Here is a 52,870-nt window from a genome sequence, read left to right as displayed (position 1 = left end):
GCCCACCTTCAGATTGCGCACGGACAGCAAAGGTTTGTTGTTGCTCATCGGGTGATCCTCACTTTACCTTGGGGTCCAGCGCGTCGCGCAGGGAATCGGTCAGCATGCTGAACGCCGTCACCAGCACCGACATGAACACCACCACCATCGCCAGTTGCCACCAATAGCCCTGCAGCAACTCCTCCGGCACCTCGGCCAGCATCGATCCCCAGCTGACCTGGCGCACGTCGACGCCGAAGCCGAGGAAGGACAGGATCACCTCGTATTTGATCAGGCCGACCATCAGCAAGGAGAACTGCACCAGCAGCAGATGGGAGATATTGGGCAGGATGTGGACGAACATCCGCCGCGCGCTGCTGGCGCCGATGGCGTCGGCGGCCTGCACGAATTCGCGCGAGCGCAGCTTGATGAACTCGGCCCGCACCAGGCGGAACACCCCGGTCCAGGTGGTCAGCGACAGCACCAGCACCACGGTGCCCAGGCCGCGGCCGGCCACCGCGGCGAAAGCCAGCAGCAGCAGCATGTCCGGCATCGCGGTGAACACGCTGTAGAACCACATCAGGAAATCATCCACCTTGCGGCCGAAGAAACCGGCGCTGGCGCCCAGCGCCGCGCCGATGACGATGGCCAGCAAGGAGCCGAAGAAGCCGACGAACAGCGAGGTGGAAGTGCCCTTGATCACCTTGTCCAGGATGTCGCGGCCGCGCTGATCGGCGCCGAAGGTGAGCGATTCCGCCTTCTTCACTTCCGGCACCACGTATTTGTCGCGGTTCTGACGGGCGCGCTGGGTTTCCGCCCAGATCGGGTCTTCCGCCGGTTTCAAGCCTTCCAGCGCCGGTTCGGCGGCCTTGGACTTGTGCACGGCGACCGACTTGTCCTGCTGGTAGATCGCGGTGGGCGGCGCGTAGGAAACGGCGATCTCGTCGTTCCAGCCGCGGCCGATCAGGCCCAGCCAGCTGGCCAGCGCCAGCAGCATGAAAGCCGCCACGATCCACAGCGACGCGAAACCGATGCGGTCGCGCTTCAGTCTTTGCCAACCCAGCGCCCACAGGCTGCGGGATGGCGCGGCCGGCGCGGCGCCGGCGGTATTCTGCAATGTCGTCATTTATCTCTCCCCCGCTCACTTCAACTGAACGCGCGGGTCGATCCACTTGTAGAGGATGTCGGCCAGCAGGTTGAACGCCATGGCGGCTGCGGCGATGGTGATGGTGATCGCCTTGATCACCGGGAAGTCGCTCTTGTCCACCGCGTTGAGCAGCTCGTTGCCCATGCCTGGAATGCCGAAGAAGCGCTCCAGCAGCATCGAGCCCAGCATCAGGAAGGGCAGCGACATGGTGATGTTGGTCACCACCGGGATCAGCGCGTTGCGCAGCACGTGCTTGAACAGCACCTTGGGTTCGGACAAACCCTTGGCGCGCGCGGTGCGCACATAATCGTGGTTCAGCTCCTCGACGATGAAGCTGCGGTAGAAGCGCACGCTGGGAGCCAGCGACACCAGCAGGCCCAGCAACAACGGCAAAGGCAGATAGACGAACAGATTGGCGACGATGCTGTCGTCGTCCCAGCCCATCACCGGGAACCAATCCAGCGCGAAGCCAAGCTGGTATTGGCCGACGATGATGTAGACCAGGGAGCTGATCGACATCGCCACCGTGCAGATCAGCGTGACTAGACGATCGGTCAGGCCGCCGCGGAAATAAGCCACCGCCACGGCGATGGGCAGCGCAGTGAACAGCTCCAGCACCAGCAAGCTGCCGGCCAGCAGCAACGAAGGGCCCACCCGGCTGGCCAGCGTATGCGCCACCGAATGCTGAGTGGCCCACGAGTTGCCGAAGTCATAGGTCAGCACTTGCTTGGCGAACAGCAGGAATTGCTCGGGCAGGCTCTTGTCCAGGCCCATCTGGGCGCGGAAGTTGGCCATCATTTCCGGCGTAAGGCGCTTGCCTTCCAGAATATAGGTGGGATCTCCGCCCACCCAGTTGAACAGCACGAACACCAGCAGCATGACGCCCAGCATGGTGGGGATCATCTGCCAGAGACGGCGAATGACATATGCAATCATGATTTTCCCTCGCTCAGGCGATCAGTGCGGCGCGACGTCCACATAACGCCAGAAACCGCCGAAAGTGGAAATGGGGTGGCGCTTGAAACCGCTGACGTAACCCTGGGTCAATTCGTTGTAAAAGCGGGTGACGCCCAGCACATAGGGCTGCTGCGCCGCGACCAGGCGGTTCATCTTGCTGTACAAGGCCTGACGTTCCGCTCCGTCCGGCAGTATCTGCGATGCGTCGTAGGCCTTGTCGTAAGCCGCCACCTGATAGCCCGCCAGATTGCCCTGGCCGATCAAGCGCGAGGAAAAGCTGGAGACGAAATCGTCGCCGTCCGGCGTCGAGGCCGACCCGCCCAGGCTCCACATCTGCAGCTTGTAGGCGTAAGCCGCCTTCAGGTTCTCATTCCACTTGGCGGTTTTGAAGCGCACTCTCACCTTGATGCTGTCAAAAGCCTTCTGCCAGATCTCATTGAACTGCTTGTCGGTCGCGGAGGACTGAGTGCCCTGCTCTATGACCAGCGGCTTGCCATTCGGCAGGGTGCGATAGCCATCCGGCCCGATCTTGTAACCGAACTCGTCAAGCAAGGCGTTGGCGGTAGCCGGGTCGTAAGGCACCTGTCCCTGGAAATGCGGATCAAAACCGACCATGCCGACAGGCACCAGCCCCTGAAGCGGAATGGCCTGATTGCCGTATAACAGAGGAATCACTTCCTTCTGCAACGGATAGGCCATGGCGATGGCGCGGCGCAATGCGACTTTATCCTTGCCGTAACCGCCGATGACCGGATCTTTCAGATTGAAATAGGCGTAAGTGACATCCAAGCCGAGCGTATGGCTAAGCCGGATGCTGCGCTTGGCGAGCACCGGCCGCAGGGTGGTGTCGTAAGGGTCGGCCGGATTGATGTTCAACGCGGACTTCATCGCCGACTTAGGCACGTTGATCCAGTCCAGTTGCTTGTTCATGAAAGACAGCCAGCGCGGCTGGTCTTCCTCGATGATGCGGATTTCCACCCGGCCCACTTGCGGCAAGGTCTTGCCCTTGAGCGACCGGTAGATTTCCGCGTCGCCCGGCTCGCTGCCCGGCGAGCCGTCGAACACCGTCTTGCGATAGCCCGGATTGGCCACCAGCACAATGCGGTTGCCCGGCTTCCACTCTTTCAGCATGAACGGACCGGTGCCGACCGGATGGGAAAGGGTGTCTTTGCTATAGGTCTCGATCACTTCGCGCGCCACCGCGCCGGAATCCTTGGCGGCGATGGTGTACAGGAATCCGAAATTCGGCTTTTTCAATACGATGCGCAGCGTGTAGCGGTCCAGCACCTGCAGGCCGGAAATCGGCGTGTCGTAATCGAACTTGCCGGTTTTAGCGGCTTTTTTGGATGCCTCTTCCAGGCCGGCGATGAAATCCATATAGGACGCGCCGCTGGGAGCGTTGTTCAGCGGATCGGCGAAACGCTTGAAAGTGTAGGCGTAGTCCGCCGCGGTCAACTCCCGCTTCTTGCCCTTGAACGCCGGATCATCCGCAAAATAAATGCCGGGTTTCACCTTGAATGTAAAGACTTTGCCATCTGGCGACACCTCAGGCATCGCGCTGGCGGTATTGGGCACCACTTTCAACGGCCGGGCCAGGTAGTCATAGGTCAGCAGGCCGTCAAAGATGTTCTCGCCAACCGCCATGGAATAAACATCGTGCACTTTGACCAAGTCGAATCCGGTCTCTGGCGCGGAAAACGCCACCCTGAGCACTTTGCCGGGATCGGCCGCCTGGGCATGAGGCATGAGTGCCACGCCCATCAGCAGCATGGGCAGCCATTTCAGGTGCTTCATATTGTTTTATCTCCTTCGTAGCGCAGGAGCCGTGATCAGCCCCCATCTTCTTGTCGCCGCCCAGAGGGCTGTGCCGAAGCAGCCATGAGCAGCGCGAATGAATGTAAAGCCAACATGCCAGGTAAATCAACAAAAAATTATCAAGATGGCATCAACAAAATTCAAATGCCAAAAGCATGTCCATCAAGTGGCGCTGCGGCAGGCATGGTCGTACCAGCGCTGCGGCAGCCAGCGGCGCAATAGCCAGTAGAGTTTGGTGGGAAAAGTCACCGGATAACGGGCCTTGGGCCGGCGGCAGGAAATCGCCCGCCACACCGCCTCGGCCACCGCGGTGGCCGGCAGCGTGAATGGCGCGGCGTGCCCCTCCTTTTTCAGCCTTTCCAACTGTTTCTGGTAGTTGTCGCGGTGCACGCTGGCGTCGATATCGACATTCTTCAAGAAACGCGCCAAGGCGTTGGGGCGGAAACGGCTCTCTATCGGCCCCGGCTCCACCAGCGAGACATGGATGTCGGTGCCGTGCAGCTCATGGCGCAGCGTGTCGCACAGACCCTCCATCGCGAATTTGCTGGCGTTGTAGGCGCCGCGCCAGCGCATCGCGGCGAAGCCCAGGATGGAGCTGTTGAACACGATGCGGCCGTAGCCCTGGGCGCGCATGACTTTCAGCACCGCGTTGGTCAGCTCCCACGGGCCGAACAGATTGGTCTCGAACTGCTCGCGCATCGCCTGGCGCGAAATGTCCTCCACCGCGCCCGGCTGGCCGAAGCCGGCATTGTTGAACAGCGCGTCCAGCCGACCGCCGCTTCGTTCCAGCACCTCGGCCAGCGCCGCCTGGATGGACGCGGGGTCGTCCACATCCAGCTGCAGGCACTCCAGTCCCTCCTCTCGCAGACGCATCGCGTCCTCTGGACGGCGGCAGCTGGCGAACACCCGCCAGCCGCGCTGGCTCAGCACTTTCGCGCTGTGGTAGCCGATGCCGCTGGAGCAACCGGTGATCAAGATGGAAGGCTGGATGTCTGACATGAAAAACCTCGCGCGATGGGCAAACGTCCAACCCTACACCAATCGCCGCGGCGCCGGAATCGGCCACATGACAAACATCTGACAGCGGCACTGTCGTTTTGCCGTGGAATTGGACTAGAATGTCGGCCTGACACGCACGAGGAATACCGCCATGGCAAAAGCCGCCAAAGCGCCGGCCAGCTTCGAGAGCGCGCTGGCCCAGCTGGAGGACATCATCCAGGCGATGGACAGCGGCGATCTGCCGCTGGAAACAGCCCTTGCCTCCTACAAGCAAGGCACCGAATTGATCAAGTTCTGCCAGGCCAAGCTCGCCGACGCGGAACAGCAGCTGAAAATCCTGGAAAACAACGAACTGAAGGCGCTGGATCTGCCCAATGGCCAATGAAACCTTCATCGGCTGGATGACCGCCATCCAGCAGCAAATGGAAACCGCGCTGGAACGCCTGCTGCCCGCCGCCGATGCCGCGCCGCAGCGCCTGCACCAGGCGATGCGCTACGCCACGCTGGAAGGCGGCAAGCGGGTGCGCCCGCTGCTGGCCTTCGCCGCCGGCGAGCTGGTGGACGCCAAGCCGGAAAACCTGGCCCGCGTCGGCGCGGCGCTGGAAATGATCCACGCCTATTCGCTGGTGCACGACGACATGCCCTGCATGGACGACGATGTGCTGCGCCGCGGCAAGCCCACCTGTCACGTGGCCTACGACGAAGCCACGGCGCTGCTAGTGGGCGACGCGCTGCAAACCCGCGCCTTCGAGCTGATTTCGCAGCCGCTGCCGGGCATCGCCCCGGCCAGCCAATTGGAAATGGCGCGCACGCTGGCGCACGCCTCCGGCCATGCCGGCATGGCGGGCGGCCAGGCGATAGACCTGGCCAGCGTCGGCCAGCCGCTGACGCCGCCGGAGCTGGAATTCATGCACATGCTGAAAACCGGCGCGCTGATCCGCGCTTCGGTGCTGATGGGCGCGATGGCAGGCAGTGAACTGTCCGCCGCGGATAAAGAAGCGCTGGACGTGTTCGCCAAGCGCGTCGGCCTGGCCTTCCAGGTGGTGGACGATATTCTGGATTGCGAGGCCGACACCGCCACGCTGGGCAAGACCGCCGGCAAGGACGCCGCCCATGACAAGCCCACCTACGTCAGCCTGCTGGGCCTTGCCGAGGCCAAGCGCATGGCTAAGGATTTGCACGACCAGGCCTTCGCCGCGCTGCAGGGCTTCGGCCCGCGCGCCGACCGCCTGAGACAACTGGCCGACTACATCGTCGCCCGCTCGTTTTGAACCGCTCGTAAAGCCAGCAATCGAACCAGGGCGGCCCACCGCCCGGCGAGCCATACCACTGCAGACCAAACAATGTATCCGCTGCTAGAAAACATCAACAGCCCCGCCGACCTGCGGCAGCTGTCCCGCAACCAGCTGCCGCAGCTGGCGCGCGAACTGCGCGAATTCCTGGTGGAAACGGTCAGCAAGACCGGCGGCCACTTCGCGTCCAATCTGGGCAGCATCGAGCTGACCGTCGCCCTGCATTACGTGTTCGACACGCCGCACGATCGCCTGGTCTGGGACGTCGGCCACCAGACCTACCCGCACAAGATCCTGACCGGCCGCCGCGAGCAGATGGGCAGCATGCGCCAGTACGGCGGCCTGGCCGGCTTCCCCAAGCGCGAAGAATCCGAATACGACACCTTCGGCGTCGGCCATTCGTCCACCTCGATCGGCGCCGCGCTGGGCATGGCGGTGGCGGCCAAGACGCTGGGCGTGGAGCGCAAGAGCGTGGCCATCATCGGCGACGGCGCGATGACCGCCGGCCAGGCCTTCGAGGCGCTGAACAACGCCGGCGCGATGGACACCGACCTGCTGGTGATCCTCAACGACAACGACATGTCGATCTCGCCCAATGTCGGCGCGCTGAACAACTACCTGGCCAAGCTGATGTCCGGCCGCTTCTACGCGGCGATGCGCGAAGGCTCCAGCAAGGTGCTGGGCATCGCCCCGCCTTTGAAGGAAATCGCCAGCAAGGTGGAAGAGCACGTCAAGGGCTTCTTCACCCCGGGCACGCTGTTCGAGGAATTCGGCTTCAACTACATCGGACCGATCGATGGCCATGATGTGGACGTGCTGGTGGACACGCTGAAGAACATCAAGAGCCTGAAAGGCCCGCAGTTCCTGCACATCGTCACCAAGAAAGGCCAGGGCTACAAGCTGGCCGAGAATGACCCGGTCAAATACCACGGCGTCACCAAGTTCGACCCTGCCAACGGCCTCGCCGGCGCCAAGAGCGGCGGCGGCAAACCGCAATACACCCAGGTGTTCGGCGACTGGCTGTGCGACATGGCCAAGCTGGACAAGCGCCTGGTCGGCATCACCCCGGCGATGCGCGAGGGCTCCGGCATGGTGCGCTTCGAGAAAGAGCACCCGGACCGCTACTACGACGTGGCCATCGCCGAGCAGCACGCGGTGACTTTCGCCGGCGGCATGGCCTGCGACGGCCTGAAGCCGGTGGTGGCGATCTACTCCACCTTCCTGCAGCGCGGCTACGACCAGTTGATCCACGACGTGGCGCTGCAGAACCTGCCGGTGATGTTCGCGCTGGACCGCGCCGGCCTGGTCGGCGCCGACGGCCCCACCCATGCCGGCGCCTTCGACCTCAGCTTCCTGCGCTGCATCCCCAATATGACGGTGATCGCGCCGTCGGACGAAAACGAGTGCCGCCAGCTGTTGTACACCGCCTTCCAGCTGGACAGCCCGACTGCCGTCCGCTACCCGCGCGGCACCGGCCCCGGCGTGGAAATCCAGCAGCAGATGGCAGCGCTGCCGGTCGGCAAGGGCGTGGTTCGCCGCCAGGGCGGCAAGATCGCCATCCTGGCCTTCGGCAGCATGGTGCGCCCCGCCCTCGCCGCCGCCGAAGCGCTGGACGCCACCGTCGCCGACATGCGCTTCGTCAAGCCGCTGGACATGGAGCTGGTGCGCACGCTGGCAGAAAGCCACGAGCTGATCGTCACCGTGGAGGAAAACGTGGTGATGGGCGGCGCCGGCTCCGCTTGCCTGGAAGCGATGCAGGAAATGTGGCTGAGCACGCCGGTGCTGCAGCTGGGCCTGCCCGACGACTATGTCGAGCACGGCGACCCGGCGCTGCTGCTGTCCAAATGCGGCCTGGACGCCGCCGGCATCGAGGCCAGCATCCGCCAGCGTCTGGCCGGCTGATGGCGTCTCTGCCGCTTCCCAGCCTGGAAACCCGGCTGCAATTGCATGCCGAAACGGCGCTGTCTCTGGCCTGCGCCGCTCTGCTCACTCTGCTGTGGCACGGCGCGGGCCTGCATGCGCTGCTGCCGCGCCAGGGCGAGCAATGGCTGGCCTGGGCGGTGTTCTTCTGGCCGCTGTGGCGCACCGTGCGGCACATCCTGCGGCGGCCGCGCCAACGCCAATTGGGCGACCTGATCGGCCTTTACGTCGGCCTGGTGCTGCAATTCGCCGTGGTGTACTACCTGTTCGCGCTGCTGCTGACCGGCGGCAGCGCCTTCCACGGCATGACGGCGCTGTACGACGGCCAGGGCGGCTTCCTGCCCGGCTTCTACGGCCACGCCGCCTTGCTGTTCCTCGATTGCTTCCACCTGTCCATCGCCACCGCCGCCACCGTCGGCTATGGCGACATGTACCCCACCTACTGGCCGGTGCGGCTGCTCGCCGACTTGCAGATCATCTTCACCAGCGCGCTGGTGATCATAGGCTTCGGCCGCCATTTCTCCGGCCAGGGTCCGCGCGGCGCCGGCAAGCAAGCCGACTGACGCCGCGCCGGCCCGGCGAAACCGACACCATCGCCGCCCGCGCCGCGCGCCCATGAAAAAGCGGCCGGACTTTTCAGTCAGGCCGCTCTTCAGACAAAGCGGGAAATCAACGCGCCGGAATGGCTTTCAGCACCGCCTGCAGCAACTGCCAGGCCTTGCCTACCGACTCCACTTCCACTCGCTCGCCCGGCGCGTGCGCGCCGCGGATGTTCGGGCCGAAGGACACCATGTCCAGATTCGGGTATTTGGCGCCCAGGATGCCGCATTCCAGGCCGGCGTGGATCACCTGCACCTCGGCTTCGCCGCCGAATTCCTGGCGGAACACGTCCTTGAACAAGGCCAGCAGCTTGGAGCCCGGATTCGGCGCCCAGCCCGGGTAGCCGCCTTCCATTTCCACCTTGAACGCGGCAAGCTTGAACAGGCTTTCCACTTCGCGCGCCAGCATCCAGGTGCCGGAATCCAGCAGGGAGCGCACCATCAGGTTGGCGAAAACCTTGCCGTCGGCCACGGTGACCACGCCCAGGTTGTTGGAGGTTTCCACCACGCCGTCCACGCGCTGGCTCATGCGCTTGACGCCATGCGGCGCCGCATGCAGCGCGGACAGAATGGCGGCTTGGTCGGCGCGAGCCAGCACGCCGGCAGCGGCGGCGGCTTCGGACAACACCGCCACGCCTTCGTCGACGCCAGCCAGTTCGAAACGCATCAGCGCCTGGAAGGCATCCAGCTTGGCCGCCACCTTGGCGGCGTCGGCGGCCGGATAGGCCACCACCGCGAAGGCCTCGCGCGACAGCGCGTTGCGGGCCGTGCCGCCCTTGAGCGTGGCCAGGCGCAGTTCGGTTTCCGCCTCCAATTCACGCAGCAGGCGGATCAGGATCTTGTTGGCGTTGCCGCGGCCCAGGTGGATGTCGGCGCCGGAGTGGCCGCCCTTCAGGCCTTTGATGGTCAGGCTCGCGGTCTGGAAGCCGGCCGGCACGGCCTCAACCGCGTATTCGCGGCTGACATTGACATCCACGCCGCCGGCGCAGCCCATGTAGAACTCGCCCCACTCTTCGGTATCGATATTGATCAGGTACTGGCCTTGCAGCAGGCCGGTCTCGAGGCCCAGCGCGCCGCCCATGCCGGCCTCTTCGTCCAGCGTCAGCAGCACTTCCACCGGGCCGTGGGCGACGTCGTCGCCGGACAGCACCGCCATGCCCAGCGCCACGCCGATGCCGTTGTCGGCGCCCAGCGTGGTGTTTTCGGCGATCAGCCAGCCATCTTTCAATACCGGGCGGATCGGGTCTTTGAAGAAGTCGTGCTCGGTGCCGCTATTGGCCTGGCACACCATGTCCAGGTGGCCTTGCAGCACCACGCCGGCGCGGTCTTCATAGCCCGGCGTGGCCGGCTTGCGGATGATCAGGTTGCCCACCTTGTCGACGACGGTTTCCAGGCCGCGCAGCTCCGCCCAGCCTTTCATGTAGTCGCGCACCTGTTCCTCGTGCTTGGACGGGCGCGGAATGTCGCACAGGGTTTGGAAGTGTTCCCAGACGGCTTTGGGTTCGAGTTGGGCGATATCGGTCACAACGCATTCCTTGATTCAGTTCGCGGCGCGCGGTCAGCCGCGTCGCCTGGCACAACATTCGCCATCGCGGCGAAAGCTGGAAAAATGATGAAACGCCGCTGCGCGGGGAGAAATCCCGGCCCGCCGACGGCGCTTGCTAATCCGTCACGTTAGCGGATGTGCAATGAAGAGAAAGCATACCCCGGCTTGTCTGGAATGGAAAGAATTCCAAGCAAAATCATGGCGGCAGCAGGCCATGCGATGCAGCAGCACCCATGCAGAAGGCATTAAACATGCGAAAATTGCATGGATACATGCAAGGTGGCCGCCAGCCCCCTCGAAGCTGGCAGCCGACCAGATGCAGCCCTTACAGGCTGAAATGCAAGGAGGAAACCAAGGCGCCGGGCAGCAGTTTGCTCTGGGTGGCGCGGCCGCCGTAGCTGCTGGCGTCCGCCAGCAATTCGCGCTCGGCGGTCAGCGCCTCCAGCTGCCCGCCCAACAGATCGAACAGGCTATCGTCGAAACGCATCACGCCCAGCGGCGCGACGATCTTGCCGCCCTCCACCCAGAAACAGGCGAAACGCGTCATGCCGGTGATGCGGCAAGCGGCCCGGTCGGAAAAGTTCAGGTACCACAGATTGGACAGGTACACCCCGGTGCCCAACGCTTCCAGCGCCTGCTGCTGCGGCAAGGCCCCCGCCTCCATCCGCAACGATTCCGCTATCTCATGCGCGCCGGCATTGGGCGCCAAGCCGAACTCGCCGGCGCTGCGCGGCCCGATCAGGCTGTTGCGGTGCGCGCCGCCGACGATCAGGCCCACCTGATCCGGCTTGATGAAGCCATCGCTCTGGAACATCGGCGCCAGGCCGGCCGCGGCATCCTCCGTCAACGTCACCAACGGCGACAGGCCGACTTCGCCGGCGGCCAGCTTCAACAAGGGGCTGCGCTTGGAACGCACCTCTTTTTCCGACAGGCCGCCCCAGTTGAGCATGGACAGCAGGCTGCCCAGCGCCGAAGGCGTGAAATAAGCGCGATAACGGCCCGGCTCCAGCGTCTTGGGCGGCAACTTCAGCCACTCCAGCTGCGCCGCCGCCTCGTCGATGGCGCCGCGCAGCCGGCCCGCGTCCCATTCGCCGCCGGCCATGCTGCGCTTCACGGCCTTGTCGCCAAACGCATGCAGGCTCCAGTCGAAATTCCAGCTGCCGCCCTGCTGCCAATTGAATTGGCCCAGATGATTGGCGAAGCCGAAGCTCATCTCGCCGGCGGCCAGGATGCCGACCAAGTCATGCCCGCGCGCGGCGGCCAGGATATCCTCCGCCATGGCCGCGCCGTCCGGCAGCGCCGCAGCGGACAGCCGTTCGCTGTCCTGCGGCTTGTCGTTCAGCAACAGGAAGGGATCATCCTCCACATCGTCCAGCGCCGCGCGCAAGGCCGGCAAGCTGCTCTCCAGCAAGGCCAGATCGTGGTCGTCGCCGGATAGCGACAGCTGCTGCGTGACCTGGCGGCTTCCCCGCAGCAGGCGCACATCCAGATACGCCTGCCGCACCGAGCCGGCCTGCCGCACCTTGCCATGGTTGAACCTGACGAAATCGGTGGACTCGGCCTCCAGCCACAGGGTAAAGCCCTCGCCCTCCCGCAGCTGCCGCTTCAGTTCGTTCGCCAATAATTTGAAATGCGCCCGCATCACGCCGCTCCTCCGAATACATCCACCTCGCCGAACACGCAGGCCGGCGAAGCGTGGCCCACTCTCACCACCTGGTTGGGCTCGCCCTTGCCGCAATAAGGCGTTCCCAGCACCGACAGCGTAGACTCGTCGCCCACCGCCCGCAGCGAGCGCCAGAAATTGGCGGAAATGCCGCGGTAATTGGGATTGCGCACCACACCCTTCAATTCGCCGTCTTCTATCAACTGGCCCCATTCGCAGCCGAACTGGAACTTGTTGCGCGAATCGTCGATCGACCAGCTGACATTGGTCTGCATCAGCACGCCGCGCTCCACGCCGGCCACCAGCTGTTCGAAAGTCTTGTCGCCGGGTTCGACATTGAGGTTGGCCATCCGGTCTATCGCCGGCCGGTTCCAGTTGCAGCCGCGGCTGTTCGCCACCCCGTCCAGCGCGATCTCCTCCAAGCCGGCCCGGGCCGAAGAGATGTCGCCGCCCAGCGGCCGCTCCAGCACGCCGTTCCGGATCAGCCACGTCTTGTCGGCGGCCTTGCCGTCGTCGTCCCAGCCATAGCTGGCCAATTCCTGGCGGCGCAGCGGATCGAAGGTGACGTTGAGCAGGTTGGAGCCGTACTGGTAATGGCCGAACATGTCCAGGGTGACGAAGCTGGTGCCGGCGTAATTGCGCTCGTCGCCCAGGATGCGGTCCAACTCCAGCGGATGGCCTATGCTTTCGTGAATCTGCAGCATCATCTGCTCCGGCATCAGCAGCAGGTCCATCTTGCCGCTCGGGCAATTGGGCGCATGCAGCAGCTGCAAGGCTTCGTCGGCGACGCGGCGGCCGGCGCCGGCCAGGCCGGCCTCCGCGATCAACGCCTCCTCCGCGCCCTGGCGCGCCATGCCGCCATACTGGCCGCCCAGGCTGCGCGTCTGCACTCGGCCGTCGGCGAAGGCCGTCACCGTCAACGACGGCGTCAGCATGCGGAAACGCTGCTCCGCCTCGCCGCCGCGCGACGTCAGGTAGAGCTGGCGGATGTCCTGCCGCACCAGGCCGGCCGACCAATCCACGATGCGCGCGTCCTCGCCCTTGGCCGCGGCAGATTCCTCCATCAGCAAACCCAGCAATTCAGCGCGGCGCCACGGAGCCTCGCTCTCGCTGCCCGGGCCGGCGTAGCGGCCGGACGGGCTGGGCAACTCGACTTGGCGGTAATCGAACACCCCGCAGCCGGCCGTGGCGCGGGCCCACGCCTTCGCCCGCGCGAAAGCGGCGCGCAGGCCCGCCTCGCTCAGGTCGGCGGTGGCCGCATAGCCATAGCCGCCGCCATCGATCACGACGATCATCGCGCCGCGGTCGTGGCTGCGGCTCAACGGCTGCTGCCGCCCCTGCCGGACATGCAGCCGTTCGCGGTCTTCCTCCACGTAGCGCAGCGAACAAAAATCCGCCTGCGGTTGCAGCGCCAGGAAGCGCTGCCGGATGGTTTCAAGCATGGGCAAAACTCCATGTGATGTCGGCCTGGGCCGCAATGTCAATGGCATTGATACTAATCAGCCGCATGTCCCGCTGTCCATACCTATTTCCATTGCCCAAGCGGCAGGCGCGCGCGTCCGCGCGGCCCGCCGCGTCCACGGCTACAAGCCCAGATCGCTCAAACCTGGATGGTCGTCCGGACGACGGCCCAGCGGCCAGAAGAACTGGCGCTCGGCTTGCGCAATCGGCATGTCGTTGATGCTGGCGTGGCGGTCGGTCATCAGGCCGTCGGCGCCGAAGGCCCAGTTCTCGTTGCCGTAACTGCGGTACCACTGGCCGGCGTCGTCATGCCATTCGTAGGCGAAGCGCACCGCGATGCGGTTGCCGTCGAATGCCCATAACTCCTTGATCAAACGGTAATCCAGCTCGCGTTTCCATTTGCGCGCCAGCAAGGCCTCGGCTTCGGCCCGGCCCTGAGGAAAGTCGACGCGGTTGCGCCAGCGGGTATCCACGCTGTAGGCCAGCGCCACCCGGGCCGGATCGCGGCTGTTCCAGCCATCTTCGGCCAGGCGGGCTTTCTCGATCGCAGTTTCGCGAGTGAACGGCGGCAGCGGCGGGCGGTTTTCCATGATGTTTCCTTTTCAGGTTAAGTAGACAGATTTGTCTACACGCAAACCAGTCTAGACTTAAGTAGACAACTCTGTCTACAATCACTTTCATGAAACCGAATCCATCCAGCGGCATCGCCGCGCTGCCGGCGCGGGAACGCATCCTCGCCACCGCGCACCGCTTGTTCTACCGCGAAGGCCTGCGCGCCACCGGCATAGACCGGCTCATCGCCGAATCCTGCGTCACCAAGGTGACGTTTTATCGCCACTTCCCCAGCAAGCACGACTTGATACAGGCCTACCTGGAACAACGCCACCAGCAATGGATGGCGGGCTTTCGCGCCGCGTTGGCGCGCCATGCCGCCGACGGCGCCATGGCGCTGGCCCAGGCGCTGCGGGAATGGTTCGCCTCCGACGACTTTCGCGGCTGCGCCTTCATCAACGGCGTCGGCGAAATGCCGGCCGAAGCGGAGCTGGCCGAGGCGGCGCGCCGGCACAAAAGCGAAATGCGCGATGCGATCGCCGCGCTGCTGCCGGCCCGCCCGGCCCCAGCCGGCTTGGCAGACATGCTGGCGCTGGCGGCCGACGGCGCCATCGTGCGCGCGCAGATCGACGGCCGGCCGGAAGCGGCGCTGGCGGCGCTGGAAGGCTTGATCATGAAACTGGCGGGGTGACGCGGGCGGCGGCGCCGTGATAGTTTCAAACGGAACGAAACGCCGGAGAACACTGCATGGAACACGCGCTGTATCGCCTGCTGGACGCGCAGCAGGTCCACTATCAACGCTTCGAGCATCCGCCGGTCTATACCTGCGAAGAGGCCGCGCGACTGATTCCAGACCTGCCCGGCGCGGAGTGCAAAAACCTGTTTTTATGCGACGCCAAGGGCCGCCGGCATTTTCTGGTGGCAGTGCCGGCCGCGGCCGGAGTGGACATCAAGGCCCTGGGCGAAACGCTGGACGCCAAAGGGCTGCGTTTCGCCTCGCCGGAAAGGCTGAAGCGCCACCTGGGGCTGGAGCCGGGATCGGTGACGCTGCTGGCGGCGGTCAACGACCGCGACGACGCGGTGCAGGTGGTGGTGGACGCCGAACTGTGGGCGGCGGAGGCCATCCTATGCCATCCGCTGGTGAATACCGCCACGCTCAGCGTGCCGGTGGCCGACCTGGAGCGGCTGTTGCGGCACTGCGGCCACCCGCCGCGGGTGTTGGCGGTGCCGCGGCGCGATAGCCGCTAGTCGGCCAAACCCAGCCGCTCCCGCAGCAGGGCCGAGGCCCATTCGACGAAAACCTGCACCCGCCGCGACAAATGGCGCCGGTGCGGATACAACACCGACACCGGCATCGCCGGCGGCGGCCAGTCGGCCAGCACCTCAACCAGCCGCCCGGCGGCCACATGCGGCGCCGCATCGTAGCGCGGCAACTGGATCAGGCCCAGCCCGGCCAGCGCGCAGGCCAGATAGGTTTCCACCTGGTTGACACTGATTTTGGCGCTCAGCGCCCTCTCCTGCCACTCGCCGTCGCGCTGCCACTCCCAGGCGAACACCTTGCCGCTGGACGGCGACGCGTAGTTCACCGCCTGGTGCCGCGCCAGATCGTCCGGGCTGCGCGGTTCGCCGAAACTCGCCAGGTAGGCCGGGCTGGCGTAATTGCCTTGCGCCAGCATGCCCACCCGCCGCGCCACCAGCCGCGACTCGCCAAGCTGCCCCACCCGGATCACGCAATCCACCCCTTCCTGAATCAGGTCCACCGGGCGGTCGGTGACGCCCAGCTCCAGCTGGATGTCGGGGTACTGGCGGAAAAACTCCGGCAACGCCGGCGCCAGCACCTGGCGGCCTATCGGCCCCGGCACGTCTATGCGCAGCTTGCCGCGCGGATTGGCCCCCTGCTGGCTGAACAAGGCCTCGATTTCCTCGAAATCGGCCAGCAGCTGCTGGCAGCGTTCGTAGAAGCCGCTGCCGTCCAGCGTCAATTGCACCCGGCGCGTGGTCCGGTGCAAAAGCCGCACGCCCAGCTGCGCCTCCAGTTGCTGCACCGCGCTGGACACCGTGGCGCGCGGCAACTGCATCTGCTGCGCGGCCTTGGTGAAGCCGCCGGCGTCCACCACGGTGGCGAATACCTGCATCGCCTGAATCCGGTCCATGCCTGCTCCAATTAGATCGACTTTATGGATAGTGTAATCAAAATCATCATATTTATCAGGAGATATCCAAACAATACACTGCGAAGCGTCAACACCCGCCGCGACATGCGGCACAGCCAACGGAGCAGCAAACATGAGCCAATCCCACTTCGCAGGAAAAGTCGCGCTGGCAGTCGGCGCATCGCGCAATATGGGCCGCGCCTTCGCCGAGGCGCTGGCCGCCGACGGCGCCGCCGTCGCCATCCACTACAACAGCGCCGGCTCCCGCGCCGGCGCGGAAGAAGCCGCCGCCCAGATCCTTGCCGCCGGCGGCCAGGCTTTCGCCGTGCAGGCCGACATCACCAAGATCGCGGAAGTGCGCCGCCTGTTCGACGCGGTGGAAGCGCGCTTCGGCCATCTGGACATCCTGATCAACACCGCCGGCATGATGGTGAAAAAGCCGGTCACCGAGGTCAGCGAGGAAGAGTTCGACGCCATCTTCGCCCTGAATACCAAGGCAGCCTTCTTCTGCCTGCAGGAAGCCGGCCGCCGCCTGCGCGACAACGGCCGCATCCTCAGCATCGGCACCTCGCTCTTGGCCGCCACCACCGGCTACTACGGCGTCTACGCCGGCAGCAAGGCGCCGCTGGAGGACTTCACCCGCGCGCTGGCCAAGGAAGTGGGCCAGCGCGGCATCACCGTCAACGTGGTGGCGCCCGGCCCGATGGACACCGAATTCTTCTACGCGGTGGAAACCCCGGAAACCGTGGCCTACCTGAAGCGCGCAAGCATCAACGGCGAGCTGGGCCAGGTGGCGGACCTGGTGCCGCTGGTCAAGCATCTGGTTTCCCCGGAAAACCGCTGGACCACCGCCCAAACCCTGTTCATCAACGGCGGCTTCGTCTCGCGCTGAACCCGGCAGCCTGCGCCGCGAACCGCCCGTCCCGGGCGGTTTTTTCTTGCGCGGCCCCGCATCGGCCAGCCTCGCGCAGCCGAGCCGCCGCCCGCATCGCGCAAACATCATTTTGCGTGACTTGCCAGACTCGGCGATGTTCTGCATGATGGCTGATTCGTTGTCGATACCACAGAAGCCAGCATGTCCGATATTCTCAACACCATCATCGCCACCAAGCATGAGGAAATCGCCGCGGCGCAAAGCGGCCGCCCGCTCGCCAGCGTGCGCGCCGACGCCGAATCCCGCGGCGACCGCCGCGACTTCGTCGCCGCCATCCGCGCCAAGCATGCGCTGGGCAAGGCCGCCGTGATCGCCGAAATCAAGAAGGCCAGCCCGAGCAAGGGCGTGATCCGCCCCGACTTCGACCCGGCCGCCATCGCCGCCAGCTACGCCAAGCACGGCGCGGCCTGCCTGTCGGTGCTGACCGACCGCCAGTATTTCCAGGGCGACGCGAGCTTCCTGGAAGCCGCCCGCGCCGCCTGCCACCTGCCGGCGCTGCGCAAGGACTTCATCGTCGACGAATACCAGATCTACGAAGCCCGCGCGATGGGCGCCGACTGCATCCTGCTGATCGCCGCCGCGCTGGAGCTGCCGCAGATGCAGGCATTCGAGGCGCTGGCCGACGAGCTGGGCATGGCGGTGCTGGCCGAAGTGCACAACGAGGCGGAGCTGGATGCCGCGCTGCAGCTGAAGACCGAGCTGATAGGCGTCAACAACCGCAATCTGCGCAGCTTCGAAGTGAGCCTGGCCACCACGCTCAAACTGCTGCCGCGCATCGACAACGGCCGCATCGCCGTCACCGAGAGCGGCATCGCCGGCGTCGACGACGTGCGCCTGATGCGCAGCAGCGGCGTGCACAGCTTCCTGGTGGGCGAAGCCTTCATGCGCGAAGCCGAGCCCGGCGAGGCGCTGGCGCGGCTGTTCAGCCAGCAGCCCTGATGCGAACGGGCGCCTGACGGCGCCCGCTGCTTTCCTTCCTTATCCTGCTTTCCGCTATCTGGCCGGCGAGAAAGCCCCCAGCCGCAAGGCTTCCTGCTGGCTGAAGCGCTGCGCCTGCAGCTGGCTGACCGCCTGCTGGCGCTGCTGATCGCTCAGTTGGCCGTTTTGCAGAATGGCCGCCCGCTCGCGATTGAAATCGGCCACCCGCTGCTGCCAGGCGGCCTCCTCCTTGTCCAGCGACGCCAGCCGGTCGGCAGCGGCCTGTCCCACCATGCCGGCCCGCAGCGCGTACAGTTCCTGCTCGCCGCCGCCCCGCTTGCGCAATTCGGCTTCGGCCTCCGCCAGCTGCAGATGCTTGACCGGCTCTTCACGCGCCGCGCGCAAGGCCGGCGGCAGCTGCTGCTCCAGCAGCGCGATCTGCCGCTGCTTTTCCGCCGCGCTCAAGGCCGAATTGGCCAGAATGGCCAGCCGCTTGGCGGTGAAAGCGTCGTAACGGTCCTCATCGCCGAACAAACCCTCCACTTCCGCCTGCGAGAAGAAGTACTGCAGCCGCAGCGACTGCGCCCGCGCCAGCCGCTGCGCCAGGTCGCTGCTCGCCGCCACCGCCATCCCCGCCAGCGACTGGCGGTAAGCGACGTAGCGGTCGAACAGCGCCATCGCCTGCTTCAAGGCGCCGGCGGACAAGGTGCGCTGCAGATAGGCGCGCAGCTCGGCGCGGATCGCCGGCAGCTCGCGCTCGCCCAACGCGGCCAGATAGTAGTCGAACAGGCGGCGCAGCTCCTGATTGACCTGCAGCGCGCCGTCGGCCGCAGCCTTGACCGCGCCATCCGGCCGCGTGCCGCGCAGGGACGGCGCGAAACCGCCGTCCTTGCCGGCCTGCGCCGAGGCAGGAGCGGTTTTCTGCGCCTGCGGCCAGGCCTGCCAAACCAGCAGGCCGGCGCAGACGCCCGTCAAGCCAAGCAACAGACGGGCCTTGCGCATCTTACAAGCCCGCGTTCTTCAGGCGGTTGGCCTGCTGGCGGTACAGGCTGACCGGGCTGACTTCGAACAGGCTGACCAGGCCGAAGCTCTGGTTGATTTCGTTGACGTGGTTCATCTTGTAGTCGTCGCGGATCACCTGCCCCAGGTGCGCGGAGCACACCGCCACCAGGCCGTCGGAGGCAGTGGAGCCGAAAGCCAGGCCCAACACGCCCATCGGGATGGTCAGCGGATCCAGCACATTGGTGGTGGTGGCCGCGCCGGTCCACGAGTAGTACTGCACGCCGTTGACCTGGTAGTCGCCTTCGCCGCAAGCCGAGCGCGGCACGCCGGCCGGAAACTTGGCGTTGAAGGCCAGCGAGCCGGCGGTGGTCAGCGAGTTCAACGCGGCAATCGGCTGCTGCGGCAGGTCGCTGGTGCCGGAGAAGAAGGCGATCACCTTGGCCAAAGCGCCGGCGATGGCGGCGGCCACCGCTTCGGAAACCGTGCCCGCAGGCGCCGCGCCGCGCACGATGTCGGCCACGGTGGAGCCCTTGTTGACGCCGCCTATGGTGGTGACCGAAGCCACCAGGTCCGGCCGCACGCCGGCCACGTAGCGCGCGGTGGGCGCGCCCTGGCTGTGGCCGATCAGGTTGACCTTCTGCGCGCCGGTGATGGCCAGGATCTTCTGCACCTGCTGCAGCAATTGCTCGCCGCGGGCCTCGTTGCTGTCGGTGGCGGAAACCTCGGCCACGTATACCTGGGCGCCGTCAGCCTTCAACGCGGCCGGCACCTGGTAGAAATAATCCACCCCCAGCATCTGGCCAAAGCCGAACAGGCCATGCACCAGCACGATGGGATAGCGGGTTTGGGTGTAGCCGGAGGAAGCGAAGGCCGATGCGAACGGCAACATGAGCAAGGCGAGGACGAATGCGCTGCGCGACAACAGGTGTTTCATTTTCTCTCCCGAATTATTCGTATGATTTCAGGCGCCGAATGGCGCCTATATCGAGATAGGCCATGACAAATGCAAAATCCAGCAATGGTTCAAACGTTTGTCCAACAAAAAGCAAACAACTGGCCACTATGCCAGCTCCGACTGGCCGGACGACTGGCCGCGCTAGCCATCCAGCCCCCCGCCCAGCGCCTGGTACAGCGCCGCCATGTTCTCCGCCTCGGCCAGGCTGGCGCCGATCCACTGCTGGCGCGCCGCCTGCGCCATCCGCTGCGCCTCCAGCAGGCTCAGATAGCCGTCCAGCCCCTGCCGATAACGCGCTTCCGCCAGCCGCAACGAGGTTTCCGCGCTGGCGAGCGTCGCCTGCCGCGCCTGTTTTTCCTCGGCCAGCGCCTGGCGCTGGCTCAAGGCGTCGGCCACTTCGCGAAACCCGCTTTGCAGGGCTTTCTCGTAAGCGGCCAGCGCCGCCAGCCGCTGCGCTTCCGCCTGATCCGCGCCGGCCCTGGCCGCGCCGCCATCCAATAATGGCAGGCTGGCATCCAGCGCCAGGCTCAAGGCCCGCGCAGGCGCGTTCAGCAGACCGGCCAGCGTCACGCCGCTGAATCCTGAGCTGGCGCTAAGCCCCAGCTTGGGCCACAAGCCGGCCCGCGCGGCGTCTACATCCGCATGGGCGGCCCGCAGCAGATTTTCCGCCTGGCGGACGTCCGGTCGGCGCAGCAAGGCATCGGCCGGCGCGTCCACCGGCAGCGCCGCCAGCGTGTAAGGCTTGTCCTCCAGCGCCGCCGGCAGCCTCGCCTCGCCAAGCTCCGCGCCGACCAGCAATTGCAACGCCAGCCTGTCCCGCTCCGCTAGCCCTTGGTAACGGGCGACATCGGCCCGCGCCTGTTGCGCCACGGTATTCATCGCGCTGACGTCCAGCGCCGAAGCCGCGCCCAGGCGCAGCCGCTCGCGCGTCAGAGCGAGCGAGCGCTCGGCGCTTTGCTGCGTCGCCCGCGCCGCAGCCAGCTGGCTGCGGTCGGCGGCCAAGGTCAAATAAGCATTGGCGGTTTCCGCGATCAGGCTGACCCGCGCCGCCTGCGCGCCGGACTCGCTGGCCAGGTAACGCCGCCACTGCGCATCGCTCAGGCTTTTCACGCGGCCAAACAAATCCAGCTCGAACGCGCTGACACCCACTCCGGCGCTGACACCGCGGCTGTCAGCCGCCAGCGACGGATCGCCGCCGCGAGTGAGCTGGCGGTTGGCGTTGCCCTGCAGCTGCACGGTCGGCAGCCGCGCCGCGTCCTGCACCCGATACTGCGCCCGCGCCGCCTGCACATTGGCGACCGCTGCGCGCAAATCGCGGTTATTCGCCAGCGCCTGGGCGATGGTTGCGCGCAGGCCCTCGTCGACGAAGAAGCGCCGCCAGGCCACATCGGCCTGTCCGCCCTCCGCGCCCTCCGCGCCCTCCGCGCCCGCCGCCGGCCAATGCGCCGGCACCGGCGCGGCGGGCCGTTGGTAATCCGGCTGCGGCGCGGCGCAAGCGGCCAGGCCTACGCAAACCAGCAAAATGGGGATTGGTTTCATCCGCGCGCCTCCGCCATTTTCAAACGCCGCTGCGCGACTTGCCCCGCCAGGCCGCGTATCAGCAGATGCGCCAGCGGCACGAAGAACAGCGTCAGCAGCGTGGCGGATACCACGCCGCCCAGCACCGCCGCGCCGATCGCGTTCTGGCTGCCGGCGCCCGGCCCGCCGGCCCAGACCAGCGGCGCGACGCCGACGCCGAAGGCCAGCGAGGTCATCAGGATAGGCCGCAGGCGCTGGCGGGCGGCGGCCAGCGCCGCGCTCAGCGCATCGTCGCCGCGCCGTATCGCCGCCTCGGCGAACTCGATGATCAGGATGGCGTTCTTGGCCGACAGGCCTATCGTCGTCAGCAGACCCACCTGGAAATAGATGTCGTTGGCCAGGCCGCGCGCCATCACCGCCAGCACCGCGCCCAGCACGCCCAGCGGAATCGCCGTCATGGCGGCGCAGGGCACCAGCCAGCTTTCGTACAGCGCCGCCAGGCACAGGAAGACGAACAATATCGACACCGCGTACAGCAGCGGCGTCTGGCCGCTGGACAACCGATCCTGATAAGACAGGCCGCTCCACTCGTACTGCGTGCCCGGCAGCTTGCCGGCCACGGCCTCCACCGCCTTCATCGCCTCGCCGGAGCTGACGCCGGCGGCGGCCGAGCCCGACAGCGGCAGCGCCGGCAAACCGTTGTAGCGGTTCAGCTGTGCCGGGCCGTATTCCCAACGCGCGCGGGCGAAGGCGGAAAACGGCGTCATCGTGCCGTCCGCGCCGCGGACGAACCACAGGCCTAGATCTTCGGGCTTGGAACGATACGGCGCGTCGGCCTGCATCATCACCTTCTTCACCCGGCCTCTATCGATGAAATCATTGATGTAGCGCCCGCCCCAGGCGGCGCCCAGCGTGTCGGCGACATTGGCCGGGTCCAGCCCCAGCGCGGCGGCCTTGCTCTGGTCCACATCCAGCCGCAGCTGCGGCTTGTCGTCGGCTGCGCCGGAGCGCACCGCGCTGAGCCTGTCGTCGCCCTGCGCGGCCTTCAGCAATTGGTCGCGCGCTTTGGCCAGGCCCTCGCGCCCCATGCCGGACGCGTCCTGCAGCCAGAACTCGAAACCATTGGTCTGACCCAGGCCCCCGATGGGCGGCAGCACCATGCCGAACACCTCGGCGTCCCGCGCTGAGGCCAGCGCGGTGGTGGCGCGGTCGGCTATCGCCTGGGCGCTGCTCTCCCGGCCGCGCCGCTGCGACCAGTCCTTCAGCGCGACGAAGGCCATGCCGGCGTTCTGACCGGAGCCGCCGAAGCTGAAGCCGGACAACATGTACACCGACTCGACATTGGCCTTCTCGGTCTCCAGGAAATGCTGCTCCACTGCGCGCGCCACCTTGTCGGCGCGCTCGTGAGTGGCCCCGGTGGGCAGCGTGAACTGCACCATCACCGTGCCCTGGTCCTCGTCCGGGATGAAGGCCGTCGGCAGCCGCGGATACAGCGCCGCCAGGCCAGCCGCCAGCGCCAGATAAACCATGCCGCCGCGCATGGGACGGCGCAGCCAGCTTGGCAGCCAGCGGCCGGCGTAGGCGGACTGCAAATGATTGAAGCGGCGCTCGAACGCCGCCAGCGGGCCGCGTTCGGACGGCGCATGCGGCCGAAGCAGCGTCGCGCACAGCGCCGGCGTCAAGGTCAGCGCCGTCAACACCGACAAGGCCATCGCCGCGACGATGGTGATGGAGAACTGGCGGTAGATGACGCCGACCGAGCCGCCGAAGAAGGCCATAGGCAGAAACACCGCCCCCAGCACCAGGCCGATGCCGACTAGCGCGCCGCCGATCTCGCTCATCGAGCAAATGGTGGCCGCGCGCGCGTCCAGCCCCTCCTCGCTCATCACCCGCTCGACGTTTTCCACCACCACGATGGCGTCGTCGACCAACAGGCCGATGGCCAGCACTATGCCGAACAAGGTCAGCGTGTTGATGCCGAAGCCGGCCGCCGACAGCATGCCGAACGTGCCCAACAGCACCACCGGCACCGTCAGCGCCGGAATCAGCGTCGCGCGCCAGTTGCGCAAAAAGACGTACATCACCAGCACCACCAGCGCCACCGCCTCCAGCAGCGTCTCCATCACCGCGCGTATCGACAGCCGGACGAAGTGGGTGGTGTCCTCCGGATAGGCGACGCGGATGCCCGGCGGGAAGTTTCGCTCCAGCTCGGCGACGCGCGCCTTCACCGCCTCGGCGGTGGCCAGCGCGTTGGAGCCCGGCGCCAGCATCACCGCCAGGCCGGAAGCCGGATGGCCGTTCAGCCGCGAGCTGCTGCTGTAATCCTCCTGCCCCAGCTCCACCCGCGCCACGTCGCCCAGCCGCACCGCGCCGCCGTCCGGCAGCGCCTTGAGCACGATCTCGCGAAACTGCTCAGGCGTGGACAAGCGCGACCAGGCGGTGACCATCGCGTTGAGCTGCTGGCCCGGCGGCGACGGCAAAGCGCCCAGCTCGCCGACCGAGACCTCGGTGTTCTGCTTGGAGATGGCGGCGCTGACATCGGACGGAATCAGGCCGTAGCTGTTCAGCTTGTGCGGGTCCAGCCACACCCGCATCGCGTACGGCGCGCCAAAGGCCCGCACCGAGCCGACGCCGTCCACCCGGCTCAGCGGGTCTTGCACATTGCTGGCCAGCCAGTCGGCGATGTCGGTGTCGCTACGCTTGCCGCTGACATCATAAAAGGAGGCGATCAGCAGGAAGTCGCCCTGCATCTTCTGCACCGACAAGCCATTCTGCTGCACCTGCTGCGGCAGCCGCGCCAACATCTGGCTGACCTTGTTCTGCACCTGCACCTGAGCGGTGTCGGCGTTGGCGCCCTGGCGGAAGGTGAGCATGATCTCGGCCTGGCCGGACGAGGAGCTGGTAGAGCTGAAATACATCAGATTGTCCAGGCCCTTCAGCTCCTGCTCCAGCACCTGGATCACGCTGGTCTCCACCACCTGGGCGGACGCGCCGGGGTAGCTGGCGCTGACCATCACCGTGGGCGGGGCGATGTCCGGATATTGCGACACCGGCAGCGCGCGCAAGGCGAACAGGCCGGCCAACATGATGACGATGGCCAGCACCCAGGCGAAAACCGGGCGGCCTATGAAGAAACGCGCCAGCATCGCTCAACTCCTCCCGGCCAGGGCCGGCAAGGCCACCGGCGTCGCCGCCTCGCCCGGACGGGCGCGCTGCAGGCCGTCGACGATCAACCGGTCGCCGGCCTTCAGACCCGTCGTCACCAGCCAGTAAGCGCCGTGGGTGCCTTCCGTCGTCAACAGCCGCTGCTCCACCTTGTCGCCGGCGCCCAGCACCAGCGCGGTGGCTCGGCCCTTGTCGTCGCGCGCCACCCCCTGCTGCGGCGCCAATACCGCCTGGCGGCGCACGCCCTGCTCCAGCTCGGCGCGCACATACATGCCGGGCAGCAGCAGCCCCTCGGGGTTGGGGAATTCGGCGCGCAGCGTCACCGCGCCGGAGACGCGGTCCACGTTCAACTCGGTGAAACGTAGCTTGCCGGGATGCCGGTACGGCACGCCGTCCTCCAGCGTCAGCCTGGCGGCCGAGCCGGCGGGCTCAAGCTCGCCGTCGGCCTGACGGCGCTTGAATGCCAGCAAATCCTGGCTGGACTGGACGATGTCCACGTACATCGGGTCCAGCTGCTGGATGGTGGCCAGAGTCGCGCTCTGGCCTGAAGTGACCAGCGCGCCCTCGCTGACGGCGGAGCGGCCGATGCGGCCGGAAATCGGCGCCAGCACGCGGGTGCGGGACAGCTCCACCCTGGCCGCCGCCACCGCCGCCTCGCCGGACTTCGCCGCCGCCAGGCCCTTGCGGTAGTCTGCGTCCGCCTCCTCGCGCTCCTGGCGGCTGACGCCGTCTATCTTGGCCAATTCGGCATAGCGTTCGGCGCGCCCCTTCAGGCTGCCCAGCGCGGCGCGGGCGGACGCCAGCGTCGCCTCCGCCTGCTGCAAGGCAGCCTGGTAGCCGGCCGGGTCGATCTGGTACAGCAGGTCGCCGGCCTTGACCAGGCTGCCCTCGGTGAAATGGCGCTTCAGCACGATGCCGTTGACCTGCGGCCGGACCTCGGCGCTGCGGTAGGCGACGGTGCGGCCAGCCAATTCAGCCCTTACCGCCACATCCTTGGCCTCCAGTTTCACCACGCCCACCTCGGGCGGCTTGCCCGCCTCCGGCGCTGGCTCCTTCCCTCCGCAGCCGGCCAAGCCCGCCGCCATCGCAACAACCGTCAATATCCGCATATTCCCGTGCATTCCGGCCGCGAAAACGGGAACCATCAAGCCCCGGAAAATGCGCGCGCGGACGCATGCGGTCTTCGGCGATTGGACTTGGCGGCTCCCGCTTCGGGCTCAATCGAGTCCAGAAACCGAACGGCGGACAAGCCGGGCGCAGCGCCCGCGCCCATCCGCCGCTCGCAAGAGCTTGCAGGCAAATTCCCGGATTTGAGACGGGAATTTTGGCATCGGCGACAATGTTAATGATAATACTTATCACTTGCAATAAAATCGCCGGACGCTATCGAATGCAAAGGAAACACTCCATGCCGCTCCCCTACGCCACGCGCCGCGGCGCGCTGCGCCTGGCCGCCGCAGCCGGCCTCGCCGCGCTGCTCGGCGCTTGCAACGCCCCCGCCGAATCCGACAAGGCGGCCGCCGCCTCCGCCGGCTGGCCGCGCACGCTGGACACGCCCAAGGGCAAGGTGACGCTGGACAAGATGCCGCAGCGCATCGTCTCCACCAGCGTGACGCTGACCGGCACCCTGCTCGCCATCCACGCGCCGGTGGTCGCCAGCGGCGCCAGCGCCGCCCATTCCAAGGTGACGGATGATCAGGGCTTCTTCACCCAGTGGAGCGCGGTGGCCAAGCAACGCGGCGTGACGCCGCTGTATCAGGGCGAACCCAACGCCGAGGCCATCATCGCCGCCCAGCCGGACCTGATCGTGATGGCCGGCACCGGCGGCGACTCCGCGCTGAAGCTGTACGAGCAATTGAGCCAGATGGCCCCGACCCTGGTGGTGAATTACGACGACAAGAGCTGGCAGGAACTGGCGGCGCTGCTGGGCCAGGCCACGGGCCGCGAGGCCGATGCCCGCGCCGCCATCGCCGGCTTCGACGCCGAAGCGGCCCAGCTGAAGGCAGCGTTAAAGCTGCCGCCGCAGCCGACGGCAGCGTTGGTCTATTACGAGGACGGCTCCGGCGCCAATCTGTGGACGCCGCAATCGGCGCAGGGCAAGCTGCTGCAGTCGCTGGGATTTGAGCTGGCCACCGCGCCGGACAGCGTCAAAGGCAATACCAGCATGGGCGTGCGGCACGACATCATCCAGCTGACCGGCGAAAAGTTCGCCGACGGCCTGCAAGGCAAATCGATGATCCTGTTCAATGCCGACCAGGACCAGGTGCCGCAGGTGCTGGCCAATCCCTTCCTGGCCGGCAATCCGGCGGTGAAGGCCAAGCAGGTGTACGCCGCCGGGCTGGACACCTTCCGGCTGGACTACTACAGCGCGCGCAATCTGCTGGCGCGGCTGCGCAAGCAGTTCGGCTGAAAACCACCCGAGCGGCGGCAATAAAAAAGCGGACCGAGGTCCGCTTTTTTTCATATTCCACGCATCACACTCAAGACCCCGCAGCCTGCTCCGCCGGCTCGCCTTCGGCCTGCTCCGGCTTGCCGCCGGAAAGGCGGCGCAAGGAACCAAAGCCCACGCACATCAGCAAACCCGCCGCGGCCGCGCCGGCGCCGAACCAGGCCACCGCCAGCAGCGGCGCCAAGGCCCGCGCCAGCGCGCCCAGACCCAGCGCGCCCAGGCTGTCGCCCACCACGTCCTGCGCGTTCCACAGGCTGTTGACGCGGCCCAGCAGGTGGTCCGGCGTCTGGCCCTGCACCAGCGTGAACTGCAGCAGCGAGGCGATGGAGCCCAGATAACCCAGCACTACCAGCGCCGCCAGGCCGTAAGCCAGGTGGGTGAAAGCGCCCAAGGATGCGATGGCCAGCGACGAGGCCGTCACGCAAGCCAGCATCATCGCGCCGGGACGGCTGAGGCCGCCAACCCAGCCGCTGGTGAAGGCGCCCAGCATCGCGCCCAGCGGCACCGCAGAATACATCAGCCCCACTTCGAACGCGCCGCCGCCGTAGCCATCCTCGGCGAGCGACGGGTACAACACCCGCACCGCGCTCAGCAGCGTCTGCAGCGTGCCCACCGCCACCACCGCGCCGACCACCTTGTTCTGCCACAGGAATTCAAAGCCTTCCCTCAAGGAGCGCAACGGGTGCGACGGTTCGGCGTTTTGCGGCTTCAGCGACGGCAGCCGCGTCAGCGGAATCAGCGTGGCCAAGGTGCCGATGCCGGCCAGCAGGTAGTTCCAGTTGACGCCGGCGGCGGTGATGATCACCCCGCCCAGGAGCGGCGACAGCACTGCGCCGAAGCGCACGGTCAGCATGCTCAGCGCGCCGGCTGCCGGCAGGTTCTCGCGGCCGACGATCACCGGAATGGACGCCATCAGCGAGGTGATGCCGATGCCGCTGAAGAAGCCGTCCCAAGTGGACACCACATACAGCGCCGTCACCGACGGGTTGGTCATGAAACCGTTCAGGGCCAGCGCCAGGAAGCCCAGGCCGCAAGAAGTCCGGCCCAGCAGGATCAAGCGGCGGCGGTCCATGCGGTCGGCCAGCACGCCGCCGCACATCAGGCCGGCGAACATGCCGATGCCGTCCAGCGCCATCGCCGCGCCCACCTGCAGCGTGGAGCCGGTGAGCTGATGGATCTGCACCGGCACCGCCACCATCAGGATGCCGAAGGCGAACACCGAGATCATCCGGGCGATGAAGATGGAGCGGAAATGCGGGTTAAGCCTGAGCAGGCTGAAATCGACGAAGATGGGCGATTTTTTCATGTTCTCAACGCAGTGGTTCGATCAAGAGCGGCATGCGCGCCGCGGGGATGATGACAAGCCGCGCCATGGGCCTGTCCCTTCATGTAACAGGCATGGTAACATCGGCAGTTGTTATTAGGAATCATTTTCATTTGATTATGCAGACAAGTCCCGCCCGCGGACGCCGCGCCACCCTGCTGCTGGCCTGCCTGGCGCTGCTGGCCGTCGTATCCGTGCTGAGCCTGGCCCTGGGCGCCAAGCCGATTCCGCTCGCCACCGTCTGGAACAGCTTGCTGGGCCGCGCCGCCGGGCCGGACAGCGTGGTCGTATTGCAGGGGCGGCTACCGCGCACGCTGCTGGGCCTGCTGGCCGGCGCGGCGCTGGGCTTGTCCGGCGCGCTGATCCAGGCGCTGACCCGCAATCCGCTGGCCGATCCCGGCATCCTCGGCGTCAACGCCGGCGCCAGCTTCGCGATGGTGCTGGGCGTCGCCTTCCTCGCCGTGGACAGCCAGGGCGGCTACATGGCCTGCGCGGCGGCAGGCGCGCTGTGCGCGACGCTGCTGGTCTACGCCGTGGGCGCGCGCGGCCGCCGCGCCGATCCGCTGCGCATCGTGCTGGCCGGCGTAGCGGTCGGCGCGGTGCTGATGGGCCTGTCCGCCGCCATCACCCTGCTCGACCCCATCGCCTTCAACCGGCTGCGCTACTGGAGCGCCGGCACCCTGGACGTGCGCGACATGGCCGCCGTCGGCCTGGCCGCGCCCGCCATCCTGGCCGGCGGCGTGCTGGCGCTGCTGCTGGCCCGCCCGCTGAACGCGATGGGTCTGGGCAACGATCTAGCGCTCAGCCTGGGCGGCCGGCCGCTGCTGATCCAGGGCGGTACCGTGGCCGCCGTCACCCTGCTGTCCGGCGCCAGCACCGCCGTCGCCGGGCCGATAGGCTTCGTCGGCCTGATGATTCCCCACGTCGCGCGCCGGCTGGGCGGCGCCGACCTGCGCTGGAGCCTGCCCTTCACCGTCCTGCTCGCCCCCATCTTGCTGCTGGCCTCGGACATCGCCGGCCGCTTGCTGACGCCGGGCGAGCTGCGCGTGTCCATCGTCACCGCCTTCATCGGCGCGCCGGCGCTGATCTGGCTGGCGCGCAGCCACGGCGGCGCGGGAGGTAAACCATGAAAACAGCGCACCTGCGGCTGGGCCATCCAGACGGCCGCTTCAACCTTCGCCTCCGGCCTAGCCGGCTATGGCCGGCGCTGCTGCTGATGGCGGCCTGCGCCGCGCTGGCGCTGATCAGCCTGCGCGCAGGCGCCTTGCATCTGAGCGTCGAGCAAGTGTGGGCGGCGCTGCAAGGCCAGGGCAGCCGGCTGAACGTGGCCGTGGTGCAGCAATGGCGGCTGCCGCGGGTGGCGATGGCGCTGATCATCGGCGCGGCGCTGGGCATGAGCGGAGCCATTTTCCAATCGCTGCTGCGCAACCCCTTGGGCAGCCCGGATGTGGTGGGTTTCAACACCGGCGCTTACACCGGCGCGCTGCTGGTGATCACCACCATAGGCGGCAGCCATTTCCAGATCGCCGGCGGCGCGCTGGCCGGCGGCCTCGCCTCCGCCGCGCTGGTTTATCTGCTAGCCTGGCGGCGCGGCGCGCACGGCCTCCGGCTGATCATCGTCGGCATCGCCGTCAGCGCGATGCTGAGCGCGCTCAACAGCTGGCTGCTGATCAACGCCAGCCTGGAGTCGGCGATGAGCGCCGCCATCTGGGGCGCCGGTACGCTGAACGGCATGACCTGGAGCAAGGGCTTGCCGTCGGCGCTGCTCTGCCTGCTGGCGATGCTGGCGGCGCTGACGCTGAAGCCACGGATGCAGCTGCTGGAAATGGGCGACGACAGCGCCAATGCGCTGGGCGTGCCGGCCGAGCGCACCCGGCTGTGGCTGATGGGCCTGGGCGTGGCGCTGATCGCCTCCGCCACCGCGGCCGCCGGCCCCATCGCCTTCATCGCGCTGGCCGCGCCGCAGATCGCCCAGCGCCTGCAGCGCGCGCGCGCCACCAGCCCGATGACCGCCGCCTGGACCGGCGCGCTGCTGCTGCTGGCGGCCGACTACGCCGCCCAGCATCTGTTCTACCCGCGCCAGCTGCCGGTTGGCGTCGTCACCATCTGCATCGGCGGCCTTTACTTGCTATGGCTGCTGCTGCGCCAAACCGGAGGCGCGAAATCGTGACCACCCTGTCCTTCAAGCTCAACCCCGCCGCGGCACTCGACGCCACCCTGCCCGCGTCCGGCCGGCCGCGGCTGTCCGGCGACGGCCTGCGCCTGGGTTACCGCCAACGGACGATCTGCGAGCGGCTGAACCTGCGGATACCCGATGGCTCCTTCACCGTCGTCATCGGCCCCAACGGCTGCGGCAAGTCGACGCTGCTGCGCAGCCTCAGCCGCCTGTTGAAGCCGCTGGATGGCCAGGTGCGGCTGGACGGCCGCGACATCCACAGCCAGCCGGCCAAGGCGGTGGCCCGCCAGCTGGGCCTGTTGCCGCAAAGCGCCGTCGCGCCGGACAGCATCACCGTGGCCGACCTGGTGGCTCGCGGCCGTTATCCGCACCAGGGCCTGCTGCGGCAATGGAGCCGCGACGACGAAACCGCCGTCCAGCAGGCGCTGGAAGCCACCGGCACCGCCGAGCTGGCCGGCCGGCTGGTCGACGAGTTGTCCGGCGGACAGCGCCAGCGCGTCTGGGTGGCGATGGCGCTGGCCCAGCAGACGCCGCTGCTGCTGCTGGACGAACCCACCACCTACCTGGACATCGCCCACCAGATCGAGCTGCTGGAGTTGTTCCGCACGCTCAACCGCGACGGCGGCCGCACATTGGTGGCGGTGCTGCACGACATCAACCACGCCTGCCGCTACGCCACCCACTTGATCGCAATGAAGGACGGCCGCATCGTCGCCGAAGGCGCGCCGTCGCGCATCGTCAGCGCCGAATTGATCGAGCAGGTGTTCGGCCTGCCCTGCCTGATCATCGAAGACCCGGTCAGCCATACGCCGATGGTGATTCCGCGCTGAGAGCCACAATAGGGTGACGGGCCGGTTCCATACGATTCAGCTCGGCTCGTCATTCAGCTCTTGCTCAGCGCCAGCGACGCGGTTTCCGTCACCGCGAACTCAGGCGTGGAATGATCCTTGAATCCTTTCAGCGCCTGAATCACCGCCTTCTCATGCTCGTTGATTGTCGGCTTGTCCATGCCTTCTATGTCGACGATAAAAAACAATTGACAAACATCCTCAAACAATCGATCCAGCTTGTCAGACTCGCAAAAATTCTTGATATGGCCATTTTGCCCGACATTCAGTCCGGTCAGCCCACAAGCAATGCAGCTATTGCTCAGCTTATTCAGGATGGCTCCCGGATAGCAATGCAGGCCGATGTATACATCCGGGCGAATAGCATTGATGTCTTTATCTTCAATGCTATTCGCCCCCTTCCCATTCAGCAATTGCACCGCGCCCCCGCCAATAATCTGAAAACCGTGGCCGATCACGATCAGGCAGGTACGCTCATTGCGCGCCTTCATCAGTGCTTCCATCAGTCCGGCGATGCTGTCATAGAAGAACGCGACATCCACGACCGACGTCCTCATGGCCTCGCTCATGATATTGAGATATTCGGAGTGCTGCTGGCTTATGGAGCCGGGGATATAAAACGCCACCCCCACGCCTCTTGAGTCCTCTTCGCTGAAACGAAGGTATTTTTTCACCAGCTCAAGCCCATACCCGTAAAACTCCAGGGACTGGTCCAAAACCGAGACCCCAGAGCTGTTCGCCACCCCCTCTCCCACTACGATCAAGATTTTCATCTGAGTCTCCTTCGCTTGCGGTTCAAGATGCGGGACGCGGCCGGTTCTCACCAAGCCAATCACCACCCGACTCACAAGATCAGGGACGTCTGGAACAGATGTCTGTGACTCCGACCGTTCAAACATGGCCTAGCCGTTTATGCAAGGTCTTTTCCTAACCGGCATTCCACAGAAAACAGCAGTGACCCGGCAAAGACCTTGAGCAAACATCCCATTGCAAAAAAAATGCCGCGCCTGATTACCAAGCGCGGCATTTCCGCGTCCTCAATGCGCCTTGCCTATCCAGCACGAGGCAAAACGCACCATCACCCCAGGCTGTCCACCTCCTTCAACATGCCGTCCAGCAACGGCCCGAGCGTCTCCAGCGACTGCGGCGACACGATGTCCTCGTGCGCGCAATCGAGCTCGTGCACGGTCAGGCCGGCCAGATGCGGCCGCCAGGTCTCGCGCACGTCCATGCCTTCCGGCAGGGTGCGGCGGGCGACGAACAGCGTGGCCTCGCCGTCGTAGCGTGGCGTGCGCGCCTGCGACAACAGCCGCACCGCGTCCTGATAGTTGGCGACGATGTGGCCGAACATCTCGGTCTTCTCGCGCAGCATGAAGGCGTCGGCGGCATCCTCGGTGGCGGACATGAACTGCTCCTGCTCGCGGGCCACTTCGGCTTTGGCCTCTTCCTCGGTCGGGCCGTTCCAGTCCTGGCCCTCCGGCGGATAAGTGTCGAGCAGGCCCAGGAAGGCCACCTCCTCGCCCTGCTGCCGCAGCCTGGCCGCCATGGCCTGCGCCACCGTGCCGCCCAGCGAATAGCCGATCAGGTGATACGGGCCTTGCGGCTGGATGCGGCGCAGATTGGCCAGATGGCGTTCGCACGCCTCGTCCATGTCGACGCTGCGGGCGATGGCGCCGTCCGGGCGCGGCGACTGCAGGCCCACCAGCGCGAGGCCGGGGCGCAGATGGCGCGACAGGCCGCTGTACTGCCAAGCGAAGCCGGAGGCCGGGTGGATGCAGAACAGCGGCCGCCCCTTGCCGGCGCGCAGCGGCAGCACCTCGCCGAAGCCGGCCAGCGCCGGGTCGGATGCCAGGCCGGCGTCAGACAGCACCGCCGCCAGCTTGGCCACTGTCGGCGAGCTCATGATCTGGCCGACCGAGACCGGCAGCTTCAGCTCGCGGCGCAGCGCGGCCGCCAGCCGCATCGCCAGCAGCGAGTGGCCGCCCAGCGCGAAGAAATCGTCATCGGCGAACACAGCGTCGCACTCCAGAACCTCGGCGAACAGCGCGGCGATGCGGCTCTCCAGGCCCGGCCGCGGCTCGCGGCCTTCTGTCGACGCCGCAGCCGACGGCTCCGGCAGCGCCTTGCGGTCCAGCTTGCCGTTGGCGCTGAGCGGAAAGTCCGCCAGCCGCATCACCGCCACCGGCACCATGTGCGCCGGCAGCGCCTTGGCCAATGCCGCCCGCAACGCGTCGGCCTCGGGCGGATGGTCCGGATCGGACGCGATCACATAGCCGACCAGCTGGCGGTTGTCGGCGCCGGCGGCATGCGCCGCCTGGCCGCCCAGCGCGCAGGCGTGGACCACGGCGCGGGCCACGCCCGGCTGCGAGAGCAGCGCCGCCTCGATCTCGCCCAGCTCGATGCGCTGACCGCGTATCTTCAGCTGGTCGTCGCTGCGGCCCAGATACTCGACGGTGCCGTCCGGCAGCCAGCGCGCGATGTCGCCGGTGCGGTACATCCGTTCGCCATCGGCGTACGGGTCGGCGACGAAGCGGGCCGCGGTCAGGTCCGGCCTGCCCAGATAGCCATGGGCCAGCTGCACGCCGCACAGATACAGTTCGCCCGGCGCGCCGACCGGCACCGGCCGCAGCGCGGCGTCCAGTATCCGCAGCGCGGTGTTCCACACCGGCAGGCCGATGGGCACGCTGGCCGACTCCGGCGCCGGCTTGGCCACCGGCTGGTAACTGACGTCCACCGCCGCTTCGGTCGGGCCGTACAGATTGTGCAGCGGCGCGTCTATCAGGCCGGCATAGCCGTCGGCCAGCTCGCGCGACAGCGCCTCCCCGCTGCAGAACACCCGACGCAAGCCAGCCGCTTGGGCCGAGCGCGCCGCGGCGTCGCCCTGCATGTGGGCCAGCAGCGCCGCCAGCATAGACGGAACAAAGTGCAAGGTGGTGACGCCGCGCCCGGCGATCAGCTCCAGCAGCGCTTCCGGGTCGCGGTGCGCGTCCGGCGGCGCCATGAACAGCCGCGCGCCGACGATCAACGGCCAGAAAAACTCCCACACCGACACGTCAAAGCTGCAAGGCGTCTTCTGCAACACCACGTCGTCCGCGCCCAGGCCGTACTCGTGCTGCATCCACAGCAGGCGGTTGACGATGGCGCGGTGCGAAACCAGCACGCCCTTGGGCCGGCCGGTGGAGCCGGAGGTGTACAGCAGATAGGCGGCGTGATCCGGCGTCAGCGCCGGCGCGTCGAAGGCCTGCGGCTCGGCCGCCAGCGCGTCCTGCAGCAGCAGTTCCCCCACCCCTGCGAAGCGCGGCGCCAGTTCGGCGCAAGTGATGATCAGCGCCGGCTTGGCGTCGGCCACCATATAGGCCAGCCTCTCGTCCGGGTAGCCGGTGTCCAGCGGCAGATAGGCGGCGCCGGCCTCCTGCGCCGCCATCAGCGCCAGGCTCAGGTGCACCGAGCGCGGCAAGGCCACCGCGACGATGTCGCCCGGCTTGACGCCGGCATCCTTCAGCCTGCCGGCCAAATGGCCGACCTGAGCGCGGGTTTCGGCGTAGCCGAGCGCATGCGTCTCGTCCAGCAGCGCCGGCGCGTCGGGTGTCCTGGCGGCCTGCTCGGCCAGCAAGTCCGGCAGCGTGGCTTCCGGTATCGCAGCTGCGGTGGCGTTGACCTTGTCGATCAGCTCGCGCTCGGCGCCGGTCAACGGGTCGAAGGCCGACCACGGCAGCTCGGGCCGGTAGGCCAGATGCGCCAGCAGCGCCAGCATCCGCTCGGCCAGCTGCTGCGGCTCTTTCACCAGATTGCGGTACTCGATCAGCAGGCGCAGCCGGTCACCCGGCAGCGCCAGCACCGTCAGCGGATAGTGGGTATGGCCGCGGTTGCGCAGCGAGGCGATGCGCGCGCAGTGGTAGTCGCGCGACTGCATGTCCTGATCCGGGTAGTTCTCGACCACCAGCAGCGTGTCGAACAGCGTGGTCGCGCCGGCCAGGCGCTGGATTTCGGCAAGGCCCAGCCCGTCATGCTCCAGCAGACGGATCTGCCGCGCCTGCAAGTCGGCCAGCTGTTCCCACAGCGGCGCGTCCGGCCGCAGCGCCACCCGCACCGGAATGGTGTTGCTGAACAGGCCGATATGCTCGTCCACGCCGTCCACCGGGCTGAAACGGCCCGACACCGGCGAGCCGAACACCACGTCGTTGCGGCCGGTCAGCACCGACAGCAGCGCGCCCCACATGCCCTGCATCGCGGTGTTCAGGGTGAGGCCGCGTTCGCGGCAGCGCTCGGTCAGCGCGTCTTCCAGCGCTTGCGGCAGCACCAGCTCGAATTCCCGCACTTCCGGCGCGGCCGTCTGCTGGCCGAACAGCAGCGTAGGCTTGACGCCGTCCAGCGTCTGCAGCCACAGCTGCCGTGCCGGCGTCAGGTCGCGCGCGGCCAGCGCGCGGACCACGCTGGGGTAGTCGACGCGGATCGAAGGCAGCGTGTCCGGCCCGTCGCCGTAGGCGGCCAGCAGGTCGCGCAGCATGATGGGCGTGGACCAACCATCGACAACCAGATGGTGCGCGGTCAGGAACAGCGTGGACAGTTGGCCGTGGCGCGCCAGCGTGGCCTGCAGCAGCGGGCCATCGCCGGGGCCGCCGACCGTAAAGTCGCGGTCCAGCTCCTCACGCTCCAGCGCCTGCAGCGCCTCGGCCTCGTCGGCCGAGGCGGCCAGCTCCAGCTCGCGCCACGGCCATTCCGGCAGCGCAAGCGGCAGCAGTTGCAACGGTTCGGCCTGAGCTTCGCTGTCGAAACCGGCGGCCAACTGCGGATGGCGGCGCAATACCGCCGCCAGCGCCGCGCGCAGCCTGTCGCTGCCCAGCGGGCCTGCGAAAGTGACGCGGGTGATGGAGTTGTACTTGCCGGCCGCCTCGCCCAGCTGGGCGTGGAACAGCAGGCCCTGCTGCAGCGGCAACACCGGCAGCGCCGCGGCCAGGCTGCCATGGCGGGCGCAGAGCGCCGCCAGCTCCGCGTCGGACAGCGGCGCGCCGCCGGCGCCCAGCGTCTCAGCGGCCACCAAGGTATCGGCCGCGGCCAGCGGATCACGCTCCGCCAACTGGGCCAGCGCGGCGATCGCGCTGTCCATCCTTTGCCCCAGGCGCTCGATGGCGTCGGCGCCATACAGCGCGTCGGCCCAGGTCCAGTTGACCGCCACCCGCGGCGCGGCGCCGGACTCGTCGACGAAGACATTGGCCTCCAGCCCGTATTGCAGCGGCAAAGCCGGATCGATGTCGACGGCGAAGGCGTCGGCGAAGCGGCCGCCGGCGGCCAGCGGCATCCATTCGCCGTCGCTGGCCTGGAAGCGGCCCAGGTAGTTGAACAGCAGCGCCGGGCGGTTCTGCGCCTCCAGCGCGCCCAGCGCCGGGCCGTGCTCGTCGTCCAGATAACGCAGCACGCCGTAGCCCAGGCCATGGTCCGGGATCGCCCGCATCACGCGCTTGACCGCGCGCAGCGCCGCCAGAGCCGCCGCGTCGCCGGCCGTCTGGACTGACAGGTCGAACAGCGCCGGGTATTCGGCGGTCAGCCAACCCACCGTACGACCAAGATCGATGCCGTCGTCGCCGGCATGGCGGCCGTGCGACTCCAGGCCCACGCGCAAGCGCGGCGCGTCGAATTCGCCGCGGCAAGCCAGCAGCAGCGCCGCCAGCAGGATTTCCTCCACCGTCGCGCGGCAGGCGTTCGGCAGCTTTTGCAGCAGCGCCGCGCTGGCCGCCTCGCCCAGCAGCGCGCGGCGGTGGCGGGCCGCGTCGTGGCGGTCGCGGGCCGGGTCCAGCGCCTTGGCGCTCAATGCGTCGGCTTTTCCGGCCAGCATGCCGCGCCACATCGCCAGCTCGCCGCGGCGCGCCGGAACCTGGGCCGCCAGCGTTTTCGCCCATTCGCGCAGGCCGAAGTCCTCGCGCGGCAGTTGGACCGCCTCTCCGGCCATCGCCGCCTCGCAGGCGGCCTGCAGCTCGGGCAGCAACGCGCGCCAAGACACGCCGTCGACCGCCAGGTGGTGAACGGCCAGCAACAGATGCTTGCCGTCGGCCCCGTCCCGCAGCGCGGCCTGCAGCATCAGGCCGTTTTCCGGGTCCAGCCGCGCGCAGGCGGTTTCGAATAGCTGATCCGGCGTCGCCTCCGGCGCGGCCTCGATCAGTACCCGCGCGTCCAATGCCGTTGGAGCGGCATCCAGATGCAGTTGGCCATCGGCGGCGCGGCTGCGCAAGGCCGGGTGGGCGCGCTGCAAGGCCAACAGGCCGGCGGCCAGGTGTTCGGTGCCCAGCGCTGCCGGCGCTTTCAGCCACACGCCCTGGACGAAGCGGCTGGCCATGCCGTATTGCTCGGCGAACCAGCTGACGATGGGCAGCTTGCCCAGCGGGCCGGCCTTGTCGTCGGCCGCCGGATTGGCGGCGCTCAAGGGCTGCAGCGCCGCGGCCATGCCGGCCGGCGTCCGTTTGGCGAACACGTCGCGCGGGCGCAGCAGGAAGCCGGCGCGACGCAGCTCGGTGCCCAGGCTCATCGCCGAGATGCTGTCGCCGCCCAGCTGGAAGAAGTCGTCGTCGGGGCTGGCCTGCTCCAGGTTCAGCACCCGGGCCACCGCCGCGCACAGCAGGCGCTCGGCGTCGTTGGCCGGCTCCCGTCCTGCGGCGGCGTTCTGCGGCCGGATCGCCGGCAGCGCCTTGCGGTCTATCTTGCCGTTGATGTTGACCGGCCATTCCGGCAGCACCGCCAGCGCCGACGGCACCATGTAGTCCGGCAGCGTCTCGGCCACTTGCGCCAGCAAGGCGGCGGACAGGCCGGCCTCCTCGTGGCGGCCGGCGTCGGCCATCGTGCAATAGGCGATCAGCCGGTGGCTGCCGCCCACCGCCTCGGCCAGCACCACGGCGGCGTTGACGCCGGGGAGGCTGGCCAGCGCGTGCTCGACCTCCCCCATCTCGATGCGGAAGCCGCGCACCTTGATCTGGTGGTCGACGCGGCCGATGAAGTCCATCTGGCCGTGGGCGTTCCAACGCACCAGATCGCCGGTGCGGTACATCAACTCGCCGTCGCCGAAGGGGCTGGCGACAAAGCGGGCCGCGGTCAAGGACGGGCGGTTCAGATAGCCGAGGCCCAGCCCGGCGCCGGCCAGGTACAGCTCGCCGGCCACGCCTATCGCCACCGGACGCAGCGCGGCGTCCAGCACCAGCGCGCGGGTATTGGCCACCGGCCGGCCCACCACCGGCTCCTCCGCGACCGAGCCCGGTGCGCCCAGCGCCGAGATCGTGTATTCGGTCGGGCCATAGAAATTATGGAAATGCAGCTGCGAGTAGCCGCGCATTTCCTTCCACAGCGCCGGCGGCACCGCTTCGCCGCCGACCATCACCATGCCGGGCTGCCAATGGCCGTCGTCCATCAGGCCGCAGTCCAGCATCTGCCGCAGCAGCGACGGCGGCACGTCCATCTCGTCTATGCGCTCGCGGCGCACCAGCTCCACCAGCTGCTGCGCGTCGCGGCGCAGTTCTTCGTCGCACAGATGCACTTCTTGGCCCATGAAGAGCCAGAACAGCTGCTCCAGCGCGCCGTCGAAGGACAGCGAGGCGGTCTGCATCGTACGCACGCGGCGACCGCGGGAACGGACGAAGTCGCCGAACAAGCCGGTCTGCTGACTCAGCAGCAAGTTGAGGAAGCTGGCATGGGCGATCATCACGCCCTTCGGTTTGCCGGTGGAGCCGGAGGTGTAGATCATATAGGCCAGCCGGTCGCCGTTCAGCGGACGCAGCCGTTCCCCGTCGTCCAGCGGCTGGGCGGCGCGGGCGGCCAAGCGCGCGCGGACCGCCTCGTCGTCCAGGCACAACGCCGGCAGGCTTGGCAGCCGGCCGCGGACGTCGGAGCGGGTCAGCAGCAGCGCCGGCGCGGCGTCCTCGCACATCATCGCCAGCCGCTCGGGCGGGTAGTCCAGGTCCAGCGGCAGGAAGGCGGCGCCGGCCGCCAAGGTGCCCAGTATCGCCACCACGGTGTCGACGCTGCGCGGCACGGCGACGCCGACCACACTGCCGTCGCCGATGCCGCGCGCCAGCAGCTCGCGCGCCAGCTGCGCGACGCGGGCCGACAGCTGGCCATAGCTCAGCCGCTCGTCGCCGCACGCCAGCGCGGTCTCATTTTGGTATTGCAAGGCGCTGACCAGGAATACGTCCAGCGCGGTGCGCACGCCGGCCGGCGCGGCTACCCGCGGCCCACGCGACCACTCGTCAAGCGCGGCCTTCTCCGCGGCGCTGTGCAAGGGCGCGTCGCCTACGGCCGCGCCGCTGGCCAGGGCGGCGATGAAGCCGCGCAGCCGCCACGCATGCCACTCCAGCTCCGCCGCGCCGTAGCGCGCCGGATTGGCGCTCAGCTCCACCACCAGGCTCTCGCCCTGCTGCCAAAGGCCGAATTCGATATCGTCTATCGGCCCCACCGCCAGCGGCAGCGTGACGCCCGCCACCTCGCCCAGCCGCAGCGACTGATCGTAGATCTTCAGGTTCAGCGTCGCGCCGTATAGCGCGCGGCGGGAGCCCACCATGCCACTGTCGCGCTGGATCTGCTCGGCATCGTAGCGCTCATGGCGGCGCACCTGTTTCAATTCGTCGGCCAGCCGCCGCGCGAGCGTAGCCAGATCGTCGCCATTGTCGATATCCAGCGCCACCGGCAGCACGTTGACCACCGGGCCCACGGCCCGCAGCGCGGCCGAACCCATGCGCCGCATGAAGGGCATGCCCATCGCCACCCTGCTCTTGCCGCTCATCCTGGCCAGGTAGGCGAAAACGGCCGCCATGGCCTGCGGCGCCGCCGTTCCTCCGGCGATTTCAAACCGTCGGCGCAGCACGTCGACATTGGCCGCGCCGTCTCCGGCCAGCGCGTCGCGCGCGGACAAGGTGGACGGCGCAGGTAGCGCGGCGGCGTAGTCGCGCCAGAACGCGCGGTCTTCCTCGCAGCGCGGGCTGGCCAGATAGCTGTCGCGCTCGGCCGCGACATCGACGAAAGAAACAAATGGCGACGGCGACGGCGCTTCGCCGCGGCCCAGCGCCTGGTAGAGGTCGGCGATGCGGCGGGTCAGCGCGGCGAAGCTGTAGCCGTCGACGCAGACATGGTGGTAGCGCTGATACCAGAACCAGCGCTCGCCCGCGCCGCCGGCCAGCTTGAACAGGCGGTGCAGATGCAACGGCCGCTCGCCGTCGGCCGCCAGCTCGGCAGCCAGGTCGGCTCGCATCCATTCGCGGGCCAAGCTTTCCGGATCGGCCTCGGCGCTCAGGTCATGGATTTCGGGAAGGGGCAGATCCTTGGCGCTCAGCCCTTGCCGCAGACGCTGCGCCGGGCCTTCCGGCGTTTCCAGATACTGGGCGACGACAGTGTCGGCCTCGGCCAGGCCCAAACGGATGGACTGCCGCAACCGCTCGGCGTCTATCGCGCCGTCCAGCGCTACGCAGTGGGCGACGGTGTAGGTGTTCTTTTGTTCGGCGATCTGGTCCGCTAGCCAGATGCCCAGTTGCGAGCCGAACAGCGGCAGCTCGCGCTCTACGGCGGAGGGTTTGGTTTCAATGGTCAACACGATGCTTCCCCGGATGCGGGTAATCGGAACGGCCGGCGCGCAGCCGGCCGCGCCCAGGCCTGCGGCATGGGCGGGACGATGCGAAGATGAGGAAACGGCGGCCTTAACCGCTGCGCAGCGATCGCGGACGGATGTCGGTCCAGTTGGCGTCGAGATAGGAAACGCACGCGCCGCGGCCGGCCGGGCCGAATACGGCGCGCCAGCCCGCGGGCGACGCGAGTTGCGACGGCCACAGGCTGTGCTGGTCCTGGGGATTTACCAGGACAAGAAAGGAAAGGCTTTCGTCATCGAAAGGGTTGGTTTGCTCCGCGCTCATGGCGAACACTCCAGCAAGGCGAGCCGGCCTGCAGGCGGGCTTGGCCCGCCTTTGGACGATTCTGGTTTGTTTTACGGGGCGACCCAGGGCCGCCACAGACAGCCCAGCCCCTGCAACAAACCGCCGCGCCAGCACAGCCAGTCGTGCCCGCCTTCGAACACTTGGTAATGCACGTCATGCCCGGCGCGCTCCAGCGCCGCGCGGTGGCTATCGTTGACGTCCACCATCACCTCCTCGCGGCGGCCCACCTCCTGGAACACGCGCAGCCGTCCGGGCGGCGTCTCGCCAGCTTCCAGCTGCTCGGCCAGCCAGCCCTTGCTGCCCGGCAGGCGGCCGCTCGCCGCGCGCGCCTTTTCATGCAGCTCGACATGCGGCCACCAGAACGAACCGGACTGGCTGAGCACGCAGCCGAAACGGTCCGGCCAGTTGAGGCCGGCGAACATCGCCGCCAGGCCGCCATAACTCTGGCCGGCCACCACGGTGCGGTCTGCGCGGTCGCTGAACGGCGCGATCAAGGCCGCCTGCGGCAGCAGCTCCGCTTGCAGCGCCAGCCAGAATGCGGCGTTGCAGGGCAGGTCTTCCTCGCGGTGCTTGCCGTCGATGCTGTCGATCAGCAAATACACCGCGGGCGGCAAACGGCCGCGGCGGGTATCCTCGTCCAGCGCGGCGAACACCGGCAGGCGCTGCGCCCAATGCTGGCCGTCCAGCAGGATCGCCAGCGGCCTCCCGGCCCATTCTCCAACAGAAACCGCGCCTGTGTGGTAGATCCAGACCCGGCGCGCCTTGCCGAGCATGGCGCTGTCCCAGCGGATCTCCGTCAGGCGGTGCGGATCGGCCCCCTGCCCGGTTTTGTCCCAGGCGGTCCAGGCGGACTGGTCCGGCGCGTCGGGCAGATGCAGCGGCGACAAGCTGGCGCCCCAGCTGCTGCGGTAGCCGGCGGCGGGGTTGAGCGGATCCGCGATGGCCTGGCTCATGATGCTTAGCCACCATTCGCGGTGGCGCAGCCGGCTTTCACGGACATCGTCGCTGGGAACCGGCGGCGTCTGTCCGGCCGCTACCGGGATATAGGCATAGCTGCCGCGCCAATCCGCCGGCAACACCGCCTGCCACCACCAGACATCGGTATCGCCCAGGCGGGACAGCGACTGCGGCTGCGGGCTATGGTGGTCGGTGACGGAATTGACATCGGCGTACACCCGCACCGTCGCCGACGCGGCCGGGCCGCCGGCCGGATCGCGCCACAGGAAAGTCACGCAGACGCGCCCGTCCGGCAACCGCTCGCGCAGCGGCGCGCCGATGACAGCCAGACGTTCCCACCAGGATGGCAGGCCCGCGTCCGGGTGTTGCAGCCAGGCCGCACTCTCGGCAGCCATTTGATTCCATTTCACATTTCCACCCATGATTTCAATCCACTCCGGCAGTCGGATCGCGCATTTCTCCCGGCGCGCCATTACCGTTTGCATATTATTAATGATAAATATTATCATTCGCATCGACGAGCTGCAATGCTCCGTCCCGGGCCAGCATCATCCCGACTTGTTCAGACGCCGCAATAGCCAACGATTCCTCGCCAGCCAGACGACGCAGAACACCCGGACGCTCTGGCAACGACAACAATGAGGAACGCAAGCAAGATGAAAAACACTCCGCACCGCCAACGCAAGGCACTATCGCAGGCCACCATTCTGGCGCTGGCCTGCCTGGGAAGCACCGCCGCCCTGGCGGCCGGCGCGCCCGACCTGCAGGACAATTCCACCACTCTGCCCGCGGTCACCGTCACCGGCGAGAAGATCAATCGCTCGCTGCAGGACACCACCACCGCGGTGACAGTGCTGCGCGACGCCGACAAGGGCGAAGTCAAATCGGTTTATGACGCGGCGGCCGCCACGCCCAACGCCAGCCTAAACGGCGCCGGCATCGTCAACATCCGCGGCGTGGAAGGCACCGGCCCCGGCACCGGCTACAACACGCTGGTTTCCGGCTCTCGCCCGCGGGTGAGCACCACGGTGGACGGCATGGCGGAAAGCTGGACCGGCCAGCGCTACGTCGACGCCAGCCCGTGGGATGTGGAACAGATCGAAGTGCTGCGCGGCCCGCAGTCCACCACCCAGGGCCGCAACACCATGGCCGGCTCCATCGTGGTCAACACCAAGGACCCGGCTTCCGATTGGGAAGGCGCATTGCGCGCCGGCTACGAAGACAAAGGCGGCCGGGCGACGCTGGCCGGCATGGTCTCCGGCCCGATCACCGACGAGCTGGCCTTCCGCGTCACCGCCGAGGGCCTGAACGGCCACAGCTACATCGACTATCCGGGCCAGATGCCCTGGGACGGCTCGGACATCAATCACAGCAGCTACCGCGGCAAGCTGCTGTGGAAACCCAGCGCCCTGCCCGGCTTCAGCGCCAAGCTGACGGTATCGCATCGCAAGGACAAGGGCGACTACCTGAACTACGTCGACGGCAATTACTTCGACTACCAGTACCATCGCCTGTCCACCCAGGCCCGCTATCAGGACTCGTCCAACAACACCATCAGCACCGACCTGCAATACCAGTTCAACGACGCCTGGAGCGCCCACCTGCTGGTCGGGCACGCCGACAACGTCAGCGCGTTCAAGGACACCGACACCCCGCCGCTGAACATGCGCCTGGATGAGAAAAGCGACACCGTCGAAGCCCGACTCGCCTATGCGCCGCAAAACGGCTGGCTGAGCGGGATGATGGGCGTATACCACTACGACCGCGACCAAAGCCTGCGCACCTTCCAGTTCCCCAATCTGCTGGCCAAGGACCGCCTCAAGACCGAAGCGCTTTATGGGGAGGCCACCTTGGCGCTCAGCGATAAGTGGAGCCTGAATCTGGGCGGCCGCGTCGAGCGCGAAATGCAGCGCCGCCACACCCTGTTCAATCCGGATACCGCCGCGCAAAACCAGGCCAGCTACAACGTGGGCGAAACCTTGTTCCTGCCCAAGGCCGGCCTGAGCTACCGCTACAGTCCGGACACCACGCTGGGCCTCACCGCGCGCAAGGGCTACAACGCCGGCGGCTCCGGCCTGGACAACAATTACGTCTACTACACCTACAACAAGGAAGAAGTCACCGCCTATGAGTTGAGCAGCCGCTCCGCTTTCCTGGATAACCGCGTCAGCCTCAACGCCAACGCCTTCTTCAACCAGTACACCGGCTACCAGGCCATCCTGGCTTCGCGCTTCACCAACATTCCGGAAGGCCAGAGCTACGGCCTGGAATTGGAAACCAAGGCCAGGGTGACGCCGACGCTGACCGTCAACGCCGGTCTCGGCCTGCTCAACACCAAGGTGACCGGCACCGATGCCGCCAACCCCGGCATCATGGGCAACCAGTTCAACTACGCGCCGCACATGACCGTCAACCTGGGCTTCAAGCAGCGCCTGCCGCGCAATTTCTACGTGGGCGGCAGCCTGAACCGCGTCGGCTCCTATTACTCGGAGATCACCAACGACCCCAGTCTGAAGGCCGGCGACTACACAGTGGTCAACCTGAACACCGGTTACGAGGATGCCCGCTGGGGCGTGCGCGCCTACGTCAACAACCTGACCAACCGCGGCGTGCTGTATGCCCAGATCGCATCCCGCGGCAACAACCTGGGCGTGGTCGGCGCGCCGCGCACGGTTGGCGTGACGGTGGACTACCGCTTCTTCTAAGCCGATCCCGCGGCACGTCAAACCGCCCGCAGGCCTCGCCCGCGGGCGGTTTTCATTGCCCGGATGCGCTGCCGGCGCCGCAAACGACAACGCCCGGCGATGACCGCTCATCGCCGGGCGTTCTTTTGGATCAAGATCAGTAATCGACGCCCAGGTAGATGTAACCGGTCAACTGGCCGCCGCGCGCCGTGCCGACGCCGACGAAGAACGGCCCCAGAATGGTGTCGGCTCCCAGGAAAAGCGAACCGGCGGGAATCCAGCCGCGGGCGGTTTGGAGGTCGGAATAGTTCTGCCCCCACAGCCGGCCGGCCTCCAGCGACACCCCGGCGTATACGCCGGAGCCCAGCACCGCCGGCAGCGACGCGGCGCGCCAATACACCATCAGCCGCGCCAACGCCACCTGATCGGCCAGCAACTCGCCGTTCTGGTAACCGGTCAGATTGAGGAAACCGCCCAGCGTCTGCGGAATGTCGCCATTGCGGATATCCACATAACCCCTGGCCTTGGCGGTGAAGCGCGCGGTGACGTCGCCATAGGTGTGGGCCGTCTCGCCGATCAGGTCATAGAATTTCTGGTTGACCTCGCTGCCCAGCCCCGGCAAACCGGCGCCGACCTTGCCGCTGAAGTAATAACCGGCCCTCGGCCAGCGCGGATTGTCGAATTGGTCCACCACCAGGCTGCTTTGCACCCCGGTGTTGCGGAAACGATCGTTGCCGTTGAATTCGCTGGGGTCGCCCTGCTCCAGCGAGTAATCGTTGTCCTGCCGGTACAGGCCCACCCGCCATTCGCCGTACTTGCCCAGAGCCAGGCCGACATTCACCTGGCCGCTCAGCACATCGTTCTTCAAGGTGGCCAGCACCGTATGGTTGTCATTGAACACGCGGAACGGCTTTTGCTCATAACCCAGCGAGCCGGCGACGAAGAACGGGCTGCCGTTCCACAGTGGCTGGTACAGCTCGGTGGTGATCGACTTGTCGTAGCCTATCGCCAAGTCGTTGCGCCAGGACGCGCCGGCGTCGTTCAAGGCCGTCCATTCATGGGCGGCGCGCAGCGTGAAGCTGTTGTCGCCCGGGGTATCGCTGCGCAGGTTCAGCCCGAAATGCAGATAGTTTTGCCCTATGCTGCGCTCCACCGGCATCACCGTCATCACGCTGCGGCCGGACACATTGTCGACGCGGTAGCCCAGCTTGTCGTATTCGCCGCCGGTGAAGATTTCAGCCAAGCGGTTGCGCGCCGTTCCCACCGGCACAGGCCCCGGAAAGGCCAGCGATTCGCGCAGCGTGGAAAGCTTGGTGAAGGTGCCGTCCGTCCCCTCCACCTTCACTTCGTCCAGCACCGGATAGCGCGGCCGCTGCAGCTTGCGCTTCCAGGCGGCGTAGGCCTCCTCCGACACCGAGTAAGCCGACAGCTGCTTGGCCATCTTGCGCGCCGCCTCCTCGCCGCGCCGCACGATGGCCTGGTGATCGCCGAAGGAAGTGGCGGCATAGCCGGTCAGGTCCGGCCGGATCACGATGTCTTTCTTGTCCAGCAGCTTCATCTGCTCCTGGACATTGCGCAGCACCGCCAGATTGGAGCTTTGCGCCACCACGTCGAACAGGGTCTGGATTTCATCCGGCTTCATCAGCGGCGTGCCGACATCCACCACGATGGCCTGCTTGGCGCAGCGTCCCTTCACATCCTCCACCGGCACATTGCGGGCGATGGCGCCGTCCACCAGCAGCCGCCCCTCGTCCTCCACCAGATCGAACACCCCCGGCACCGCCATGCTGGCGCGCAGCGCGCGCGTCAACGAGCCCTGCTTGAACACCACCGCGTCGCCGGTGCTCAAATCGGCGGCGATCGCCCGGAACGGAATGGGCAGCTTGTCGAAATCGTCGATGTCGCGGTCGCGGGTCAGCTTGTGGATGTAAAGCTCGATGCCTTGCGAGTTGATGGCGCTGCGCGGCACCCGCAGCGCGCCGTCCTTCAGGCCGAAGCTGACATCGAGATAGTTTTTGTAATCATTGCGCTTGCGGTCATACGGAATATCCGCCCGCGCCGGCTTGCCGGACAGCATCTGGTCCCAATCGGCGGCATTGAATTCGCGTTCGATCTCATCCAGCGGCAGGCCGTTGGCGTAAATGCCACCAATCAGCGCCCCCGCGCTGGTGCCCGAAATGCAGGCGATCGGAATGCGCAGGCGCTCCAATTCCTTGAGAACGCCCAGGTGGGCGAAGCCGCGCGCGCCGCCGCCGCCCAGCACAACGCCAACGCCCTCAGGCACTTGCGATTCGTCGGCGGCATATGCCGGCGGCGCATTAAAAAGGACTGAAAAGGACAATACCGGAATAAACAGACGAAATGTAAATAGCTTGCGAATTGGCATGTCTGATAATTTTGAGATTATGGTTTCACCATCATCAACGCGTGACGTAAGATATAGTGACATATAAACGAGAACATAAACCCATTAAAAGTTGGCTCAATGTTTGACTTCAAATCCCTAGTCAGCTCGCTCCTCAGCAAAAACACGCCGGCATCTGGCGTGGCGCAGTCGGCCACCCTTCTGGTGCGCGACCTGCCGCAGGCCGAATACTTTACCGCCCTGGTGGAAATCATCAAGGCAGTTTCCAAAATCAACGCCGACACCGACATGTCGCTGAAAGAGAGGGTGAAAACCCTGCTCTATGTCGACGACAAGGCCGCAGGCATCCATCGCCAGTTATGCCAGGACTATCTGCAGTCGAAAAGCGGCAGCAAGGGCTATCTTCCCACCATCCTGGCTTACTGGCACGAACTGTCCAGCGCCTACCAGATCTGCCTGCGCTTGAGCAAGAACGCCGCCAGCCCGGCGGCCGAGCCCGACCTGCAGCTGGTCACCATCCGCGGCTTGCATCACCAGATGCGGCTGATCGCCTGGAACGCGCTGCGCTACCTGAAGCCGGAAGGCACCGCCTGGCAACAGGGCTTCCGCTTTTACACCTACGCCGAAGAGGCGGGATTTTCCCGCACCGCGATGCTGCTATACCCGGACGCGCGCCAGGAAATCAGCTGCGAGCACCTGCTGATCCAGATCGGCATGCTGCACCTGGCGCAGACCGAGAACATGCTGCACAAGGAAATCATCGCGGTGGACCAGCTGCTGATGCTGCTGAGCCAGCACATCCCGCTGGACAAGCAGGCGCCGCCGGAAGGCCCGATCTTCGTCTACAACCTGTCCATCCCCGAGCCGCCGCAGCCGATGCTGCGCGGCATGGCCGGCAAGTGGCACCGCTACTGGTCAGCCTATGAAATCACCAGCCGCCTGGCCGACCTGATGTTCGACCTGGACAGCCGCATACCTTCGTCCCTCGCCACGCTGGGCTGCGAGCTGGAACGCGAGGAGTGGGCCGACCTGTGCGAAAAGCTGGCGATACGCTGGTCCAACGACGGCGGCAAGTCGCTGCGCAAGTCGGAACGCTCGCTGCACACCTCCAATGCGCAAGTGTCCATCGGCTTCGACCGGGTGGCGTTCCAGATCAAGGTGCAGGATGTCGGATCGCTGGACCCCGAGCGGGTGGACGAATGGCGGATCAATGATATCAGCAGCACCGGCATGGGGCTGACTTTCATCGGCAAAACCATAGACCAGCTGGCCATAGGCCGGCTGATCCTGGTGAAAACAGAGAGCCACCCGCTGCTGCTGGGCGTGATCCGCCGCATCCTGCGCCAGAACAACGGCACCAAGGTCGGGATAGAAATCCTGGGCCAGACGCCGGTAGGCGTCTCGCTGCAGGACCCCTCGCGCCAGGATATCCCGCCCTTCACCGCCATCTACATCACCCAGCCCAATTCCCGCAAAGGACAGCGCTGGTTCCTGATGCCCCGAGCCCTGACCTCGGCCGACAAGGAACTGGTCCTCACCGCGCAGGGAAAATCGTACCAGATCAAACTGAAAGACCCGCAGCAGGAATTCGAGGATTGCTGCCACAGCAACTTCGATACTCTGTCCAAGATAGATTGACCCCCGGCCGGCTCCGCGATGGAGCCGGCGCCCTTCCCCGCCCGCCCTCCTCCTCCGAGCGTCCTCTGCCATCCTGCAAATTCTCCATCGCGCAAACATTATGACAAAAGGGTATTTGCGCAATAAAAATTTGCAAATAATATCTTGATTCGGCTACGCCGAACAAAACAAAGGAAATCAGAGGATAAAACCATGCACCATCGCATCTCAAGCAGCGCGGTTCTGCTGGCGCTCGCATCGCTGTCCAGCCATGCCGCCGCCGAACAACCGCGCAACACTCCGTTGCAGCCGGGCGACCCGCTAGCCGCGCAACAATGGCACTTGCAGAATACCGGCCAAAACGCGTTTTCCAAACGCGGCGGCGTCAAGGGCGTCGATCTCAATCTGGCCTTCACTCACTTGCGCGGCATCCGCGGAGTCGGCACCACCATCGCCGTCATCGACGACGGCCTGGAAATCCGCCACCCGGACCTGGCCGCCAACATCGTGCCGGGCTCCAAAAACCTGGTGAACGGCAGCAACGACCCCACTCCCGACTCGCCCGACAACGCCCATGGCACCTCGGTGGCCGGCATAGCGGCGGCGGTGGGATTCAACGGCATAGGCGGACGCGGCGTGGCGCCGTCCGCCAGCCTGAAAGGCTTCAACTGGTTGCTGGCGCAAACGCTGGACGGCTGGCTGCTGTCGCACGGCAAACAACCGGGCGGACGGCCACTGGAGGCCTTCACCGATTCACGCGTGTTCAACCAGAGCTACGGCTCCTCCGCCGTCCGCTCCACCCCGGGCAATCCCGACCAGGACATCGAACTGAAAACCGAGGAGGAAACCTACGAAGACGTCAGCCGCAACAGCCACTGGGGCCGCGGCGCGACCTTCGTCAAATCGGCCGGCAACGCCTACAGCTACTTCCGGGCCGGCAACGGCTACCTGATAGGCTACAAGGGCAATGAAGGCCTGCCGGTGCAGGACGCCAACCTCACCACCGACAACAGCAACTACTGGAACGTGGTGGTATCGGCGCTGAACGCCGACGGCGTGCGCTCCTCGTACTCGTCGGTGGGCGCCAACGTGCTGCTGACCGCGCCCGGCGGCGAATACGGCACCGACTCGCCAGCCATGATCACCACCGACCTGACCGGTTGCCAGCGCGGCTGGAATATCGCCGGCAGCAGCGACAACGCGCTGCACGGCGGCAACGCGCTGGACCCCAACTGCGACTACAACGGCGTGATGAACGGCACCTCGTCGGCGGCCCCGGCCACCTCCGGCGCCTTCGCGCTGGTGATGTCGGCCAATCCGGCCCTCAACGCCCGCGACGTGCGCCACATCCTGATCACCACCGCCCGCCAGGTGGATGCGGCCAACCCCGGCGTCGCGCTGGCCTTCCAGGACGCCGGCGGCGGCAGCCACCGCTACCAGGCGATTCCCGGTTGGCAGAAAAACGCCGCTGGCCTGCCCTTCCACCAGTTTTACGGCTTCGGCCTGATCAACGTCGACAAAGCGGTGGAAAAAGCGCTGTTCTATAACCGCCCGCTGCCGCCGCTGGAAAAAACCCGCTGGCAGACCATCAGCGCGCAGGCATCCATTCCCGACGCCGACGAAAAAGGCGTGGAAAGCGTCTACACCCAGCCGGACAATCTCACGGTGGAGGCGGTGCAAATCCTGGTGGATGCCGAGCACAGCCGCGCCAGCGACCTGGCGGTGGAGCTGATTTCGCCGGCCGGCACCCGCTCGGTGCTGCTATCGCCGCGCACCGCGCTGGTGGCGGAAGACTACGGTCTCAATCAGCAGCGCCTGCTGTCCAACCATTTCTACGGCGAATCGGCCAAGGGCCAATGGCGCATCCGCGTGATAGACACCAACGGCGGCGACTACCAGTTCATCCACCGCGTCGGCGCCAAGAACACCACTTACACCCTGCCCAATGCGGCGGGCAAACTGAAATCGTGGTCGATCCGCTTCTTCGGCCACAGGAGCGCAACATGAAAAAAACCATCCTGACCCTCTCGCTGCTGGCGCTGGCCGGCGGCGCGCTGGCGGCCGACCTGCCCTTCCTGCCCAAGCCGGCGGGACAGGCCGTCACCATCAACGGCAAAACCTATTACAAGCAAGCAAGCCAAGCCAAGGCAGCGGCCAAATCGGCCAGCGGCGCCAGTTTTCGCGCCAGCGGCGCTCCGGCCTTGAACCGCGGCGACGTGGTCCAGTCGCCCAAGCAGGCGCTGCCCGCCACCGTCAGCGGCACGGTGCTGGTGCAACTGGCCTCTGCCCAGGATGAAGCCGCCGTCGCCCGCGACCACGGCCTGAGCGTGCGCTTCCGCACCCAAAGCGTGGTGGTATACGAAGCGCCGGCCCAGACCGAACTCTTGGGCCTGCAGCAAAGGCTGGCCGCCGACAAGCGGGTGAAAAAGGCGCAGCTGGAGCTGGCCAGCAACGACAACCTGCCGCAATAAGTCATGCCGACCAACCGGGCGCGTGCGCCCGGTTTTCTTCTGCCCCGCGCGAAGCGCTTTCAAAGCCCTGCAGCGAGTCGATCGCCAAACAATTGAATACACACAATATATCCATTCCAATTCGCATTTTGTGTGTATAGGAATTTTCCCTGCCGCGGCACAGCGGCAATAGACGCGGACAATAGAAAAACCCAACCGCGAACGGTTGGGTTTTGAATGTGGTGGAGGCGGCGGGAATCGAACCCGCACCCCAAACAAGCCAGTATTGGCTTACAGGGCAACTTTTCAAAATTTGGGCGAAATTTGGGCGATTTGTACCGCCCAGCTTCCCGCCACCACAAACCCGCCGCCGGCGGGTTTTTTCATGCCCAGAGGAAACATGAAAACCATCGCCACATTCTCGCAAAAAGGCGGCTCGGGTAAGTCCACCCTTGCTGTCCACCTTGGCGTCGCCGCCGAAGAGGACTCCACCTCCGTAATCATCTTCGACCGAGACGACGCTCAGGCATCCAGCTCGCGCTGGGCCGGCAGCCGCTCTGCCGAATCCCCGGTCGTTCTCCAAACGCCGCCCTCGCAGCTGCAAGCCGCGCTCAAGGCCGGCAGCGCCAAGGGATTCGGCCTGGCCATCATCGACGGGCCGCCACACTCCTCTCCCGATTCAGCTGCCATTGCGCGGGTCGCCGACCTCATCCTGATCCCCGTTCGGCCGACAGCATTCGACCTGGCCGCGGTCGGCAACGCAGTGAAGATCGTCACCGCCGCGGGCAAGGAGCCGCTGTTCGTGCTGTCCGCCTGCCCTTCTCGGGTGCCGGAGGTCGCCGACGCGCGCCAGGCGCTGGCCGACTTCGGCGAGGTGGCGCCGGTGGAGATCGGCGAGCGCATCGCATTTTCACGCGCCATCGCCACCGGCCAGTCGGTGACGGAGTTTGACCCGCGCGGCAAGGCGGCGGCCGAGATCCGGGCCCTGTGGCAATGGGTCAAGGAGAAGCTGCAATGAGCAAGACCAGCCTGAAAGCATTCCTGGACGGCGGCGAGGCGGAAGCACCGACCAAGGAAGAGAAGCCTCTGCCGGACTTTGTGTCCATCAAGGTAAAGGTCCACCCCGACGACCACCGCCGGCTTTCCGACCTCGCCAAGGCGGAACGGCCGTCGAGCCTGCAGGACCTGGGCGTGGAAGGCTTCAACCGCGTGCTTGCCGAGCGCGGCCTGCCGCCGCTGCGCCGTTACAACGAGGGGTAAATGCTCACATGCCCCTTTGCTCATCTGCTCATTTACCCATTTTCTCAGATGAGCAATTGCTCACCGAAACGGAGAAACCAATGATCGACATCGACGCAATCATAGACAGCATGGGCTGGTCGTTAACCGACAGCGACTGGGTGGCCATGCGTCGGCTGTGCCAGGCCACGCTGGCGGCCGCTGCCGCTGCGGAAAGCGCAGCCGCTTCCCGTTTGGGCCTGGAGTGGCGCGCCTGCGTGAAGCGCCCAGTGGTTGTTCATGTG

The 52,870-nt window shown here is 66.6% G+C and carries 39 protein-coding genes (1 of these 39 running past the window's edge); 19 read left to right on the top strand and 20 right to left on the bottom strand.

Annotated elements, in window-relative coordinates:
• Positions 1 to 58: 58 nt before the first annotated feature.
• The 4 genes from MY55_RS16375 to MY55_RS16360 all read right to left on the bottom strand — a co-directional run bounded on the left by MY55_RS16375 (position 59) and on the right by MY55_RS16360 (position 4,897).
• Entirely contained in the window at positions 59 to 1,105 is a 1,047-nt protein-coding gene (locus MY55_RS16375; protein WP_047258166.1) for an ABC transporter permease, read from the bottom strand.
• Positions 1,106 to 1,120: 15 nt separating this feature from the next.
• Positions 1,121 to 2,062 (bottom strand): ABC transporter permease, encoded by a 942-nt coding sequence (locus MY55_RS16370; RefSeq protein ID WP_043573744.1) that lies wholly within the window; start codon positions 2,060 to 2,062, stop codon positions 1,121 to 1,123.
• Positions 2,063 to 2,083: 21 nt separating this feature from the next.
• A complete protein-coding gene (locus MY55_RS16365; RefSeq protein ID WP_065202725.1) occupies positions 2,084 to 3,877 on the bottom strand; it encodes an ABC transporter substrate-binding protein in 1,794 nt (597 codons plus the stop codon).
• Positions 3,878 to 4,060: 183 nt separating this feature from the next.
• On the bottom strand, positions 4,061 to 4,897 hold the full coding sequence (locus tag MY55_RS16360) for an SDR family oxidoreductase (RefSeq protein WP_065202724.1): 837 nt from the start codon (positions 4,895 to 4,897) through the stop codon (positions 4,061 to 4,063).
• A 151-nt stretch (positions 4,898 to 5,048) separates the two neighbouring features.
• Between MY55_RS16360 and MY55_RS16355 the strand changes: the two genes are divergently transcribed.
• From MY55_RS16355 to MY55_RS16340, 4 genes are all read left to right on the top strand, one after another.
• Complete coding sequence (locus MY55_RS16355; protein ID WP_043573738.1) at positions 5,049 to 5,282, top strand: exodeoxyribonuclease VII small subunit; 234 nt, start codon at positions 5,049 to 5,051, stop codon at positions 5,280 to 5,282.
• Positions 5,272 to 6,168 carry a polyprenyl synthetase family protein gene (locus MY55_RS16350; protein WP_047238466.1) on the top strand — a complete coding sequence of 299 codons (897 nt, stop codon included), beginning with the start codon at positions 5,272 to 5,274 and terminating at the stop codon, positions 6,166 to 6,168. Before MY55_RS16355 ends, MY55_RS16350 begins: the two co-directional genes overlap by 11 nt.
• A gap of 72 nt (positions 6,169 to 6,240) precedes the next feature.
• Complete coding sequence (dxs, locus tag MY55_RS16345) at positions 6,241 to 8,091, top strand: 1-deoxy-D-xylulose-5-phosphate synthase (protein WP_043573734.1); 1,851 nt, start codon at positions 6,241 to 6,243, stop codon at positions 8,089 to 8,091.
• Complete coding sequence (locus MY55_RS16340) at positions 8,091 to 8,672, top strand: potassium channel family protein (protein ID WP_043573732.1); 582 nt, start codon at positions 8,091 to 8,093, stop codon at positions 8,670 to 8,672. The genes dxs and MY55_RS16340 overlap by 1 nt, the downstream gene beginning before the upstream one ends.
• Positions 8,673 to 8,778: 106 nt before the next feature.
• On the opposite strand, the gene MY55_RS16335 is transcribed toward MY55_RS16340, so the two are convergent.
• The 4 genes from MY55_RS16335 to MY55_RS16320 form a co-directional block, all read right to left on the bottom strand.
• Positions 8,779 to 10,233 carry an aminoacyl-histidine dipeptidase gene (locus MY55_RS16335; RefSeq protein ID WP_065202723.1) on the bottom strand — a complete coding sequence of 485 codons (1,455 nt, stop codon included), beginning with the start codon at positions 10,231 to 10,233 and terminating at the stop codon, positions 8,779 to 8,781.
• 346 nt (positions 10,234 to 10,579) lie between these two features.
• Positions 10,580 to 11,896, bottom strand: coding sequence for a metallopeptidase TldD-related protein (locus tag MY55_RS16330; protein WP_047243973.1), 1,317 nt, complete (start codon positions 11,894 to 11,896; stop codon positions 10,580 to 10,582).
• Positions 11,896 to 13,359 (bottom strand): TldD/PmbA family protein, encoded by a 1,464-nt coding sequence (locus MY55_RS16325; RefSeq protein WP_065202722.1) that lies wholly within the window; start codon positions 13,357 to 13,359, stop codon positions 11,896 to 11,898. Before MY55_RS16325 ends, MY55_RS16330 begins: the two co-directional genes overlap by 1 nt.
• Before the next feature lie 141 nt (positions 13,360 to 13,500).
• Positions 13,501 to 13,968, bottom strand: coding sequence for a nuclear transport factor 2 family protein (locus tag MY55_RS16320; RefSeq protein WP_065202721.1), 468 nt, complete (start codon positions 13,966 to 13,968; stop codon positions 13,501 to 13,503).
• Positions 13,969 to 14,057: 89 nt separating this feature from the next.
• Between MY55_RS16320 and MY55_RS16315 the strand changes: the two genes are divergently transcribed.
• Together MY55_RS16315 and MY55_RS16310 are read left to right on the top strand one after the other, a co-directional pair.
• Positions 14,058 to 14,621, top strand: a complete 564-nt coding sequence (locus tag MY55_RS16315) for a TetR/AcrR family transcriptional regulator (RefSeq protein ID WP_065202720.1) — start codon at positions 14,058 to 14,060, stop codon at positions 14,619 to 14,621.
• A 56-nt stretch (positions 14,622 to 14,677) separates the two neighbouring features.
• Positions 14,678 to 15,178, top strand: coding sequence for a prolyl-tRNA synthetase associated domain-containing protein (locus tag MY55_RS16310; protein ID WP_047236759.1), 501 nt, complete (start codon positions 14,678 to 14,680; stop codon positions 15,176 to 15,178).
• Here MY55_RS16310 and MY55_RS16305 read toward each other — a convergent pair.
• Positions 15,175 to 16,083, bottom strand: coding sequence for a LysR family transcriptional regulator (locus MY55_RS16305; protein WP_065202719.1), 909 nt, complete (start codon positions 16,081 to 16,083; stop codon positions 15,175 to 15,177). The two genes, MY55_RS16310 and MY55_RS16305, sit on opposite strands and share 4 nt — an antisense overlap.
• Before the next feature lie 133 nt (positions 16,084 to 16,216).
• On the opposite strand from MY55_RS16305, the gene MY55_RS16300 reads away from it, so the two are divergent.
• Both MY55_RS16300 and trpC read left to right on the top strand, forming a co-directional pair.
• Positions 16,217 to 16,975 (top strand): SDR family oxidoreductase, encoded by a 759-nt coding sequence (locus MY55_RS16300; protein WP_065202718.1) that lies wholly within the window; start codon positions 16,217 to 16,219, stop codon positions 16,973 to 16,975.
• Between the two features lie 183 nt (positions 16,976 to 17,158).
• Positions 17,159 to 17,956: an indole-3-glycerol phosphate synthase TrpC gene (gene trpC / locus MY55_RS16295; protein ID WP_043573715.1), complete on the top strand. Its 798-nt coding sequence runs from the start codon at positions 17,159 to 17,161 to the stop codon at positions 17,954 to 17,956.
• A gap of 54 nt (positions 17,957 to 18,010) precedes the next feature.
• Here trpC and MY55_RS16290 read toward each other — a convergent pair whose 3' ends face one another.
• The 5 genes from MY55_RS16290 to MY55_RS16270 form a co-directional block, all read right to left on the bottom strand.
• Positions 18,011 to 18,937 carry a lipase secretion chaperone gene (locus MY55_RS16290; RefSeq protein WP_065202717.1) on the bottom strand — a complete coding sequence of 309 codons (927 nt, stop codon included), beginning with the start codon at positions 18,935 to 18,937 and terminating at the stop codon, positions 18,011 to 18,013.
• Position 18,938: 1 nt separating this feature from the next.
• Positions 18,939 to 19,871, bottom strand: coding sequence for an esterase/lipase family protein (locus tag MY55_RS16285; RefSeq protein ID WP_043573712.1), 933 nt, complete (start codon positions 19,869 to 19,871; stop codon positions 18,939 to 18,941).
• Positions 19,872 to 20,033: 162 nt separating this feature from the next.
• Positions 20,034 to 21,431 carry an efflux transporter outer membrane subunit gene (locus tag MY55_RS16280; protein ID WP_065202716.1) on the bottom strand — a complete coding sequence of 466 codons (1,398 nt, stop codon included), beginning with the start codon at positions 21,429 to 21,431 and terminating at the stop codon, positions 20,034 to 20,036.
• Positions 21,428 to 24,556, bottom strand: coding sequence for an efflux RND transporter permease subunit (locus MY55_RS16275; protein ID WP_065202715.1), 3,129 nt, complete (start codon positions 24,554 to 24,556; stop codon positions 21,428 to 21,430). Before MY55_RS16275 ends, MY55_RS16280 begins: the two co-directional genes overlap by 4 nt.
• A 3-nt stretch (positions 24,557 to 24,559) precedes the next feature.
• Complete coding sequence (locus tag MY55_RS16270) at positions 24,560 to 25,684, bottom strand: efflux RND transporter periplasmic adaptor subunit (protein WP_230623343.1); 1,125 nt, start codon at positions 25,682 to 25,684, stop codon at positions 24,560 to 24,562.
• A gap of 299 nt (positions 25,685 to 25,983) precedes the next feature.
• Between MY55_RS16270 and fepB the strand changes: the two genes are divergently transcribed.
• Entirely contained in the window at positions 25,984 to 26,985 is a 1,002-nt protein-coding gene (fepB, locus tag MY55_RS16265) for a Fe2+-enterobactin ABC transporter substrate-binding protein (protein WP_043573703.1), read from the top strand.
• Positions 26,986 to 27,055: 70 nt separating this feature from the next.
• Here the strand turns inward: fepB and entS are convergent, their stop codons facing one another.
• A complete protein-coding gene (entS, locus tag MY55_RS16260) occupies positions 27,056 to 28,330 on the bottom strand; it encodes an enterobactin transporter EntS (RefSeq protein WP_065202714.1) in 1,275 nt (424 codons plus the stop codon).
• 137 nt (positions 28,331 to 28,467) lie between these two features.
• On the opposite strand from entS, the gene fepD reads away from it, so the two are divergent.
• The 3 genes from fepD to MY55_RS16245 are packed head-to-tail and all read left to right on the top strand — an operon-like array spanning position 28,468 to position 31,354.
• Positions 28,468 to 29,478 carry a Fe(3+)-siderophore ABC transporter permease gene (fepD, locus tag MY55_RS16255; RefSeq protein ID WP_047243983.1) on the top strand — a complete coding sequence of 337 codons (1,011 nt, stop codon included), beginning with the start codon at positions 28,468 to 28,470 and terminating at the stop codon, positions 29,476 to 29,478.
• On the top strand, positions 29,475 to 30,518 hold the full coding sequence (fepG, locus tag MY55_RS16250) for an iron-enterobactin ABC transporter permease (protein WP_043573694.1): 1,044 nt from the start codon (positions 29,475 to 29,477) through the stop codon (positions 30,516 to 30,518). Before fepD ends, fepG begins: the two co-directional genes overlap by 4 nt.
• Positions 30,515 to 31,354, top strand: a complete 840-nt coding sequence (locus MY55_RS16245; RefSeq protein WP_230623342.1) for an ABC transporter ATP-binding protein — start codon at positions 30,515 to 30,517, stop codon at positions 31,352 to 31,354. The genes fepG and MY55_RS16245 overlap by 4 nt, the downstream gene beginning before the upstream one ends.
• A gap of 53 nt (positions 31,355 to 31,407) precedes the next feature.
• Here the strand turns inward: MY55_RS16245 and MY55_RS16240 are convergent, their stop codons facing one another.
• The 4 genes from MY55_RS16240 to fes all read right to left on the bottom strand — a co-directional run bounded on the left by MY55_RS16240 (position 31,408) and on the right by fes (position 42,626).
• On the bottom strand, positions 31,408 to 32,145 hold the full coding sequence (locus MY55_RS16240) for a hypothetical protein (RefSeq protein WP_157889351.1): 738 nt from the start codon (positions 32,143 to 32,145) through the stop codon (positions 31,408 to 31,410).
• Positions 32,146 to 32,450: 305 nt separating this feature from the next.
• On the bottom strand, positions 32,451 to 40,937 hold the full coding sequence (locus MY55_RS16235) for an amino acid adenylation domain-containing protein (RefSeq protein ID WP_244270694.1): 8,487 nt from the start codon (positions 40,935 to 40,937) through the stop codon (positions 32,451 to 32,453).
• Positions 40,938 to 41,040: 103 nt separating this feature from the next.
• A complete protein-coding gene (locus tag MY55_RS16230) occupies positions 41,041 to 41,253 on the bottom strand; it encodes an MbtH family protein (RefSeq protein WP_043573692.1) in 213 nt (70 codons plus the stop codon).
• 71 nt (positions 41,254 to 41,324) lie between these two features.
• The gene (gene fes, locus MY55_RS16225) at positions 41,325 to 42,626 is read right to left on the bottom strand and encodes an enterochelin esterase (RefSeq protein ID WP_065202711.1); all 1,302 of its coding nucleotides are present in this window, start codon (positions 42,624 to 42,626) and stop codon (positions 41,325 to 41,327) included.
• A 261-nt stretch (positions 42,627 to 42,887) separates the two neighbouring features.
• Between fes and MY55_RS16220 the strand changes: the two genes are divergently transcribed.
• A complete protein-coding gene (locus tag MY55_RS16220) occupies positions 42,888 to 44,936 on the top strand; it encodes a TonB-dependent receptor (protein ID WP_065202710.1) in 2,049 nt (682 codons plus the stop codon).
• Positions 44,937 to 45,072: 136 nt separating this feature from the next.
• Here MY55_RS16220 and MY55_RS16215 read toward each other — a convergent pair whose 3' ends face one another.
• Positions 45,073 to 47,199 carry a patatin-like phospholipase family protein gene (locus MY55_RS16215; protein ID WP_167595304.1) on the bottom strand — a complete coding sequence of 709 codons (2,127 nt, stop codon included), beginning with the start codon at positions 47,197 to 47,199 and terminating at the stop codon, positions 45,073 to 45,075.
• Between the two features lie 201 nt (positions 47,200 to 47,400).
• Between MY55_RS16215 and MY55_RS16210 the strand changes: the two genes are divergently transcribed.
• The 6 genes from MY55_RS16210 to MY55_RS16185 form a co-directional block, all read left to right on the top strand.
• Positions 47,401 to 48,918, top strand: coding sequence for a hypothetical protein (locus MY55_RS16210; protein WP_047236770.1), 1,518 nt, complete (start codon positions 47,401 to 47,403; stop codon positions 48,916 to 48,918).
• Positions 48,919 to 49,110: 192 nt separating this feature from the next.
• Entirely contained in the window at positions 49,111 to 50,904 is a 1,794-nt protein-coding gene (locus tag MY55_RS16205; RefSeq protein WP_043573681.1) for a S8 family serine peptidase, read from the top strand.
• Positions 50,901 to 51,368 (top strand): hypothetical protein, encoded by a 468-nt coding sequence (locus MY55_RS16200; RefSeq protein ID WP_043573678.1) that lies wholly within the window; start codon positions 50,901 to 50,903, stop codon positions 51,366 to 51,368. The genes MY55_RS16205 and MY55_RS16200 overlap by 4 nt, the downstream gene beginning before the upstream one ends.
• Positions 51,369 to 51,747: 379 nt before the next feature.
• Entirely contained in the window at positions 51,748 to 52,365 is a 618-nt protein-coding gene (locus MY55_RS16195) for a ParA family protein (RefSeq protein WP_065202709.1), read from the top strand.
• Positions 52,362 to 52,607: a hypothetical protein gene (locus MY55_RS16190; RefSeq protein ID WP_065202708.1), complete on the top strand. Its 246-nt coding sequence runs from the start codon at positions 52,362 to 52,364 to the stop codon at positions 52,605 to 52,607. Before MY55_RS16195 ends, MY55_RS16190 begins: the two co-directional genes overlap by 4 nt.
• 80 nt (positions 52,608 to 52,687) lie before the next feature.
• A protein-coding gene (locus MY55_RS16185; protein WP_065202707.1) for a hypothetical protein crosses the window boundary here: on the top strand, positions 52,688 to 52,870 show its 5' end (the start). 360 nt of this gene lie beyond the right edge of the window; only the first 183 of its 543 coding nucleotides appear in the window; it begins with the start codon at positions 52,688 to 52,690; its stop codon lies beyond the right edge, outside the window.

The sequence above is a fragment of the Chromobacterium subtsugae genome, from assembly GCF_001676875.1.
In the GTDB taxonomy this organism is placed as follows: Bacteria; Pseudomonadota; Gammaproteobacteria; order Burkholderiales; family Chromobacteriaceae; genus Chromobacterium; species Chromobacterium subtsugae.
The sequence above is the reverse complement of the archived record's forward strand: the minus strand, read 5'-3'. Positions and strand labels throughout refer to the sequence as shown.

What these genes read in the sequence shown, in the direction of transcription:
- MY55_RS16365 (WP_065202725.1), bottom strand. Translation starts at nt 3,877, where the DNA reads ATGAAGCACCTGAAATGGCTGCCCATGCTGCTGATGGGCGTGGCACTC.
- MY55_RS16275 (WP_065202715.1), bottom strand. Translation starts at nt 24,556, where the DNA reads ATGCTGGCGCGTTTCTTCATAGGCCGCCCGGTTTTCGCCTGGGTGCTG.
- MY55_RS16370 (WP_043573744.1), bottom strand. Translation starts at nt 2,062, where the DNA reads ATGATTGCATATGTCATTCGCCGTCTCTGGCAGATGATCCCCACCATG.
- MY55_RS16200 (WP_043573678.1), top strand. Translation starts at nt 50,901, where the DNA reads ATGAAAAAAACCATCCTGACCCTCTCGCTGCTGGCGCTGGCCGGCGGC.
- MY55_RS16300 (WP_065202718.1), top strand. Translation starts at nt 16,217, where the DNA reads ATGAGCCAATCCCACTTCGCAGGAAAAGTCGCGCTGGCAGTCGGCGCA.
- entS (WP_065202714.1), bottom strand. Translation starts at nt 28,330, where the DNA reads ATGAAAAAATCGCCCATCTTCGTCGATTTCAGCCTGCTCAGGCTTAAC.
- MY55_RS16340 (WP_043573732.1), top strand. Translation starts at nt 8,091, where the DNA reads ATGGCGTCTCTGCCGCTTCCCAGCCTGGAAACCCGGCTGCAATTGCAT.
- MY55_RS16230 (WP_043573692.1), bottom strand. Translation starts at nt 41,253, where the DNA reads ATGAGCGCGGAGCAAACCAACCCTTTCGATGACGAAAGCCTTTCCTTT.
- dxs (WP_043573734.1), top strand. Translation starts at nt 6,241, where the DNA reads ATGTATCCGCTGCTAGAAAACATCAACAGCCCCGCCGACCTGCGGCAG.
- MY55_RS16285 (WP_043573712.1), bottom strand. Translation starts at nt 19,871, where the DNA reads ATGAAACACCTGTTGTCGCGCAGCGCATTCGTCCTCGCCTTGCTCATG.
- fepG (WP_043573694.1), top strand. Translation starts at nt 29,475, where the DNA reads ATGAAAACAGCGCACCTGCGGCTGGGCCATCCAGACGGCCGCTTCAAC.
- fes (WP_065202711.1), bottom strand. Translation starts at nt 42,626, where the DNA reads ATGGCTGCCGAGAGTGCGGCCTGGCTGCAACACCCGGACGCGGGCCTG.
- fepD (WP_047243983.1), top strand. Translation starts at nt 28,468, where the DNA reads ATGCAGACAAGTCCCGCCCGCGGACGCCGCGCCACCCTGCTGCTGGCC.
- MY55_RS16355 (WP_043573738.1), top strand. Translation starts at nt 5,049, where the DNA reads ATGGCAAAAGCCGCCAAAGCGCCGGCCAGCTTCGAGAGCGCGCTGGCC.
- MY55_RS16310 (WP_047236759.1), top strand. Translation starts at nt 14,678, where the DNA reads ATGGAACACGCGCTGTATCGCCTGCTGGACGCGCAGCAGGTCCACTAT.
- MY55_RS16315 (WP_065202720.1), top strand. Translation starts at nt 14,058, where the DNA reads ATGAAACCGAATCCATCCAGCGGCATCGCCGCGCTGCCGGCGCGGGAA.
- MY55_RS16350 (WP_047238466.1), top strand. Translation starts at nt 5,272, where the DNA reads ATGGCCAATGAAACCTTCATCGGCTGGATGACCGCCATCCAGCAGCAA.
- MY55_RS16270 (WP_230623343.1), bottom strand. Translation starts at nt 25,684, where the DNA reads ATGCGGATATTGACGGTTGTTGCGATGGCGGCGGGCTTGGCCGGCTGC.
- fepB (WP_043573703.1), top strand. Translation starts at nt 25,984, where the DNA reads ATGCCGCTCCCCTACGCCACGCGCCGCGGCGCGCTGCGCCTGGCCGCC.
- trpC (WP_043573715.1), top strand. Translation starts at nt 17,159, where the DNA reads ATGTCCGATATTCTCAACACCATCATCGCCACCAAGCATGAGGAAATC.
- MY55_RS16360 (WP_065202724.1), bottom strand. Translation starts at nt 4,897, where the DNA reads ATGTCAGACATCCAGCCTTCCATCTTGATCACCGGTTGCTCCAGCGGC.
- MY55_RS16375 (WP_047258166.1), bottom strand. Translation starts at nt 1,105, where the DNA reads ATGACGACATTGCAGAATACCGCCGGCGCCGCGCCGGCCGCGCCATCC.
- MY55_RS16320 (WP_065202721.1), bottom strand. Translation starts at nt 13,968, where the DNA reads ATGGAAAACCGCCCGCCGCTGCCGCCGTTCACTCGCGAAACTGCGATC.
- MY55_RS16240 (WP_157889351.1), bottom strand. Translation starts at nt 32,145, where the DNA reads ATGAAAATCTTGATCGTAGTGGGAGAGGGGGTGGCGAACAGCTCTGGG.
- MY55_RS16325 (WP_065202722.1), bottom strand. Translation starts at nt 13,359, where the DNA reads ATGCTTGAAACCATCCGGCAGCGCTTCCTGGCGCTGCAACCGCAGGCG.
- MY55_RS16290 (WP_065202717.1), bottom strand. Translation starts at nt 18,937, where the DNA reads ATGCGCAAGGCCCGTCTGTTGCTTGGCTTGACGGGCGTCTGCGCCGGC.
- MY55_RS16205 (WP_043573681.1), top strand. Translation starts at nt 49,111, where the DNA reads ATGCACCATCGCATCTCAAGCAGCGCGGTTCTGCTGGCGCTCGCATCG.
- MY55_RS16210 (WP_047236770.1), top strand. Translation starts at nt 47,401, where the DNA reads ATGTTTGACTTCAAATCCCTAGTCAGCTCGCTCCTCAGCAAAAACACG.
- MY55_RS16305 (WP_065202719.1), bottom strand. Translation starts at nt 16,083, where the DNA reads ATGGACCGGATTCAGGCGATGCAGGTATTCGCCACCGTGGTGGACGCC.
- MY55_RS16330 (WP_047243973.1), bottom strand. Translation starts at nt 11,896, where the DNA reads ATGCGGGCGCATTTCAAATTATTGGCGAACGAACTGAAGCGGCAGCTG.
- MY55_RS16195 (WP_065202709.1), top strand. Translation starts at nt 51,748, where the DNA reads ATGAAAACCATCGCCACATTCTCGCAAAAAGGCGGCTCGGGTAAGTCC.
- MY55_RS16220 (WP_065202710.1), top strand. Translation starts at nt 42,888, where the DNA reads ATGAAAAACACTCCGCACCGCCAACGCAAGGCACTATCGCAGGCCACC.
- MY55_RS16280 (WP_065202716.1), bottom strand. Translation starts at nt 21,431, where the DNA reads ATGAAACCAATCCCCATTTTGCTGGTTTGCGTAGGCCTGGCCGCTTGC.
- MY55_RS16190 (WP_065202708.1), top strand. Translation starts at nt 52,362, where the DNA reads ATGAGCAAGACCAGCCTGAAAGCATTCCTGGACGGCGGCGAGGCGGAA.